General features: G+C 68.1%; 57 protein-coding genes and 3 pseudogenes (1 of these 60 cut by a window edge). 30 read left to right on the top strand and 30 right to left on the bottom strand.

Features of this window, described 5'->3' with window-relative positions:
• Positions 1-857, bottom strand: the 5' portion of a protein-coding gene (locus ACIA6C_RS29895; protein WP_399280547.1) for a site-specific integrase. It extends 238 nt beyond the left edge of the window; only the first 857 of its 1095 coding nucleotides appear in the window; it begins with the start codon at positions 855-857; its stop codon lies off the left edge, out of view.
• Positions 858-1028: 171 nt separating this feature from the next.
• Between ACIA6C_RS29895 and ACIA6C_RS29890 the strand changes: the two genes are divergently transcribed.
• Positions 1029-1694: a Ku protein gene (locus tag ACIA6C_RS29890; protein ID WP_399280696.1), complete on the top strand. Its 666-nt coding sequence runs from the start codon at positions 1029-1031 to the stop codon at positions 1692-1694.
• 270 nt (positions 1695-1964) lie between these two features.
• Here the strand turns inward: ACIA6C_RS29890 and ACIA6C_RS29885 are convergent, their stop codons facing one another.
• A complete protein-coding gene (locus ACIA6C_RS29885; RefSeq protein ID WP_399280545.1) occupies positions 1965-2192 on the bottom strand; it encodes a hypothetical protein in 228 nt (75 codons plus the stop codon).
• Positions 2193-2251: 59 nt separating this feature from the next.
• Here ACIA6C_RS29885 and ACIA6C_RS29880 point away from each other — a divergent pair, with 59 nt between their 5' ends.
• Complete coding sequence (locus ACIA6C_RS29880) at positions 2252-2605, top strand: hypothetical protein (RefSeq protein WP_399280543.1); 354 nt, start codon at positions 2252-2254, stop codon at positions 2603-2605.
• A 112-nt stretch (positions 2606-2717) separates the two neighbouring features.
• Here the strand turns inward: ACIA6C_RS29880 and ACIA6C_RS29875 are convergent, their stop codons facing one another.
• Positions 2718-3530, bottom strand: a complete 813-nt coding sequence (locus tag ACIA6C_RS29875; RefSeq protein ID WP_399280541.1) for a DUF4253 domain-containing protein — start codon at positions 3528-3530, stop codon at positions 2718-2720.
• A 129-nt stretch (positions 3531-3659) separates the two neighbouring features.
• Between ACIA6C_RS29875 and ACIA6C_RS29870 the strand changes: the two are divergent.
• Positions 3660-4054, top strand: a pseudogene (locus tag ACIA6C_RS29870) (DUF5958 family protein).
• A 5-nt stretch (positions 4055-4059) separates the two neighbouring features.
• On the opposite strand, the gene ACIA6C_RS29865 reads toward ACIA6C_RS29870, so the two are convergent.
• Positions 4060-4407 carry a hypothetical protein gene (locus ACIA6C_RS29865; RefSeq protein WP_399280704.1) on the bottom strand — a complete coding sequence of 116 codons (348 nt, stop codon included), beginning with the start codon at positions 4405-4407 and terminating at the stop codon, positions 4060-4062.
• Between the two features lie 111 nt (positions 4408-4518).
• On the opposite strand from ACIA6C_RS29865, the pseudogene ACIA6C_RS29860 reads away from it, so the two are divergent.
• Positions 4519-4770, top strand: a pseudogene (locus tag ACIA6C_RS29860) (LexA family protein); the annotation flags it as partial.
• Positions 4771-4910: 140 nt separating this feature from the next.
• Positions 4911-5414: a hypothetical protein gene (locus tag ACIA6C_RS29855; RefSeq protein ID WP_399280539.1), complete on the top strand. Its 504-nt coding sequence runs from the start codon at positions 4911-4913 to the stop codon at positions 5412-5414.
• A 67-nt stretch (positions 5415-5481) separates the two neighbouring features.
• On the opposite strand, the gene ACIA6C_RS29850 is transcribed toward ACIA6C_RS29855, so the two are convergent.
• On the bottom strand, positions 5482-5895 hold the full coding sequence (locus ACIA6C_RS29850; protein WP_399280537.1) for a hypothetical protein: 414 nt from the start codon (positions 5893-5895) through the stop codon (positions 5482-5484).
• 102 nt (positions 5896-5997) lie between these two features.
• On the opposite strand from ACIA6C_RS29850, the gene ACIA6C_RS29845 reads away from it, so the two are divergent.
• Both ACIA6C_RS29845 and ACIA6C_RS29840 read left to right on the top strand, forming a co-directional pair.
• Positions 5998-6483, top strand: coding sequence for an AAA family ATPase (locus ACIA6C_RS29845; RefSeq protein ID WP_399280694.1), 486 nt, complete (start codon positions 5998-6000; stop codon positions 6481-6483).
• Between the two features lie 147 nt (positions 6484-6630).
• Positions 6631-7494, top strand: coding sequence for a hypothetical protein (locus tag ACIA6C_RS29840; protein WP_399280536.1), 864 nt, complete (start codon positions 6631-6633; stop codon positions 7492-7494).
• A gap of 131 nt (positions 7495-7625) precedes the next feature.
• On the opposite strand, the gene ACIA6C_RS29835 is transcribed toward ACIA6C_RS29840, so the two are convergent.
• Genes ACIA6C_RS29835 through ACIA6C_RS29825 form a run of 3 tightly spaced genes read right to left on the bottom strand, consistent with a single transcriptional unit; the run spans position 7626 to position 11323 of the window.
• Positions 7626-9578: a DUF3732 domain-containing protein gene (locus tag ACIA6C_RS29835; RefSeq protein ID WP_399280534.1), complete on the bottom strand. Its 1953-nt coding sequence runs from the start codon at positions 9576-9578 to the stop codon at positions 7626-7628.
• A 21-nt stretch (positions 9579-9599) separates the two neighbouring features.
• Positions 9600-10076 carry a three component ABC system middle component gene (locus ACIA6C_RS29830; protein WP_399280532.1) on the bottom strand — a complete coding sequence of 159 codons (477 nt, stop codon included), beginning with the start codon at positions 10074-10076 and terminating at the stop codon, positions 9600-9602.
• A complete protein-coding gene (locus tag ACIA6C_RS29825) occupies positions 10073-11323 on the bottom strand; it encodes an ABC-three component system protein (RefSeq protein WP_399280530.1) in 1251 nt (416 codons plus the stop codon). Before ACIA6C_RS29825 ends, ACIA6C_RS29830 begins: the two co-directional genes overlap by 4 nt.
• Positions 11324-11832: 509 nt before the next feature.
• On the opposite strand from ACIA6C_RS29825, the gene ACIA6C_RS29820 reads away from it, so the two are divergent.
• The gene (locus ACIA6C_RS29820; protein ID WP_399280528.1) at positions 11833-13398 is read left to right on the top strand and encodes a competence protein CoiA family protein; all 1566 of its coding nucleotides are present in this window, start codon (positions 11833-11835) and stop codon (positions 13396-13398) included.
• A 1172-nt stretch (positions 13399-14570) separates the two neighbouring features.
• The gene (locus ACIA6C_RS29815) at positions 14571-15035 is read left to right on the top strand and encodes a lamin tail domain-containing protein (protein ID WP_399280526.1); all 465 of its coding nucleotides are present in this window, start codon (positions 14571-14573) and stop codon (positions 15033-15035) included.
• A 602-nt stretch (positions 15036-15637) separates the two neighbouring features.
• On the opposite strand, the gene ACIA6C_RS29810 is transcribed toward ACIA6C_RS29815, so the two are convergent.
• Genes ACIA6C_RS29810 through ACIA6C_RS29800 form a run of 3 tightly spaced genes read right to left on the bottom strand, consistent with a single transcriptional unit; the run spans position 15638 to position 19357 of the window.
• Positions 15638-16615, bottom strand: coding sequence for a hypothetical protein (locus ACIA6C_RS29810; protein WP_399280524.1), 978 nt, complete (start codon positions 16613-16615; stop codon positions 15638-15640).
• A 20-nt stretch (positions 16616-16635) separates the two neighbouring features.
• Positions 16636-18912: a hypothetical protein gene (locus ACIA6C_RS29805; protein ID WP_399280522.1), complete on the bottom strand. Its 2277-nt coding sequence runs from the start codon at positions 18910-18912 to the stop codon at positions 16636-16638.
• Positions 18913-18925: 13 nt separating this feature from the next.
• A complete protein-coding gene (locus tag ACIA6C_RS29800) occupies positions 18926-19357 on the bottom strand; it encodes a hypothetical protein (RefSeq protein ID WP_399280520.1) in 432 nt (143 codons plus the stop codon).
• Between the two features lie 353 nt (positions 19358-19710).
• On the opposite strand from ACIA6C_RS29800, the gene ACIA6C_RS29795 reads away from it, so the two are divergent.
• The 4 genes from ACIA6C_RS29795 to ACIA6C_RS29780 all read left to right on the top strand — a co-directional run bounded on the left by ACIA6C_RS29795 (position 19711) and on the right by ACIA6C_RS29780 (position 22040).
• Positions 19711-19920, top strand: coding sequence for a hypothetical protein (locus tag ACIA6C_RS29795; protein ID WP_399280518.1), 210 nt, complete (start codon positions 19711-19713; stop codon positions 19918-19920).
• A 119-nt stretch (positions 19921-20039) separates the two neighbouring features.
• Positions 20040-20219, top strand: coding sequence for a hypothetical protein (locus ACIA6C_RS29790; protein WP_399280516.1), 180 nt, complete (start codon positions 20040-20042; stop codon positions 20217-20219).
• A 101-nt stretch (positions 20220-20320) separates the two neighbouring features.
• Entirely contained in the window at positions 20321-20881 is a 561-nt protein-coding gene (locus ACIA6C_RS29785; RefSeq protein WP_399280514.1) for a DM13 domain-containing protein, read from the top strand.
• Between the two features lie 106 nt (positions 20882-20987).
• On the top strand, positions 20988-22040 hold the full coding sequence (locus tag ACIA6C_RS29780) for a PucR family transcriptional regulator (RefSeq protein WP_399280512.1): 1053 nt from the start codon (positions 20988-20990) through the stop codon (positions 22038-22040).
• Positions 22041-22317: 277 nt separating this feature from the next.
• On the opposite strand, the gene ACIA6C_RS29775 is transcribed toward ACIA6C_RS29780, so the two are convergent.
• Genes ACIA6C_RS29775 through ACIA6C_RS29765 form a run of 3 tightly spaced genes read right to left on the bottom strand, consistent with a single transcriptional unit; the run spans position 22318 to position 25347 of the window.
• Positions 22318-23616, bottom strand: coding sequence for an ArsB/NhaD family transporter (locus ACIA6C_RS29775; protein ID WP_399280510.1), 1299 nt, complete (start codon positions 23614-23616; stop codon positions 22318-22320).
• On the bottom strand, positions 23613-24080 hold the full coding sequence (locus tag ACIA6C_RS29770) for a CBS domain-containing protein (RefSeq protein ID WP_399280508.1): 468 nt from the start codon (positions 24078-24080) through the stop codon (positions 23613-23615). The genes ACIA6C_RS29775 and ACIA6C_RS29770 overlap by 4 nt, the downstream gene beginning before the upstream one ends.
• Positions 24067-25347 carry a cation:proton antiporter gene (locus ACIA6C_RS29765; protein ID WP_399280506.1) on the bottom strand — a complete coding sequence of 427 codons (1281 nt, stop codon included), beginning with the start codon at positions 25345-25347 and terminating at the stop codon, positions 24067-24069. The genes ACIA6C_RS29770 and ACIA6C_RS29765 overlap by 14 nt, the downstream gene beginning before the upstream one ends.
• A gap of 202 nt (positions 25348-25549) precedes the next feature.
• Between ACIA6C_RS29765 and ACIA6C_RS29760 the strand changes: the two genes are divergently transcribed.
• From ACIA6C_RS29760 to ACIA6C_RS29735, 6 genes are all read left to right on the top strand, one after another.
• Positions 25550-25867 (top strand): hypothetical protein, encoded by a 318-nt coding sequence (locus ACIA6C_RS29760; protein WP_399280504.1) that lies wholly within the window; start codon positions 25550-25552, stop codon positions 25865-25867.
• Positions 25868-27292: 1425 nt separating this feature from the next.
• On the top strand, positions 27293-27802 hold the full coding sequence (locus ACIA6C_RS29755) for a hypothetical protein (RefSeq protein WP_399280502.1): 510 nt from the start codon (positions 27293-27295) through the stop codon (positions 27800-27802).
• A gap of 70 nt (positions 27803-27872) precedes the next feature.
• On the top strand, positions 27873-29387 hold the full coding sequence (locus ACIA6C_RS29750; RefSeq protein ID WP_399280500.1) for a flotillin family protein: 1515 nt from the start codon (positions 27873-27875) through the stop codon (positions 29385-29387).
• 163 nt (positions 29388-29550) lie between these two features.
• Entirely contained in the window at positions 29551-29823 is a 273-nt protein-coding gene (locus ACIA6C_RS29745) for a hypothetical protein (protein WP_399280498.1), read from the top strand.
• 231 nt (positions 29824-30054) lie between these two features.
• Positions 30055-30513 carry a hypothetical protein gene (locus ACIA6C_RS29740; RefSeq protein WP_399280496.1) on the top strand — a complete coding sequence of 153 codons (459 nt, stop codon included), beginning with the start codon at positions 30055-30057 and terminating at the stop codon, positions 30511-30513.
• A 283-nt stretch (positions 30514-30796) separates the two neighbouring features.
• Positions 30797-31078 carry a GlsB/YeaQ/YmgE family stress response membrane protein gene (locus tag ACIA6C_RS29735; RefSeq protein WP_360897566.1) on the top strand — a complete coding sequence of 94 codons (282 nt, stop codon included), beginning with the start codon at positions 30797-30799 and terminating at the stop codon, positions 31076-31078.
• A gap of 613 nt (positions 31079-31691) precedes the next feature.
• Here ACIA6C_RS29735 and ACIA6C_RS29730 read toward each other — a convergent pair.
• Positions 31692-31874, bottom strand: a complete 183-nt coding sequence (locus ACIA6C_RS29730; protein ID WP_399280494.1) for a hypothetical protein — start codon at positions 31872-31874, stop codon at positions 31692-31694.
• A 373-nt stretch (positions 31875-32247) separates the two neighbouring features.
• Here ACIA6C_RS29730 and ACIA6C_RS29725 point away from each other — a divergent pair, with 373 nt between their 5' ends.
• The gene (locus ACIA6C_RS29725; protein ID WP_399280492.1) at positions 32248-32523 is read left to right on the top strand and encodes a hypothetical protein; all 276 of its coding nucleotides are present in this window, start codon (positions 32248-32250) and stop codon (positions 32521-32523) included.
• A 422-nt stretch (positions 32524-32945) separates the two neighbouring features.
• Here the strand turns inward: ACIA6C_RS29725 and ACIA6C_RS29720 are convergent, their stop codons facing one another.
• Positions 32946-33368, bottom strand: coding sequence for a hypothetical protein (locus tag ACIA6C_RS29720; protein WP_399280490.1), 423 nt, complete (start codon positions 33366-33368; stop codon positions 32946-32948).
• Between the two features lie 434 nt (positions 33369-33802).
• Positions 33803-35092 carry a hypothetical protein gene (locus ACIA6C_RS29715; protein ID WP_399280488.1) on the bottom strand — a complete coding sequence of 430 codons (1290 nt, stop codon included), beginning with the start codon at positions 35090-35092 and terminating at the stop codon, positions 33803-33805.
• An 844-nt stretch (positions 35093-35936) separates the two neighbouring features.
• On the opposite strand from ACIA6C_RS29715, the gene ACIA6C_RS29710 reads away from it, so the two are divergent.
• On the top strand, positions 35937-36350 hold the full coding sequence (locus tag ACIA6C_RS29710) for a hypothetical protein (protein WP_399280487.1): 414 nt from the start codon (positions 35937-35939) through the stop codon (positions 36348-36350).
• Between the two features lie 60 nt (positions 36351-36410).
• On the opposite strand, the gene ACIA6C_RS29705 is transcribed toward ACIA6C_RS29710, so the two are convergent.
• Complete coding sequence (locus ACIA6C_RS29705; RefSeq protein ID WP_399280485.1) at positions 36411-36512, bottom strand: helicase associated domain-containing protein; 102 nt, start codon at positions 36510-36512, stop codon at positions 36411-36413.
• 307 nt (positions 36513-36819) lie between these two features.
• On the opposite strand from ACIA6C_RS29705, the gene ACIA6C_RS29700 reads away from it, so the two are divergent.
• Positions 36820-37851, top strand: a complete 1032-nt coding sequence (locus ACIA6C_RS29700; protein ID WP_399280483.1) for an ATP-dependent DNA ligase — start codon at positions 36820-36822, stop codon at positions 37849-37851.
• A gap of 314 nt (positions 37852-38165) precedes the next feature.
• Here the strand turns inward: ACIA6C_RS29700 and ACIA6C_RS29695 are convergent, their stop codons facing one another.
• On the bottom strand, positions 38166-38651 hold the full coding sequence (locus ACIA6C_RS29695; protein ID WP_399280481.1) for a ricin-type beta-trefoil lectin domain protein: 486 nt from the start codon (positions 38649-38651) through the stop codon (positions 38166-38168).
• Positions 38652-39010: 359 nt separating this feature from the next.
• The gene (locus ACIA6C_RS29690; protein ID WP_399280479.1) at positions 39011-39835 is read right to left on the bottom strand and encodes a serine protease; all 825 of its coding nucleotides are present in this window, start codon (positions 39833-39835) and stop codon (positions 39011-39013) included.
• Here ACIA6C_RS29690 and ACIA6C_RS29685 point away from each other — a divergent pair.
• Together ACIA6C_RS29685 and ACIA6C_RS29680 are read left to right on the top strand one after the other, a co-directional pair.
• A complete protein-coding gene (locus ACIA6C_RS29685) occupies positions 39825-40136 on the top strand; it encodes a hypothetical protein (RefSeq protein WP_399280477.1) in 312 nt (103 codons plus the stop codon). The two genes, ACIA6C_RS29690 and ACIA6C_RS29685, sit on opposite strands and share 11 nt — an antisense overlap.
• A gap of 473 nt (positions 40137-40609) precedes the next feature.
• On the top strand, positions 40610-40747 hold the full coding sequence (locus tag ACIA6C_RS29680; protein WP_399280475.1) for a hypothetical protein: 138 nt from the start codon (positions 40610-40612) through the stop codon (positions 40745-40747).
• Positions 40748-40890: 143 nt separating this feature from the next.
• Here the strand turns inward: ACIA6C_RS29680 and ACIA6C_RS29675 are convergent, their stop codons facing one another.
• From ACIA6C_RS29675 to ACIA6C_RS29660, 4 genes and pseudogenes are all read right to left on the bottom strand, one after another.
• Positions 40891-42162, bottom strand: a complete 1272-nt coding sequence (locus ACIA6C_RS29675) for a sialidase family protein (protein WP_399280473.1) — start codon at positions 42160-42162, stop codon at positions 40891-40893.
• A gap of 122 nt (positions 42163-42284) precedes the next feature.
• Positions 42285-42540: pseudogene (locus tag ACIA6C_RS29670) on the bottom strand (transposase); the annotation flags it as partial.
• A 415-nt stretch (positions 42541-42955) separates the two neighbouring features.
• A complete protein-coding gene (locus ACIA6C_RS29665) occupies positions 42956-43105 on the bottom strand; it encodes a hypothetical protein (RefSeq protein ID WP_399280471.1) in 150 nt (49 codons plus the stop codon).
• A 126-nt stretch (positions 43106-43231) separates the two neighbouring features.
• Positions 43232-43900, bottom strand: coding sequence for a hypothetical protein (locus ACIA6C_RS29660; RefSeq protein WP_399280469.1), 669 nt, complete (start codon positions 43898-43900; stop codon positions 43232-43234).
• 487 nt (positions 43901-44387) lie between these two features.
• Between ACIA6C_RS29660 and ACIA6C_RS29655 the strand changes: the two genes are divergently transcribed.
• The 3 genes from ACIA6C_RS29655 (at position 44388) to ACIA6C_RS29645 (ending at position 47329) form a co-directional block, all read left to right on the top strand.
• Positions 44388-44828: a YidB family protein gene (locus tag ACIA6C_RS29655; RefSeq protein WP_399280467.1), complete on the top strand. Its 441-nt coding sequence runs from the start codon at positions 44388-44390 to the stop codon at positions 44826-44828.
• Between the two features lie 585 nt (positions 44829-45413).
• Positions 45414-46658, top strand: a complete 1245-nt coding sequence (locus ACIA6C_RS29650; protein ID WP_399280465.1) for a 2-isopropylmalate synthase — start codon at positions 45414-45416, stop codon at positions 46656-46658.
• Complete coding sequence (locus tag ACIA6C_RS29645; protein WP_399280463.1) at positions 46655-47329, top strand: hypothetical protein; 675 nt, start codon at positions 46655-46657, stop codon at positions 47327-47329. Before ACIA6C_RS29650 ends, ACIA6C_RS29645 begins: the two co-directional genes overlap by 4 nt.
• A gap of 196 nt (positions 47330-47525) precedes the next feature.
• Here the strand turns inward: ACIA6C_RS29645 and fdxA are convergent, their stop codons facing one another.
• The 4 genes from fdxA to ACIA6C_RS29625 form a co-directional block, all read right to left on the bottom strand.
• Entirely contained in the window at positions 47526-47849 is a 324-nt protein-coding gene (fdxA, locus tag ACIA6C_RS29640; protein WP_399280461.1) for a ferredoxin FdxA, read from the bottom strand.
• A 179-nt stretch (positions 47850-48028) separates the two neighbouring features.
• Positions 48029-48793, bottom strand: a complete 765-nt coding sequence (locus ACIA6C_RS29635) for a serine protease (protein ID WP_399280459.1) — start codon at positions 48791-48793, stop codon at positions 48029-48031.
• A gap of 1220 nt (positions 48794-50013) precedes the next feature.
• Positions 50014-50202, bottom strand: coding sequence for a hypothetical protein (locus ACIA6C_RS29630; RefSeq protein ID WP_399280457.1), 189 nt, complete (start codon positions 50200-50202; stop codon positions 50014-50016).
• A 74-nt stretch (positions 50203-50276) separates the two neighbouring features.
• Positions 50277-50606: a hypothetical protein gene (locus tag ACIA6C_RS29625; RefSeq protein WP_399280455.1), complete on the bottom strand. Its 330-nt coding sequence runs from the start codon at positions 50604-50606 to the stop codon at positions 50277-50279.
• Between the two features lie 453 nt (positions 50607-51059).
• On the opposite strand from ACIA6C_RS29625, the gene ACIA6C_RS29620 reads away from it, so the two are divergent.
• Positions 51060-52154, top strand: a complete 1095-nt coding sequence (locus ACIA6C_RS29620; RefSeq protein ID WP_399280454.1) for a hypothetical protein — start codon at positions 51060-51062, stop codon at positions 52152-52154.
• 385 nt (positions 52155-52539) lie between these two features.
• Entirely contained in the window at positions 52540-52917 is a 378-nt protein-coding gene (locus ACIA6C_RS29615; protein ID WP_399280452.1) for a hypothetical protein, read from the top strand.
• Between the two features lie 243 nt (positions 52918-53160).
• Here the strand turns inward: ACIA6C_RS29615 and ACIA6C_RS29610 are convergent, their stop codons facing one another.
• Both ACIA6C_RS29610 and ACIA6C_RS29605 read right to left on the bottom strand, forming a co-directional pair.
• Positions 53161-53703 (bottom strand): hypothetical protein, encoded by a 543-nt coding sequence (locus tag ACIA6C_RS29610; RefSeq protein ID WP_399280450.1) that lies wholly within the window; start codon positions 53701-53703, stop codon positions 53161-53163.
• Positions 53700-54083: a hypothetical protein gene (locus ACIA6C_RS29605; protein WP_399280448.1), complete on the bottom strand. Its 384-nt coding sequence runs from the start codon at positions 54081-54083 to the stop codon at positions 53700-53702. The genes ACIA6C_RS29610 and ACIA6C_RS29605 overlap by 4 nt, the downstream gene beginning before the upstream one ends.
• 569 nt (positions 54084-54652) lie before the next feature.
• On the opposite strand from ACIA6C_RS29605, the gene ACIA6C_RS29600 reads away from it, so the two are divergent.
• The gene (locus ACIA6C_RS29600) at positions 54653-54889 is read left to right on the top strand and encodes a hypothetical protein (RefSeq protein ID WP_399280446.1); all 237 of its coding nucleotides are present in this window, start codon (positions 54653-54655) and stop codon (positions 54887-54889) included.
• Positions 54890-55111 lie beyond the last annotated feature (222 nt).

Below are 55111 nucleotides of genomic sequence, written 5' to 3'. Positions count from 1 at the left end.
CGGCCGGCCGCCTGGTGCAGCACCCGGCGGAACGTCGCCGGCACGATCGAAGGAGCGACCGGCACGTTCAACGCCTCCACCCCGACGGGCTTGCGCTCCGACGGCCACAGCGGCGCCCGCGGGTGCTCCGCGTCGTCACCGAACTCGCCGCGGACCTCCTCGACGTACCACCACAGCAGCGCCCGCCCCTCCTGGAAGAGATACGCCTCCCGCGGCCGGGGCCCGGACCCGTGTGCGCCCTTGCCGTGCACGACGAAGCGGCCCCACTGGCCGAGCTCCCAGTGCACATCCCCCAGGCACACCCCGCACAGCTCCGCCGCCCGCACCCCCGACAGGTACGCGATCTTCGCCATCACGTAGTCCCGGCACGCCACCGCGTACTTACGCGCACCGGGTAGCTGCTCGCGCCAGCGGGCGAAGAACTCCTTCATCGCCCGCTGCGACGGCGGCACCCGCAGACCGAAGTCGCCTCGGTGCCTGGGCCGGTTGAACGGGTCGACCGGCGACTCCACCGCGGCCCCGAACCGGCGCATGATCTCGCCGGCGTACCGCTGCTCCAGGAACGCGAAGTAGGCGTCGATCTTGTTGGCCTTCGCCCGCAGCGTCGAGGTCGCCCGCTTGCCCGGCCCCGCGAAGTACCGGTCGACCTCCCGCGGCGAGAGCCGCCACGGCGCCGTCCCGTAGAACTCGCAGACCTCGAGCACCGGCTTCACGAGCCCGTCGAGAGTCGACGGAGCCAGACCGGCTGCATCCCGCGCCCAGGTGTACTCCGAGAGCGTGTCCAGGAAGAAGCTCTCCTCGTCCACCGCCGATACGCGCGCCTGACGGCGGCGTTGGAGCGTCACGACATCGGCCATCCCTGTCTCCAGGGGCACCTGGTCCACGCCAGAGCCGACCAGGGTCAGTGTGCGACCTTCGAAATCTGACACAAATCCGCAGATTAGAGGGATCTCTTCCATAATCTGCGAGTTGCTGCACGAATCTCACACCAACGGAGCAACGCCGCACGCGCGTCACCCACCTGCTGAATTGCAGCGCCGAGATCCGGGGACGCCGAGCAGGAACCCGCGCGCACTCCAATAGACAGCATCGACCCCATCCGCATCGGCGCCTCCTACTACCTGGCCGCAGAAGGCGTCGCCGCCAAACCCTACGAACTGCTGCGCCAGGCGTTGGAGCGGTCCTCGAAGGTGGCGGTGGCCAAGTTCGCGATGCGCGACCGCGAGCGGCTCGGGCTGCTGCGGGTCCTGGACGACGTGATCGTTTTGCATGGGATGCGATGGCCGGACGAGATCCGGGACCCCGGCCAGGTAGAGGTCCCGGACGTGGAGGTCTCCGACGAGGAGATCGACGCGGCCATCGCTCTCGCGGACACACTCTCCGGCCGGGACATCAGCGAGATGCGCGACGAATACCGCCAGGCGCTGGAGAAGCTGATCGAGGCCAAGGCCGCCGGCACCCGGCCCGAGCCGGTCGAGGCCCCCCAGCCGGCCTCGGCGGAGGTCGTGGACCTGATGGCCATGCTGGAGAAGTCCGTGAGCGAAGCCAAAGCCTCCCGCAGCGACGGGGCCGATGCCACCGTCCACGATTTGCCCGCCGCGAAGAAGACCACCAAGAAGACTGCCGCGAAGAAGGCGGCCGCCAAGCAGGCTCCGGCGAAGAAGAGCGCCGGTCGCAAACCCCGCAGCGCCTGAGCCAGGCAGGCCCCATCGGGTAGAGCAGGCCGCCACTGCCGAGCAAAAACGCTGAGATGTACAGGCACTGAGGCCGTAGTTCCGTTCGGTGAGCCGTCACTGTGGGCCGCTCAGTGGCGTCGTCGAGGGCGCGGTCCTCGCTCGCCGCTGTGATTCGGCGAGGTCGACTGGGGATCTTGCACAGGCGACCGCCGACGCGGCCTTGCGGATTGTGGGTCTCAAAGCCGGAGGCTAGAGCTGTGCTGACCCGCCGCCCACTGTGGAGGGGCCTCACGAACGAGGACGGGTCTCCTCCCCGTGGTCCTTCGTCCACCTCCTCACCACGATGAGCTGTCCGCCAGCGGTCTCCTCCAGCAGCTCGATGCGCACGTCGGCCCGGCTGCCGTAGCGACCGATGAAACCCCGGAACTTCCGCTCGGCGGTCGCCTCGCTGTCCCAGGTGCCTGTGACGGCGGGGGAGGACGGCGGCCCGAAGCTAAGCCTGACGTGAAACGGCACATGCGGATCATGAGCGGTGCGCCTCCCCGCTGCAAGCCGCGCGAGGCCGAGGACGGCCGTTGTCGTCTGCCCCCGTCGTCTACCTCGACGTCTTCACTCTGCGCCTGACCAGAGAGTGGGAGCTCCAGCGCCACCGGCGCTGGCCCGACAGCTCCAACCCGCATTTCTTCGTCACCCGCAACACCGCCGTCGACGACTCCGGCCCGCCCATCAGCGCCGGCGTGGTCCAGCTGCTTTTCCAGCGAGTCGGCCTGCCTGCCGGCCAGCTGCGCGTGGACCGGATCGTCGACGAGGCACGCCACAGCGCCGACCCCGTCCGGCTGATGGAGCTCTTTGGCCTGTCCAACCTCTCCGCCACCCGCTATGTCCTGACGGCACACCCGGACAAGAAGAGTGGCCCCATCGCGCCGTGAGGTCCGCCAGGTCTGATGGGCTGCTCACGAGTACCGCTGACCTGAGCTCAAAGGCGACGTCTCGAAGAGCGCTTCTCATCTCCGCGATGATCGTTTCCCGGCTGGTCCGGGGTCAGTCCCACCAGAATTCCCAGCAGTGGGTGTCGATGAGTCGCTCGGCGTACGACGCGAGGGTCTGAGGGCGGGGGCCCTGCCAGATGTTGTCCGGGCAGAAGGCGAAGTGTTCGGCCGCGACGAGCAGGGCGGCTTCGGCGGTCGTCGGGGGTGCGGCGATGCTCAGATGGAGTGTGTCGGAACCGACGGCGACCACGCGTGCGCCGAAGCGCCGTTCCCAGTCACTCACCACGGCGGCGAACGTGGCGGTGTCGTTGTCCCAGTTGGCAGGCCCGTCCCAACCTACGACGGCGAGGGCGTCGGCACCCGAATGCGCGGCCACGAGGCCCAGACGTGACTGCGGCCGGCTGAGGACGAACCGCGCTGCGTACTCCGCGGCCAGATCGTCGGGATCTGCTGCCGCTTGACCGGCCGGCGCGAGGCCCGGCCAGGTCTGGCCGAAGGGGGCGGTAACGGCCAGCCGCTGGTCGGGCGACAGCATGTCGTCGTCCTCATCGACCGCGGTGTACGTCGCCCACCACTTCGCGAGCAACTCGGCCGGGTCATGGTCATCCAGTGATGACATCCGCTCGGGGAAGAACTCGCCGGTGCCCCAGGGCCGAAACTCACTGTCCTGCGGGTCACGCGAGTCCAGCAAAATGGGCCACACGCCTCGGCGGGGACGTTCGGCGTGGATGCGCGTCCACAATTCCGCAGATACAGACCCGTCGCTCAGCCACAGAGCTTCGACACGTCCATCACCTTCATCGGAGGCGACCAACCGGCCTGGCGGGAGTGGGACAGCAAGGGACGACAACAGCTCCGGGTTCACAGGCGGATGCTAGCAGCGGGCTCTTACATGCTCGCGTGGATCGGCTGAATGGCCGGTGTGGTTCGATGCCGGGGAACGAACATTTGGCATTCTGGCCGAGGGGGATGAGCCGTGAATGAGTGGGCCGTCATGTTCAACGAGTTGGCTCTGGAGCGGCGCCCGATGGCACAGGGCATCGCCTGGTTCGACGGACTCCTCGTCGAGGAGCAGGTCGCAGCCCTGCGGCCCCTGTCTCACTACTGCATCCAGGCGCGAGCCACCTCCGACGACGGACCGGAGGCCATTCGCCGCGTCGGCCTCCGCGCGACCACACCCCGGCAGTTCTGATCACACGCGGCCGGATCAACGAACAGCTGGGGAAGATCGCCAGTCTGGCTCCCCTGGACGAGCGCCGGAAGGCGTTCCGCCTGTTGAACTCAGTGCTGGCGGTTGCCGACGATCGCCGACGCGAGCGTTTCTGTTCCGACGGGTGCGGCCACGAGTGGCACAGACTGCCCTTTGCCGACGTAGCTGAGGTGGAGTGAGAGCTCTATCGGCTGCGGTACTCATCGAGCAACTGGAAGAACTGGACAACCGGAGTTGATCCCTCCGGCGTGGTCCGTTCAATTTCAGATGCCCAGGTGAAGGAGCTGGAGACCCCGCGATGATTCCGGAGCCAGCAGGTGAAGTCGCCTTCGGGCCAGAGGTCGAAGGGTTCATCGATGGAATGGATACCCAGCGCGACGCGGTAGCCGGTGAGTATGGACTGCAGGTGCTGAAGCGAACCGTCGGGCAGCCACATGCCGGGACGAAGGCGGATCTGGTCGAGGAAATCGTAGACGTCGGCGCACTCCTGCCAGTGCTTGACAGCGTTCTGGGGGCTCTCCTCGCTCGGCATGCCGATCATCCTACGGCGGGGCACGCGAACCTACGTCAGGCCGCACGCGATCGGGCGCAGTCTGCCATCGGTTCCCTTCCTGAGCCTTCCAAGATTCGGCGAACCCGTCGGATTCCGGTGGTCGGCGACAGCATGATCGAGGCCGCCATCTGCGACGGCGACATCGTCACCGTGAGAAAGGCCGACAGCGCAGACCACGGCGACATCGTCGCCGCCATGCTGGACGGCGAGGCCACCGTCAAACGGCTGCGCCGCGAGAACGGCCAGGACTGGCTCATGCCGCACAACGGGGCGTACGAGCCGATCCCCGGCGACGACGCCGTTATCCTCGGCAAGGTAGTTGCAGTCCTGCGCGCGCTCTGAGCAAGAGCGCCCTGCGCCGCCCATGGGACGCCCCTCGGCCGCGGCGTACGCACGCGGCCCCCTGCACGAGCCCGGCAGAACGCCGGCACGTACCAGCCCAACGACGGGACCCCGACTTGACTCTGATGCCCGGAGCACGCGTGCCGGGTCGGACCTGGACGGTCCGCCTCACCGGCCACCCCGATCACACTGTGTCCGTCGCCTGCAGCACCGCCGCGTGCCGGATGCCGCCCCGCTCGAAGGACGCCGCGAGCATGCGCCGCTTCGCCGCCGAGCACATCAGGGCACACGGACGCCTCGCCGGCGCCCGCCCCAACGTCGCCTGCAGCTGCGGCAGCGCGCACTGCGCCCTCCACGACTCTCCCGTCCAGTGCGCCGGCAGCAGCCTGCTGGTCCTCGTCCACAACCCGGCCGTCGGCCAGGTCTGGACCCTGGCAGAGGTCTGCCAGACCTGCGCCCGCCACATCCCGCACATCACCATCCTGGCTGGGGCCAAGCCCGCCGTCCCCACCCCGGCGGCCCCTTCCGTGGAGCAGCCGGCGCAGCGCACCGCAGTACCGGGCGGGTTCTCCTCACCGGAGGCCGCTCCCGACCCCTCACCGGGCCGGCGCCGGCCCCACCGTCCGAACCGGTCGCGGGGCTGAGACGGGCGCGGCCCCACCGCCGAGCCCTCGCAGAGTTGCCCGCTCGCCACTGGATGAGCACGGCCTGTCAGCGGCGGGTGACGCCGTAGCCGGTGTCGTTGAGGGCGGACGTCCAGACCTCCCGGTTGAACCACTTCGTGATGTCGGGCTGCATGGCGGTGATGGTGTCCATGCGGGCCCGCCAGTCGGTGCCGGTGGGCCGCTTGTCCTGACAGCCGGTGCAGCCGTCCTCGCCGTGGATGTGGCCGGCCATCCACGCGTTGACCGCGACGTTGAGCCGACCCTCGCGGGGACAAGCTCTCCATCGACTCTCGACCTGAACGAGTGGGAGCTTGCTGACATCGATCGCGCGCTGGGCGCGGCCCGGCAAGAGGTAGAGATCGCCGGAGAGGTGCTTGACCGCTTTTCCGATGAGTTCGCTCACCACCGTGGCACACCAGAGGGGTTCCTTCAGTCGGTGCGGCTCGTCGGCGGTCCGCACACCGGGCTGTCCTCCTTGCCGATCATCCGGAGCTTGGAGAAAGGAGTGCCGTTGCACTCAGGGATCACCGTCCTGGCGGGCCCGAATGGGACGGGGAAGTCGATGCTCCTCGGAGCGCTGGCACTCCTCACAGGATGCTGCTTCAGCGACGGCGGCCTGCCGTCCAACCTCAGTCCGATCAGCCGTGAGCTGGCCTCGGGGATGGAGGCGCAGTGGTCCACATCTCGGGAGCCTGAGAGCCGCCTGTTTGTCTCGTACCTGGGCACCTCGCCAGAAGGTCCGGATGCCCTCCTTGAGGGTATGGATGGGCCAAACCGTTTGTTTCTGCTCGATGAGCCGGAGGCCGGCTTGCAGCCGGAGGCCTCCAGGCTGCAAGTGCAGTGGATGTACGAGAGGGTCGCACAGGGCTGCCAGTTCATGATCACCACCCACAGCATGACCCTCGCGTCGCTACCGCGGGCCCGCACAGTCGCTTCCGCCCGAGCAGACCCTTGTAGGAGGCGGTGCGTTCCGTCCTCAGTCGTCGTGTTGGCGGCTGAGGGCCTACCCCGGGGGTGCGGGCGGAGACTCCAAGTCGTCCCGTGGTAGGGCCTTGACCTGGCGCAGCAGTGCGGGCCGACACCCTCGCCCAGTGGCGGCCCGCGCTGCTGCACTTAAGCCACCCACCGCCAGCAGGGTGACAGCAGGCCGCGTAGGCCGTTAGGCAGATCAACTGCGACAACGAGGTCAACGACCATGCCTACTAGCACCCTGCTCCGCGCCGACGGGACGGAGGAGACGTACACCTACTTCGACGGTGTCATCCGGGCGGTACACGCCGACGGAAGCCGCTGCCCCCGCACCGGCAAGGGCCGCCACACCCAGCGTCCACCCGATCCGCGCTGCCCGGGACGCACCACGTACGTGGCGACCTGCCGCGTCTGCGAGTGGGAGAGCGAGTGCCGTTCGTACGCCAGGCTGCGGGCCGAATCGAAAGAGCACGCCCGGGAGTGCGACGACCGCCAGCCGTACATGATGACTGCGCAGGAGTTCGTGAACCTCCCGCCGGCCGAGCAGGCCGCCCACCGAGCCTGGAACGCGATGCGCAACGCGCTGCCGCCCGAACTACAGCCGCCTGCGCTTACTGTGGCACAGCACCGAGAATGCACCCAGGCCGCGTCCCTCGCCCCGTCGCCCCCCGGGCAGGTGCTCCCGACCTGCGCGATGCCGCCCTCCCCGGCGCGAGGCCTGCTGAACCAACCGCACCAGGTACCGGATACAACCGAAGCAGCAGCCCATTGTGCAGCCGTCGAGACAGCGCGGGCCGCCGGGCGGGTCTACGTCGGCATCAGCCGAACCGACCGCGGCTGGTGCGTCTACGCCCAGCCCGACACCGATCCCGCAGCCCGACCCCATCTCGCCGTCACACGGATCCTGGCGCAGGCCGTCGCGCGGCTGGTACGCGAAGGCGACGCCCTGGGGGGAGGTAGCACCAGCGCCGTGGCGGCCGTGACCGGGGTACCCGACGAGTACCGGGCGCGGATCTACGCTCTGGCCTTCCAGAACGCTCTCGCCGGAGACCTCGATCGACTCCTGCGGCTCTGGACGGTTTGGCGCTGACCGGCATCCGTCCCCACCGCATTCCGCAGGGGTGACGCGATGGGGGTAGTGAGCCGGATTCCGCCGGCAAGGTCTCGGCGGTGGGTGTCCGGCCCCCGCCGGGAGGCCACGCGGGGGCGGGGAGGGGTATGTCAGGTGAGCCAGTCTGGGGGGATGAGCGCGTTGCGTGTGCCGTCCTCGTCGGGCCTCCAGTTGTCGATCACGGAGTCCTGGAACCAGTCGTCGGGGAGATTGGCGTGGTCGCAGACGATGATCTGAAGTTTCCCCTCGTTGAGTTCTGCGACGTCGTGGAGGAGCCGGAAGTATTCGGTGACGGTGGACCAGTCTGCGTCCGGAACGGTGGATGCGTCACGGGGCTTGGAGGGGAAGAACGCTTGGGTGGGCTGGTCGAGCGCGAGGAAGCTCGGAACAGGCCTGTGGTGGCGGCGTAGGTAGGTGTGCAGAGCGAGGTGGGCCACGAGGTGGTAGCCGATGTAGTTCTTCTTGCTCCCCACGCGTTCCTGCGCCAGGCGTCCCTGGGGGCGCCGGATGACTACTTTGAGGCTGTTGAAGCTGATGCCTGCTTCGTTCGGAGCCGTGGACTGTCCGAGTCGGAGTTGCTGCGCCCATAAGGTCATGTCAGCGGCGATGTCCGCGAGACGACGTTCCGTTTCGGCAGGGACGTCGTCGTTTGCCACATGGTCTTCGAGCGTGCTGACGACTTCTTGCACGGATGCCAGCACGTGGCGCAACTGTCCGACGTCGTCGGTCGGCCTGCCGTCATGAGCCAAGGTTTGTGCGATGCGTCCTTGGAGGTGTGCTGCTCGCAGGTGCTGTTCTTGGAGGCGAACCATGTTCTCGTCGCTGGCCATCAGTTCCCTCATGAGCACGCCATTCGTTTTGAGCAGCTCGACGAGGCGGTCACGCTGGGCCTGCAGGGCTTGGCGATGCTCTTGACGGACGGGTTGGACGCCGGTTGCCTGTTCGAGTTCCTCCGAGAGCCGGTCTGTGAGCCTGGCGATGTCCCGGGCTGACGGGTCCGGGTGTTCGAGAGGCTGGGTACACATGGGGCAGACGTCGGTGTTGCGATCCCGTTCAGGTCCCAGAAGGGCGAGTGTCTTGAGCCGGTCGATCTGGAAGTGGAGTTCTCCCGTGAAGTCCAAGCTTCGGCGTTGCCAACGGTCCACGGTGGCGAGAGCGGCATCGAATTCCTGCAGCTTGGCTCGCAGCGTCCGACGCTCCTCATTCAGCTCCTGGCGGCGGTCACCGATGTCGGAGGCGATTGGGGCGAGGGGCGGCACGGTGAGTGCCTCTCGTAGTAGTGCGTGGACCGTGCCGGCGTCGGGCGCCACGGGAACGTCGCGGAGAAGCCCTTCGCTTTGAGCGAGTCTGAGCAGAGCGATGCCATTGGCGTCCAGGACTTGACGCTGTCGCAGAGCGGCGTCCAGTTTCCGCTGGGCGGCGCGTACCTCGCGCCGGGCTTCGCCGAGATGGTGCTGACGAAGAGCCTGCTCGGGGCCGGCGGCGCCAAGGAAGTAGGGCAAGGTGTCCTTGATCGCTTGCTCGATGCCGTCCTCGGTCTGACGGTGAAACAGGGTATGCGAGGCTCCGATCTCGTCTTGGTCCTGGAAGCACAACAGTGCGGCCTGAGCCACGGAGACGTTGAAAGAGTTCCGAGCGGCGCCCGTCGGCGGCTGAAAGCGGAAGTCTTCGATCCCGAGATGTGCACTGACTTCGCCTCGCAACGCGGTGGCATTCGAGTTGACGATGAGTTCCTCGGAGGCCGGAAGACCGAGGGTTCCGTCCCCGGAGCGCACGAATGCCTCAATGGTGGACTCGCCAGCCGGGCGAGGGCGGGCGAGAACCATCCGGCGTCCGTCACCGAACTCGACCAGGAGCACGTACCAACCGACGGTACGGTCGATGGGGTTGTCGGGTAGCCCGGGCTTGTTACGGCCCAAGCAGAAGTCGACGATGGCGAGGACGCCGGATTTCCCAGTCTCAGACTCGCCGGTCAGGATGTTCAGCCGGCCGGGGCGGAACCGCAGGACCCTGGGGGGCTTCCTGTTGTCTTGGTGGTAGAGGGCCAGGGCAAGCAGTTGCATGGCGGTTCTGTGACTCCTTGGTCAGGGACGAACGCCGAGAGCGGTATAGGCGCGGTTCGGGTCGGTTACTGCAAGCCAACGCCCTACCAGAGCGGCGGCGCGCGCGCAGTCGGCAACCTCGTGCCGGAAGTCGGGGGCTGCTCTGGGTTTGCGCGGGCAACGCAGACCCAGGGCGGTGACTTCCACGACTTCGTGGCGCACTGCCATACGCAGACTCATGCGGGTGAGTCCGGTCAGTGAGATCGCGCGCTCGGCGAAGGCCGCCTGCTGAAGGGGGTTCTCGTTGGCCCACGCCATGAGGGAGACGGTCGAATTCCCTGGAAGCGTGATCCTGGCTTTGGCGGGGAGGACGAGCGGCAGTACGAGAAATGCAGACGGCCATGGCATCAACCCCTCCCTCTTGTTCTGCGCAGCGTAGATGCTGGTGGCCAAGAGGTAGCCGCCGAAAGCCGGATTGAGGAGCGCCTGGGTCTCAGCCGAAGGAGTCGATGTCGTCATTGCTCTGCGGCCTCGATGTGGTCCTTGCACAAGCGGGGGTGATCGGGGTGCCAGCCCACGGCTCGATCGCCGCCTACGTTCTCCACCCTGTCACAGAGGTCGTGGATTGAGCCGCGGCCGATCCAGGGAGCCGTGCTGGTGCCGGGTCGAGCCGCCTTATCGGCGACCTTCTCCATGGTGTCGTCTAGGATCGCTTGACCAATCTCCCGTCGCGCGGCCTCGTCGGTCTCGTTATCGACGCGACGGGTACGGCGCAGGAAGACGCTCTCCCACTCGTAGTGGAGGTCACGCTCGTATGCGTCCAGCCCGTCCGCAGTGACCTTGAAGTTCCGCAGCCACTCCGAGCGTTGCGCCCGTGCGTAGTGGTAGTCGCGAAGATGCGTCGTGATCTCTCGGTCGGGAAGCCCGATCCACTGCATCTGCGATACGACCAGTCGGTTCCGGTAGGGAGCCATCTCGGCCTCGGTGAGGTTGCGGTGGGTCTCGGTGATTGGCAGGCTCCTGCCGGTGTACCGTTCGACGGCTTCATCGCGGCGGCACAGAAGTGTTTCGGCACTGACGGAGGTGAGCTTGTAGGTAGGGTCCTTGCGCTCCAGCAGACGCACGGCCACGCGATACCACCAGCCCTTGATCTCGTCCAGCACCGCGCTGGAGTGCTCGCTGGGGGTGATGCCCAGCTCCTTAGCGAGACTACGGTCGACGTCTGACATCACTGGTGCACCGTCGGCGACCACCATGGCGTTGACGAGCTGCTGCCGCTGCGCTGACGTGAGCGCCATGAAGAGCGCGCGGTCTTCACCCGTGGTGCCGGGCCCGTCTGCGTCGCCAGCGACTTCCTCCATCCGCGCGAGGGCCAGGCCAACGTTCCGGTCCGGGCCTGAACGCAGCCAGTGGAGGAAGGTCCCTTCTTTGGCAACTTGCGTCGAGACGAGTCGCAGAATGGGCAGCGGCATGGCCGAGGGGGTGCCGCTGACCGCCAGAGAGTCGATCCAGGAGGTGACTGAGCGCCAGAAGTCTTTCCCGGTTTCGCTAAGCGGCCCTGCCGCCTCTCGATACTTGGACTGCAGCAGCTCAAGGGGGTCCTGCGTTTCGTGGTGCAGGAACTCGATGTCGTCGAGGAGTTCCATGCGCACCTCGACGGTTATGTCGTCCCAGCTGCGGCGCGCGAGTTCCAGGAGGGCCAGCTCGCATTGATAGAGGTAGCCCATCATCTGGCCTGCCGCCGAATGCGATCGCGCCTTCGCCACGTCCCCCACCACCGGTCGAGCTGGCCAAGCCGTGCGGCTACCTGCCGCAGCTGGATCCCGGCAAGAGGGAACCTTGCAACAACGTAGCACCGGGTTTACGTGCTGGAGGGAGCTACGCAGATTCCGTTGCCGCTGAGCGTGCCACCTTCAGGGCGCGCTGCGCCATCCGATCAGTCCCCCACTGATGCCCCGCTGGCCGGCGAACATCTCCTTGCAGTCACCGAAGCGGATTGTGTCGCTCTGGGAGCTTTCCGTCGGTGCTCCTGTCCGGAGGGCCCGACCTGGGCGCCGGCGGTCTCCTGCGCGTTCGGCCGCTGAGCGTCACCGTCCCGGGGTGTTGCCCGCCGGATCGGGCGGTACGCCACGCTGGTGAAACGTGCTGATGTCCCCCCCACCCCTACCGCCCTACCTGAGCCCGGACTGAAATCGGAGCAGGAGGGGTAAAGCTGCGCGCGGGTCGAGTCACACGGAACGCTGCGGGTGACACCGGACTTGAGGGGGCAGGCACCATGTTCTGTGCCGAACATGCCGAGTGGGGACGAATACAGTCGTACCTGTCCGATCTGGGATGCGGCCGGTCGTGGGACGACGTCTACCGGGTGAAGCCGTCACGGCTCACGTGCGAGGACTGCGGCTGGCCGATGAACGCCCGGCTCTCACCCCTTCAGGTGCCGCACTTCGCGCACCAGCCCGGGGCACCGGACGACTGCCAGGCGGGGGGCGAGTCGCCCGATCACCTGTACCTGAAGTGGTGCCTGCTGACGTCGGCGCAGGAGGCGGGCGCGGACGCGGCCGAGGAGGTGGAGGGCCCGGACGGCGCGTGGCGGGCGGACGTCCTGGCGAGCGATCCGGGCGGCCGGTGGCGCATCGCCCTGGAAGCACAGTTGTCCAAGATCACGCCCGACGACATCCGGGGCCGCTCGGACCGGATGCTCGGGGACGGGGTGCCCTCGGTGTGGTTCTGCTACCGGCGGGCACCCTGGCTCGGCGTGGTGCCCTCAGTGCGCGTGGGCGAGGTCGCGAAAACGGCCGTCGTGGTGGAGGGCCTGGCCCGCTTCGACGACGGACAGTGGGTCAAGGCCGACCGGATGACGCTGACCGAGTTCCTCCGGCGGGTCTTCGACCGTCAGATGGTGGCTTACAGCCCGGAGCGTCGGACCGAGGGCCTCGTCCTCGACGTGCTGTGGGTCGATGAGCGGTGCCTGCGCGCGGAGGCCGACTACCAGGAAACGGTGGAGTCGGCGCGAGCACGGGCCGAGGCAGAGCGCCGCCGCGAGGAGGAGGACCTCCGCCTCCTCGACTCCCGACAACGTCAAGAGGACTGCCTGCTGGAGTCGCGCCTCTACGAGGAGGAGGAAGCGGCCGGCCCGTCGTGGCGACTGACCGACGCGGAGGAACGCCGCCTGCGGCTCCAACAGATCACCCGACGCATGGTCCGCCGCGTCCTCGCCGTCGTCGAGCGCAAGCACCGGGCCGCGGGCATGCCGCTGCCCCACCTCGGCGAGGCGGGCGAGGACACCGCGGGATGGGCGAGCGACGCACTCCAGACGAGAGGGTTCCACGCGGATTATGTCGGACGAACCCTCGGCGATGACCGCTACGCGGGCGGTGTCCCACTGATGGGCGAGGCGGCCCACCCGGTCGCGGTCATCGACCCCGATCCCGCCCGGGCCGGCTCCCGGGTCCTGGCCGCGTGCGTGCTGGTGTTCACCACCTGGGAATTACGTACCCGGTTCCTGGCGCAGGCCCCGCCGCCGCCATGGGACGTCGCGGACCAATACGTGACGCTCACCCTGGATTTCAACCCGTCGGCCCCGGCCGAGGTCACCGTGCCGGTGTCGACCCCGCTGCACGTGTCGATCCCGCAGCAGCCGACCGACAGCACCCGCACGGCCGCCCCCTGCATCTGCCCGACTCCGCGCCCGCACGCCGTGTTCCCCGAGGGACCCGAGGCAGTCGAGCCATGCGAGGAGACCACCCCCGCGTCGGCATTCCTGATCGCCCGATGCGAGCTATGCGGCGGCCGGTACGACGGCCCCTGGCGCAGAATCCCAGCCAGCCCCGCGGGGTGGTAGCCGACCCGGGGCCCACCCCGGTACGTCAGTCAGCGCCCGCTCTGGAGCCCCCGCTCCACGAACCCCGCAAGGACGACCCTTGTCACGGGGTCATGGTGGAAGCTGCCGTACACGCCCACCCCTGCTCGCCCACGTTCATCCACCCTCCGGCCCGCAGCTCCGGGGTCGTGACCATCACGCGACCGCCCAACGGGCCGCCGCAGAACTTCACGATCAACACGAGGCGCCTCCACTCCACTCCGGGACGAGACGACCCCGCCCTCACCCCTTGAGCGCCCTTGGGAGTGGACCGGAAGCGCGACGGCACCCGGGCCGAGCGGGGTCGTCACCGGTTGGTGGCGGCCCCGCTTCGCTGTGTCCGTGCCGGGTTGTGACGGCGGCGGTGGCTCGTTCGACCCGCTGACCTCGGGCGATTCCCTGATGCATCTGAACGTGGGATGGGTTATGTCGACTTGGAGCGGGGACTTGTCCTGCGAAGGCGTCTGATGCCCGGAGGTCACGATGGTCGTCCCATACCCGTAGGCGGCCAAGGCTTCGAGGAACTGCGGCGTATCACACGAGGAGACCTGCCCCTCGGCACCGGACATGCCCGGGGCGTCGAGGTCGACGACACAGCTTGCTTGCGGCGGTCCCCGTCCGGTGTGCCGCGCCAAGGCGTTGCGGCGGGTCGGCGAACACCGGCGGCTAGGGCGCCTTTCTCGTGAGTGCAGCCCGCGTGCATGCGGGGGAGCAGCTGTGCCTGAACGTGGGCCGGGTCGGCCTGCCGCTGAGGGGTGCAGCGGTTCCGTGGTCGAAGTGGCATGCGGGCTATGGGTGTGCGTGCGAAGAACTGCGCAGAACGGTTGTTACTTGATCAACTACTCCGGGTGGGTGAGGCGGGGGAGGAGTGCGCCTGGTGGTGCGCCGGAGCGCGTTGTCTATGGGTGCCGTTTGTGGGGCGGGTGAGCGTGGGGGCGGCGCATGTCAGGGCCACGCCGGGCGGACGTGTGTGGGGTGTACAGGCGTGTGTGACGGAAATGTCTGTGTCCGGTAACCGCCCTCACAGCGTGCTGCGACGAGGCGGGCAGGGGGTCGAGAGTGTGGCCCTCGGCTCACTCCGGGCCGGGAATTCCGCACCGGTTGCCGTCACCTGCTTCGGCAGGTGGGGCACTGTTGTTGAGGGAGCGTCACCCATGTCTTCTGCTTCTTCCGTTCGTCGTATCGCCGCGACCGTCCTGGCCGCCGGAGCGGTGGTGGGCGCGGCCGCGCTGCCGGCCACGGCACAGGACCGTGACCACGGCCGGCATCCGCGGGTGGAGATCAGCCGGGTCCAGGCCGACAGCCCCGGACGCGACGACCACTCCAACCGCTCCCTCAACGCCGAGTGGGTGGAGATCACCAACACCACCCGCGACGCCGTCAACCTCCGCGGCTGGACCCTGCGCGACGAGGACGGCAACCGCTACCGCTTCGACAACATCCGCATCAACGGCCGCGCCACCATCCGCATCCACACCGGCACCGGCCACAACACCCGAACCGACCTGTACCAAAACCGCCGCGACTACATCTGGGACAACCACGCCGACACCGCCACGCTGCGCGATGACCGCGGCCGCACGGTCGACACCGAGTCGTGGGGCCGTCGCCACCACTGACCGGTGTCAGGGTGCGGGCGGCCGCCTGGACGGCGGGCGACCGCCCGCACCACACTCCACAGGGCGAGCCGGCCGGCCCGGGTAACGGAGCAGGGCAGTACAGGCTCCGGGGCTGGCCGGGAGCCAGGGGTACGCCCGTGGGGTCGGGCCTTGGCCGTCACAGGGTCGACGGTGGGGGACGAGAGGGTGAGGCCCCGGGAGTCAGGGGGGAAGAGTGACTGCTCGGGCCGGTGTCGCCTACCGCGGGGGAGCGGTGTGTATTCCATCGCGACACCTGGAGGAACGATTCACCAGCCGGGAGGTAACGATCCCTCCCCGCAGTTGCCTGGCTCCGTGCCGCAAGTAGGCCGCGTTCATCACGGCCGCGGCGTGGGCCAGAAGGGCCAGGAACGGATCGGCCAGCTCGCCGAGGGCGCGCCCATAGTGCCGACCGGGAACAGGCAGCAGATGATGCCGCCGCGCGCAGTCGGCAGCGGATATCGAGGCCGGCCAACGCGCCTACAGTCGCTGCGGCTCGCTCCCCCACGCGATGAGGACCGCAACTGATGCCGCTTCGACGATGTCCGCCCCTGCTGGCGGGTCTGCCGCGCCAGGCAGTTGGGTTATGACTTGGCCTCGCGGTAGGCACTCTGCGCGCTCTGGTCCACTTCGGCGATCAGGGCCTGCCGAGTGGACTCGTCAGTATTTCGTGCCTGGGTCCATGCGCGGGCGATGTCGACTCCTTGGGCGCGGAGGCGGTTGGCCAGTTCCGCCTCCGGCGTGTTCCTGAGGCCTTGGAGCCATGTCGCGGTGAGGTAGGCGGCGGGGTCCTCCTGGTAGGTGTCCTGGGCGGCTGGCTCGCGCAGCAAGCGGTCGCGGACGGCGGTCCGCCACGCTCCATCACGGGTGTACGTGTCGGAAAGGCCGTCCAGGATGCCAAGAGCGCGGGCGTTCTTCGTCGGCTGCAACGAGAGGTCCACGCCGGTTGCGTCCGCAGGGACGGCCGCGAGCCGCCCAGCTGCGGTGTGGGTTTCTGCCATCCGCAGCAGGGCGTATGCCCGGGGGTCCACCGCCACCGCGCGCAAGGTTTTTGTGAGCACGCTGTTCCAGACCGACAGGTGGTAGGTACCCTCGGCTTCCCATGGCGGCTTGTTGTCGCCCGCGTTCACTATGTACTCGTTGTCGAAACCGGCGAGCATCTCATGTACGTCGGGGGCGTAGTCGGCCAGGGCGGTGGCAAGGGGCACCCTCAATGCGGGGTCGAGTTGGATCTTCTGCGACTGCCCCCAGCCGAGCGCAAAGACGACGTCCTTCATCGCCTGAGCCTGCGCCTGGGTGTGACGCCCTGGTTGGCTGCCCGCGGTCGCCTTTACGATCGCCTCGCCGAGTGCCGCGCAGCTGATGCCGGGGTGAACGGCAGCCCCTACCGATTTCTGTACGCTCGCGTTTTCGGCCAGGCCGTTGCAGGGTGGGGGCGTCTCGCGCCTGAGGAGGAACCAAGCCCCGAATGTGCCGAGCAGGGCCAGGCACACTACCGCCCCGGCCCAGGCTCTCACCGGAACGGCTCGGCGTCCCCTGCTGCCCGTCATCGACGTCCCCATTTCGCCTTCTTACTGCCCGATCAGTTGGTCGTGTCGGTCAGATACTTGTGAGCTGTTTCAGTTCCGCGGGTGCGTCCTTCGAGGACGTCGCGGCTGTAGTCCTGAACGAAGCTCTCTGGGATGTCCGGCCTGTCCTTGGCCCACTCACGGATCATGATCGGCAATTGGTTGTTGACCTCAAGGTACTCGTCCGCGATCTGGGGGTTGACCTTGGCGTCGATCTCGCCCTTCATCCGGTTGCCCCACTCCCAGGCCCAGGTGTCGACGCCGCGCTGGATGGAGTCGCCGAAGGCGATGGAGACACCGCCGGCCGTGGTGAAGTACATGGGGGTGACCGCGCCGCCGATGACGTGATAGGCGAGCTTCGACTTCCAGTCGGCCTCGCTGTACCCGGCCATCCGGCCGTCGTTGATCACGTCTTCGCGGATGGAACTCATGACGCCCAGTGCCGTGCCCGCCTTGTTGATCGGGTTGGTGACATCCGGTCCCTGTGCCCCCTTGGGGATCTGTTCAAGGGAGAGGTCGATGTAGCGGGACTCCGCCTTGTGGAGCGTTCCGTAGGCTTCTGGGTCCTCCGAGAGGCCTCGCATGAACTGCACGAGGTCCTTCTGGCTGACCGCCATGTGGGTCTTGTCGCCGTCGTGGAAGTACCCGGTCCCGGCAGCGGAGATGTACTTGGAGTCCAGGCCCCCCAGGATCTCGTGGGTGTCGGCGGTGTACGTGGCCAGGGCGCGGGCCAGGGGCTCGCGCATGTTCTCGTGCACGCTCTGGTCGGGCCCGAGCCCGCCGATCACGTCGTGCATGATGCGCGCCTGTCCCTCGGTGTGAGGGGTCGCCGGCCAGGGGTCCTGGTTCGGGCCGAGCGGCGTGTGGCCGGTCGTGCCGGATTCGAGAAGGAGTCCCAGACCGGTGCGGGCGTCCTTGCCCTCGCTCTCGATGTCGCTGTGCGTCTCGATGTTCCCGTGCCAGACGGGAGTGTCATCGAACTTCCAGTCGCGCTCCTTGAGCAGGTACTCGAGGTTGTCGTTCTTGTGGTCCGTACCCGGGTCGAGGTAGGAGGTGGCAGCGGCCGGGTCCTTGGACATGATGCCGAGCAGGCCGTCGAGCGGGTCGTTGGCGAACCATCCCCCGTTCTCGCCGCTGAAATCGCCCTGCAGGTCCCAGATGTTCGGGTCGCCTCCGCGCTTCTTGTCCTCCGCCGTGCGGATGTCGTCAGCGAGGTCGTGCAGGAAGGGCGCCGAATAGCCGTCGCCGTTCTGCATGAGAGTGATCAGGCTCTGATAGCCGCGGACCTGCTGCCCGTGTCCGCGGCTGATGGTGTTGGGGCCCTCGGCGGCTTCCTTGAGGTCGAACTTTTCGACGCCTGCCTTCCTCAGCTGGTCCCGGAAGTCCTTGTAGAACTTCGACTTCGGGTCCTGCATCGCGTTGGACAGGGAGTTGGCGAGACCCTTCTCCAGGTTCAGGTAGGTCTGCTTTCCCTTCTTGTCGTCCTGGTAGGCAAGATCATTGAGCCGGTTGGTGAACTTGAGGGTGTTCTGCGCGCCCATTCCGTTGAGGAAGGTCTGGTTGAACTCGGTGCTCTTGGCGTTGTCGCGGAAGGAGCGGTCCAGCTCGGCGTAGTCGGCTGCCGACACCTTGTCGCCGCTGTTGATGCGGGTGGCGATGTCCTCGGCATTGCGGGCCTCGTAGACCTCGATATCACCCTGTGCGTCGGCGTTGAAGCCGCCCAGGGTTTCGTCGTTGCCCTTGCCGAAGGCGTCCTTGTTGCTGTCCACCACGACCGCCTCAAGAGCGATCTTGACGCCCTGGTCGGCGTCGGAAACGGCTTTGACCTGGTCGTTGATGTGCTGCTGCCACTTGTTGACCGCGTCACGGATGGTGGTCTGGCCGTCGGGGTCGTGGTGGTAGGCGCTGCGCTCGGCGGGTGTCAGCTTGGCGTAGTCGAACGCGACCGTGCCTTGCTCCGAGACGGTCATCCCCGCCTTGATCGCGTCGTCACGCGCGGACTCGACGCGCTTCCTCAGGTCGGTGAACTGGGTATGGGCATCGCGCAGCAGACTCGCGACCGCCTTGGCCTGGATCTGGGCTGCGGAGTACTCGTACCGGGTGGCGGCAAAGTTCGAATGGGCCACGCCTACGCTGACGCCGCTCCAGTCGGGCCCGACGGTGATCTTCTGGACACTGTCGCCGTAACGGGTCTCGACTTTCTTCAGCTCGCCCGCCATCTCGTCCCACTTGCCCGCTGCCGTCGTCAGCAGACCCAGGTCGGTCGACATCACTTCGTGGTACGTCAACATGTACTGCTCCCCCTTACAGACCGTTGAGCTTCGACCGAGTGCCCAGGGGGCGGAAGTCGTCCCCCGTGCCGAGGTCGTTCCGTACGAACAGGCCCGAAGCGCCGCGCAAGGAGCCTTTCTCAGAGCCGAGCCGGCCCATCAGGACCTTCACCTGCTGGTCCCACGTGTCCGCAACCTTCTTCAGGCCCACGGCCGCGTCCCAGCCCTCGAAGCCCTTGACTGCGGTGTTGGTGCTCTCGTCCGCATGGTCCGTGGCCTTTTTGGTGTTCGGCTCCAGCTCGGTCTCGATGGTGTTCGCGGCAGACCTCTTCTGCGCCGGCGTCGACGCGAAAGTCCCCCCGCCGCCACTGCCGTCGGCTGCCGGAACGCCGTTGAGCCGCATCGCTGCATGGTCGGCGGCCCTGGCCTTCTCGCTGCCCCACTCCCGCGTGAAGTCTCCCGACACGACCGCCCCCGTTCAACTCAAACAGCGCTGTTGCCTGCAGACCGCCAAACGGCCCCTGCTCGCGGACAGACCACAGGCCCACGATTGTCCGGGGAGCTACGGGTGGACGCCGGTCAATGCCCGCCACGTCCAGCGCTGCCGCGCGGCGAGTGACCCCCGGTACCGGGCACGCACGGCACAGCTCTCCTCGGCGCAGGCGTTCCTTGATCCTCTCCGCCGCTTCGCCGCAGCGCACTGCCGTCGACCGGCAGTCTTTACCCGCCATTCGCTGCCGGTGGACGACACTCTGCTGCGGCCACCCGCAGCTGGAGGGCCGCAGCATCGCCGAGTCCTGCCGGCCGGGGGCATGGCGAGTGATCGCCTTGGACGCCGCAGCTCCCCAGGACCGGCGACCGGACCTCGCGAGCTCCCTCGCGGACGGCAACGGGCAGCAGCCCGGACTGGTGTGGCGGCTGCACCCCGGCTACGTCCTGCGCCCCGAGGACCGTGTTGTCCTGGCCGCTACCCGGCGGGGTCTGGCGGAACTGCTCGGGCGCGGGCATGCCCGTACACCCGGGGCCTGATTCCGGGAGCGGTAACCGTCGGCGGTAAAGAGCGCGGGCCGTGCAGGGGTGGGACCTGTACCGCACTCCGCTGCCGTGAGAGCCTGGGGCCATCACCCTCCCTGCCAGGAGCCCCTTCCATGCGTCGACCTTCCCGGTCCGGTCCCGCGTCCCCTCTTTTCGCCTTCGGCGTCGTCATGACGGCGGCCGGCGCGGTGAGGTACCTGCTGCCGGCCAGCACCGCCCTGCCGTTGCTGGCCCTTGGCGCGCTGGCTCTGGCCACCGCCGCCGCGGTGTGGACTGCCGCCCGGTGGCGCTGAGGCCGTAAGGGAACCGTCATCCGCCAGGCCTGGCCGACCTCTGCGCCCACCTCGTTGAATTACGGGCGACAAGACCTTTGTGTGACGGTGAGGGAGCGGTAGTGCAGGACGGGAAGCGGCGCACAGGGCTGGTCGTCGGCGGGCTGGTCACGGCCCTGGTGGCCTTGGCCGCCGGGCTGTATTGGTTCCAGCCGTGGAAGCTCTGGCAGGACGCCACGGTCAACGACGCGCTGCCGACCGCCACTGCCCCGGGTCTCATCTCGTCGCCCACGGCTGCCGCCACCGCAACACCTTCCGCTCCTGGCGGACCGCAGGTACTTGCCCAGGGATTGCTGATCAGCCACGAGCACGCCACCACTGGCACGGTGAAGCTGATCCGGCTCCCCGATGGCTCGCGTACGCTCCGGCTGGAGCACCTCGAGACCAGTAATGGCCCGGACCTTCGAGTATGGCTCACCGATGCCCCCGTGAAGCAGGGCACGGCGGGCTGGGGCGTCTTCGACGACGGCAAGTACGTCAGCCTCGGCAAGCTCAAGGGCAATAAGGGCGACCAGAACTACGAGATCCCGGCCGAGGTGAACCTCGCCGACTACACCAGCGTCACCATCTGGTGCGACCGCTTCAACGTGTCCTTCGGAGCGGCGGCTCTCCAGGCAGTGTGACCCTCGCCGGGCCGGCCGTGGCCGTGGTCACCCTTGTGCCCGTGTAACCCTGGTCGTCGCGTCAAAGACGCGTGAATGACCATGTGTATCGGTATCGGGGGAAGATGTGGCGGACCGGGAGACACCGGAGAGTCATCTGGCGGGGTACGCCGGGATTCTGCGCGACGCGTGTGCCACAGGACGCCGTCTCACCCGTGCCGAGTTGGAGGCCCGTCGGGCCGACGGCGAGCGGGCGGCGGAAGCGGGATGGCCGCTGCGGGCGCTGATACGGGACCACTTGGCCGCTGCCCGGACGGTGGAGCCGGCGCCGGCTTCCAGGCCGCTGCTGGCAGTGGTCGAGCAGGCGGTGGACGCCTTCGTCGAGGGGTACGAGCGCGCCCAGCACCAGGCCGTGCGTCAGGAGGAAGCCGCACGTCGGGAGTTCATCGACGACCTCCTCTACGGGCGCAGCGATCTCGGAAGGCTGGCGGAGCGCGCCGAAAGGTTCGGGCTGCGCCTCTCCCAGGCCCACGCGGTGGCTGTGGCGAGCGGATCTGAGCCGTACGGCGACGGCTACCCGGTGGCCCGTGGCATCGAATCGGCGGTGCTGACCCGGTTCGCAGGCCGGCAGATCCTGCTCACCACCAAGGACGGGCGGCTGATCTGTGTGGCCCCCGGGGACCAGCCGGACGTTCTGGCGTTCTTCGCCAAGCAGGCCTATGCCGCAACCGACGGCGGCAAGGTGGCCATAGGCCGCTCCCATCCCGGCGCCGGCGGCGTGGTGCACTCCTACGAGGAGGCGCTCAACGCCCTCGATCTGGCCGAGCGGATGGGCTTGGACGGGCCGGTCCTGCACGCGGCGGATCTGCTGGTCTACCCGGTCCTGACCAGGGACCGGCAGGCGATGGCCGACCTGGTGGAAAACGTGCTGGGCCCGCTTCGCAACGGGCGCGGCGGCGCACAGACCTTCATCGACACCCTCACCGCCTACTTCGACAGCGGCTGCGTGGCGACCGAGGCCGCGCGCCGGCTGTCGCTGAGCGTACGGGCGCTGACCTACCGGCTGGAGCGGATCCACAGCCTGACCGGCGCCGACCCGGCCGACCCGGTCAACCGCTACACCCTGCAGACCGCGGTGATCGGCGCCCGCCTGCTCGACTGGCCCGACACCGAGGCGTAAGCCCGCGCGTCAGCGCGTGCGGTTCCTGCGGGCCGCCCAGTGCTCCCGGATGCGGCAGCGCAACCAGTGGGCTACTTCGCCGAGGCTGATCAAACGGGCGGCGCTTGCCGCACACGCGACCAGCGGGGCAGGTGCGTCGCGGAGCTTTCCTCCGCCCCACAAGAGAACGGTGAGCGCCCCCCACCACAGGGCAAGGGAGGCGGCTTCTGCTCGTCGGCTGCGGTTCATGCAAGGGTTCCGTTCTCCCCTCCCCCAGAGGGGAGGGGCCGGCCGGTTCTTATGCCAGGGCGAAGTAGCGCAGCCACAGGTAGAGGGCGGAGATGACGATGGTGACGGTGGTGACGACGAGTCCGTATTTGGTGAACTGCCAGAAGGTGATGGGGTGGCGGTTGCGTTCGGCGATGCCGAGGACGACGACGTTGGCGGAGGCGCCGATGGCGGTGGCGTTGCCGCCGAGGTCGGCACCGAGGGCGAGGGCCCACCACATGACGTGATCGCGGTCGCCGCCCATATCGGTGACGAGCTCGCTGGTGATGGGGGCCATGGTCGCGACGTAGGGGATGTTATCGACGATCGCCGACAACACGGCGGAGCCGCCCAGCAGCAGCATGGAGCCGCCCAGTTCCGCTCCGCCGATGACCTCTGAGAGGGAGCTTGCGAGTTCGCCGATGACGCCCATCTCGATGAGGGCGCCCACCATGACGAACAGGCCCGCGAAGAACGCCAGGGTGGGCCACTCGACCTCCCCGAGCACCTCGCCGGTCTCGACTTTGGAGATCGCGATCAGCAGGCCGGCGCCGAGGAGGGCGACGACGCTGGGCGCGTAGTGCAGGACGGGGTGCAGGACGAATCCGGCGACGACCAGCGCGAGGACGCTCAGGCCCTGGATCAGCAGGCGGGGCTCCTTAATGGCCTCGCGTTCGCGCAGCTCCATGATTTCCGCGGCGCGCTTCTCGTCGTACACGAAGTGCTTTGCGAACATCACCCGGCACAACCCGACCAGCACGACGGTCAGGACCGCGGCGAGGGGGGCGAGGTGGACGAGGAAATCGTTGAAGGTGAGACCGGCCCGGCTGGCGATGATGATGTTGGGCGGGTCGCCGACGAGGGTGGCAGTGCCGCCGATGTTGGAGGCGAACACCTCGGCGAGCAGGAACGGCACCGGTGACAGCTTCATGCGGTCGCAGACCAGGAGCGTCACCGGGGCGACGAGCAGCACGGTGGTGACGTTGTCCAGCAGAGCCGAGGCCACGGCCGTGATGACGATCAGCATGGCCATCACCCGGAACGGTCTGGCCTTGGCCTTCTTCACCGACCAGATCGCCAGGAACTCGAAGAGACCGGTCCGCTTGAGGACTCCGACGATCATCATCATGCCGAGCAGCAGGAAGATGACGTTCCAGTCGATGCCCGTCTTGTCCGAGTAGAAGGCCGAGAGGTCGTCGGTGGCGCCGAGGGCCAGCATCAGCGCCGCGCCCCCCAGCGCGGCGGCAACACGGTGGACCCACTCAGTGATGATCAGCAAGTAGACGCCCGCGAAAACCGCGACCGCCGCCCAGCTCTGCCAGCCGCTCACGCCTGCCCTCCCACATCGAGGAGATGGCGCATCAAAGAAGCGCCCGAGACCACCCCGAGAAGCCGGCGTCCTTCGTTGTCGCGGTCGATGACGGCCACCAGCGGTACGTGGGTACGGGCCATGAGCGCCGCGATCTGCAGGATTCCTGCGTCGGGGCCGACGAACGCCGGCTTGAAGGAACGCCCCGGGATCCACTGGGCGACGGTCTTGCCAACCAGCTCGTCGGCGAGGGCGTCGGCGTGCCGGTCGTCGATGACCGCGGCCAGCAGCGGGTCCTCCATGACGTATTCGGGTACCAGCTGGCGTACCAGCTGGGAGCCGGGGACGACCGCGTACGGGGTCCCGTCCGCGTCCAGGACCAGCAGGGCGGGCAGGTTCTGCTCGGCCACCAGACGCACCGCGTCCACGGCGGCGTCGTTGGTCATCACGTGCGGGTAAGGCTCGGCTAGATCACGGGCGATCATGGGGCTTCTCCTGGTCGAGTCCACGGTTCGAGGTGGGAGTGTCATCGGTCGACTGCGGGGTGGGAGCGTCGTGATCGTCGTCGCCGGGGATACCGGCGAGGTCTTCCACGTCGAAGAGGCGGGCGATCGGCACGTCGGTGCTGGAGTGGGCGATGATCGAGAAGGCGATGCAGACGGCGATCAGCGTGTACGCCTCCTCGCCCTCGGGGATGCCGGCCTGGAGAACGAGCAGGCCGTAGACGACGGACGCGAAGCCCTTCGGGCCGAACCAGGCGGCGACCAGCTTCTCCCGCCGCCCGATCCGCGCCCCCAGCAGCGACACCAGCAACGAGGCGGGGCGGATCATGACGATCGCCAGCACCACGGCCACGTACCCGCCCACCGACAGATCACCGAACAGGGCCGGGGTCAGCAGCGCGCCGAAGACCAGAAGCGCGGCGAACTTCGCCAGCTCCGCGAGCATCTCGCCGAGCGGCTCGAAGACCGACTTCGCGTCGGGCGAGACGGAGGCCAGGACGGCGCCGGCGGAGAACGCGGCAAGGTAGGGGTTGGCGTGGGTGAGGTGGCACAGCCCGTACAGAATGACCCCGGTCGCCAGCGGCAGCAACGGCTGCAGCTTCGGCTCCGCCCCCAGCAGCCGCAGCCGCACCAGACCCGCCACCACCAGCGGCAGCACCACCCCGAAGACCAGACCAAGACCGAGCTCCAGAGCGATCTCCCCAACGGAGGCATCGGTCTGACCGGAGGTGGGGCCGGCCGCGGCGATGAGAAGCAGGACGACGGGCAGCGCGAGCCCGTCGTTGATGCCGCTCTCCACGTTCAGCAGCTGCCGCAGCCTGGCCGGCACTTCCTTACGGCCCACGATCGCGGAGGCGAACACCGGATCGGTCGGCGCGAGCACCGCGCCGACGAGGAACGACGTCGTCCAGTCCAGCCCGACCAGGTAGTGGGTGATCAGCGCCATCCCGGCCATGGCCAGCGGCATACCCAGCCCCAACGCGCGGGCCGGGTTCTTCCAATTCTCCCGCAGCTTGGGAAACGAAACGTGCATCCCGTCGGTGAACAACACCGCGAACAGGGCCAGATCAGCGGTCACCGAGACGATCTCACTGTCGGCCGTGATGTGGATCAGACCGACGAACCCGTCACTGACCAGCGCCCCGCCCAGCAGGAACAGCAGCGAGGTGGACAACACGGTCCTGGCCGCGAGGCCGGACAGCAGCACCGCGACCAGCAGCGCCACACCGAAAACAGCGACGAGCACCATGACGTCAGACCCCGATCCGCGAAGAGAGCTCTCCCTATCGCCGACCAGGCTTCCCGGCACACCACGGCGGACTTTACACGTCCCATACGCCGCGTTGACGGCTCCCTCACAGCAGTTGAGCGAACCGAACCTTGCCGGACTCCGGCATGCACATGCCACCGAAACGCCGCCTAACGTGGGCGTTCGATCCAGGAAGGTACCGATGAACGGCAACCCCACCTACCACGCCATTGCCCTCGCGGTCGGCACGCTCCTCGTGCCGACCATCCCCGTGGGGATCCTCGCCGGCTGGACGCCACGCCGCTTCCGGGGACGACGGTCGGCTGCCCGCCCCTACGCCTGGGCAGTCCTCTGCCTCTATACCCTCATGCCGATCAACGCCGTCCCCCGAATGCTGGACGCATCCGCGGACACCGTGACGGCCTGCACTTTGCTCGGGTTCGTCTCCCTCGCGGCTTCTGCCGTCTTCTTCATCCGCGCCGAGCGCGCCGTACGCCGTATCCCCACCCGAGCGAGCTGATCAGTGCACAAGCGAGTCAGGGCATGGACGCGCCGCAATCTCACGGAGTCCCGTCTGGCCGTAGGCCTGGTAGTGGTGGGCGCGCCCACCGCCTTGGCAGGCGCCGCCCTATTCGTCCTTCCCGGCCCCGGCGTCCCCCTGGTGGTCATAGGTCTTTCCATCCTCATTACCGGTCTGGCCATGCTGGGTTCCACCGCCCGACGCCATTAGCGGACCAGTGGTGGACAGCATGGCCGCACCGGTCCCCGGTCTTCGGCGTAACGCAGTCGTGTGGTCTGGCCGGTGTGCCAGGTCCAAGCCGTTGACCCAGATCAGCACGGGGCCGTCCGGGGCCAGTTCCGATCCCGAGGCGGCCGCAACTGCCCTCCCGCGGTCTCGACCACCGGTGCGGACGGCGAAACCCCAAGGAGGAATCGCCGTGCCGTCGGCACGCCCCGCCCCGCAAGCATCGAGCTCGCCTCTTTGAGGACGTACGGTCTGCGTGCGACGGCACCGGCCGGACACTCGGCCAGTAGATCGCGCCCCGACACCATGTTTGCTGCGGAGCCCGTACCCTCCCCGCCACGCCGTCCGGCCAGCAGACACGCGGTTCAAAGTGCAGAGGCCGACCGCGACCAAGAGCAGGATGGAAAACCGGCCGAGCAGTGGACCACAGTTCATTGCCACTCGAGCCTAGCGAGAGCGCTGCAGTGTCTGCCGGACGCAGCAGAGAGGTATCGATGGATCCGAACCTGCTCTACCAGGCCATCGCCCTTGGGGCGGCCACCCTCCTCATCCTTCCCTTCCCCCTGGCCATTCTCGCCGGCTGGGCCCCGCCGGGCCTGCCCGCCCGCCCCGTCGCCATCCCGTACGCCTGGGCCATGCTCTGCTTGTACGCCGCCGCGCCCCTCAACACTCTCCCCCGCTTGCTGCACGCGCCCGCCGCTGTCTTGACCGGATGCACGGCGGCAGGGGCCGCTTTCGGTGCGGCAACCATCGGCTGCCTTATCCGAGCCGCTCAACTCGCCCGACGTCCGTCGCCCCCAGAATGCTGTCCCCGCGGTTCGCAGCGCCGCTGAGGAGCACCCGGCACGTGAGGTGCGACGCCCGCATGGCCTGTCACGACAGGAACACTTCGGACTCTGCCACGAGCCGTAGCTTCAGCGCCGCCGCGGTCTGCGGTATGCGGTATGCGGTATGCGAAGGGCAGGCTGGCAGACGAATCCCGGAGTCAGGAGCCACTCGGGACGCTGGTTGGGCCACAACCGACACCGCCTCTGCCAGTCCAGGCGACGTGGTGGTGTGCGCGCGTTGGCGGCCTGCCCAGTTGCCGGTTCTGCGCTAAAGCCCCGTAAAGATTGCCGAAGGTAGGCAATGTGCGGCAGCCGCCCGCTCCGGCACGATGCCGTTGTCCGGCGCGAACGCGTGTCAAGCAGGGAGGTGCTCATGGACTTGTTTCTGGGTCTCGGCATCGGGGGAATCGCCCTGCTGGCCTGTTCGCTGGTGTTCGACGGGGTGCTGGAGGGGGTCTTCGACGGCGCCCTGGACGGACTGTTCGACGGATGGCTGTCGCTGCCGGTGGTCGCGGGCTTCACTTCGATGCTCGGTTTCACGGGGGCGATCGTGCTCGGGGCCACCGGCTTCGGGCCGGGAGCGGCAGCCGCCACGGGAGCCGTGGCCGGTGCGGGAGCCGGCTGGCTGACGTACCGATTCAGCCGCGCCCTCGCCCGCGCCGGCAGCGGGGCCGCCCCGCGCGCCGCCGAACTCCTCGGCTCCGCCGGGATCGTGGTCACCGCCATCCCGGCGGGCGGCTACGGCGAGGTCCTGCTGCGCCACGGTGGCCAACCGGCCAAGTACGCGGCGACCGCCGAGAGGCCACTGGCCCGGGGCGCGGAGGTCTGGGTGACGGCGACGCCGTCGTCCTCCTCGGTCAGCGTCCGCGCCGTCCAGCACTGACCGGCCCTTTCACTCTCTCATCCACCACCGATCTGTCCCCTCGACCGAGAGCGGGCAGGGGGGATCAACCATGAGTTCAGTCGTCATCGCGGTCGTGGGAGTGCTCGTACTCCTCGTCCTGCTCGCCCTGGTCGTCGTCACCCGCTACAAGGTCGCAGGCCCCAGCGAGGCATTCATCATCACCGGCCGCCGGGGAAAGAAGTCCACCGACCCCGACACCGGGCAGATATCCACCGACAACAGTGGCCAAAAAGTCGTCGTCGGCGGCGGCGTCTTCGTCGTCCCCTTCGTCCAGCAGCGCTACTCCCTCGACCTCTCCAGCCGCCACATCCCGATCGCCGTCCGGGGTGCCGTCACGCTACGCGGAATCAAGGCCAACCTCGAAGGCGTCGCGATCGTCAAGGTCGGCGGCAGTGAAGACGCCATCCGCGCCGCCGCCCAGCGCTTCCTCCAGCAACAGGACGGCATCGTCGGCTTCACCCAGGAAGTGCTCTCCGGAGCCCTGCGCGCCATCGTCGGCCGGATGTCGGTCGAGGACATCATCCGCGACCGCGCCGCGTTCGCCGGACAGGTCGCCGAGGAGGCCGAGGCCAGCCTGTCCGGCCAAGGCCTGGTCCTGGACGCCTTCCAAATCCAGGACATCACCACCGAAGGCTCCTACCTCGAAGACCTCGGACGCCCCGAAGCCGCACGCGCCAAGCAGGAAGCCGACATCGCCGAGGCCAACTCCCGCCAAGCCGCCGAACAGGCCCGCCTCAAGGCAGAGGAGGAGATCGCCGTCGCCCAGCGCACCCTGTACCTGCGCCAGGCCGGGATCAAGGCGGAGACCGACGCGGCCGCCGCCCAGGCCAACGCGGCAGGCCCCCTCGCGGAAGCCGACCGCCAGCAGCAGATCCTCACCGAGCAGGAGAAGGTCGCCGAACGCCAAGCGGCACTGACCGACCGCCAGCTCGACACCGAAGTCCGCAAGCCCGCCGACGCCCGCCGCTACCAGGCGGAACAAGAGGCCGAGGCCAAGCGCGTGGCCCGGGTCAAGCAGGCCGAGGCCGAGCGCCTGGCCGCGATCGCCGCCGCCCAGGGTGAAGCGGAGCGGGCCCGGCTGACCGGTGAAGGCGAGAAGCAGCGGCGTTCCGCGCTGGCCGAGGCGGAGGCCATCGAGGGTGCCAAGCGCGGCGAGGCCGAACGCGCCCGGCGCGCGGCCATCGCCGAGGCCGTACGCCTGGAGGGCGACGCGGAGGCAGCCGCCATCGCGGCCAAGGGCGCCGCGGAGGCCGAGGCCATGCAGAAGAAGGCCGATGCCTTCGAAACCTACGGCGACGCGGCGATGATCCAGATGATGGTCGAGGCGCTCCCGCAGGTCGTCGCCAAGGCCGCCGAACCACTGGCCGCCATCGACAAGATGACCGTCATCTCCACCGACGGCGCCGGCAAGCTCACCCGCACCGTCGCCGACAACGTCGCCCAGGGCATGGAACTCCTCGGATCCACCACCGGCGTCGACCTCGCCCAGCTCCTCAAGGGCCTCACCGGCCCGAAGACGGTCGAGGCCGACGCCCTCAACGGGAAGATCGAGATCAACGGATAGCCCGCCAGGCAGGCCTTGGGACCCACAGAGGGGGAGGTGGGCCCCAAGGCCACCCATTCATACCGGTTCCTCCACGATGACAGCGACCCACGGGCGACGGGCGCTCGTCACGGGGCGCCCGCGCGCCCCGCCGCCTGTTCACGACGACCTTGGGATCCATCCTGTGCATGACGACGACGAGCCGGTCTTCAAACGCAGCCAGTGGGGAACGAACCGCTACTACTACAACCCGCGCAACCCGGTCGGACTCGCCTTGATCGTCATCAGCCTGCTCTTCGCCGCAACGATGATGATCTTCATGGCGAACCGGGCCGGCCCGTTCACACCGCCGGCTCCCACGCCCTGGCCGTCGTCCGACACCTCCTGGCCGCCACCTTTGAGCACCGCCCCGTCGCCCTGGCCTCCGCCGCCGGCAGCCGGCACACCGGGCCCCTGAGTCGATACCAAGGAGGCCCGCCCATGAGGGTCCGGCCCTGCCATGAAATCCGCCCCGGGCGGCGCTTACGTCCCAGCAGACAAAGGAGAGCGCATGCCCATGCATCCTTGGGGCCGTGACTTCGACCGCCGCACGGCAACCGCATCAGCAGGCAGGGCAGATGGTCGTCTGCGGTGACGACGGGCTCGCGCGCCGCTGCACTGCTCGATGGGACAGGGAAAGGAGGCGGCCATGACGACGTGGGGGCTGATCTTGGAGACGGCAGTCGGCTCGGGGGAGCGCCAATACACCCAGGCGTACGTGATGACGCACGTGGAGGGTGGGCGTGAGCTGGCTCTGGCGGAGTTGGAGAGGCGGGCGCGCGCCTATACGCCGGAGCACCCCAGGAGACCCAAGCGTCGCCGGCTCTACCGCGACGGTGATGGATTGCTGCTGGTTATCGACGGCGTGTGGCACTCCCACGCCACCCGCTTCTCCGTTGCCGAACTCCTGGACGACACCGACCGTCCTGCACCAGCGGTAGGGGTCAGTGATGAACCCACCGCGGCTGAGGAACCGCCGGCCATGGCGCCGGTCAGGACACATGAACCCCTCCCTCCGCCGTCGTTGCCGCCCGTGCTGCCGGTGGAGCGCGACGTGGACGGCGTGCCGGTGAAGCCGGCATGGCTGGGACGTGACGATCTGCCGTGAGGGAAAGGCCTTGGGCCCGGGTTGTCAGGCCGAGCCGGCACCGGCACGGCCTCTGAGTCGACACGACGAGAGCATGGATAGCGAACCCCTGCGGATCCCGCTCGGCCGGCTCCGGCACGCCTTCGAGCTGGCCCTGCTCCCCCGGTGGGGAGAACTGGCCGTTCCAGAGCGCGGATAGGACACGACTTGGCCGCGGCTCCGAAGAGCGGGGACGTTTGGAAACGCGTGCGCGGTGCAGACGATCGCTGACACTAGCTTTATACATCGAGGTAGGAGACGCGTCATGGGCATTCTGGCTTGGATTCTCATAGGGCTGCTCGCGGGCCTCATCGCCAAGGCGATCATGCCGGGCAAGGACCCGGGCGGCATCATCATCACCATGCTCATCGGGATCGCGGGCGGCCTTCTCGGCGGCTGGCTCGGCAAGGTCATATTCGGCGTCGACTCCATCGACGGCTTCTTCGACCTCTCCACCTGGATCGCCGCCATCATCGGCTCCGTCATCCTGCTGGCCCTCTACCGCCTGGTCACCGGCAACAAGCGCCACCACCACAGCCACGCCTGACCCACGCCTCCCACCGCATACGGCAAACGGCTCCCCCTCCCCGAGGGCGGAGCCGTCTCGTTTTCATCGCGGAAACCGCAGCGCGCAGCCCGGTACGGGTGGCGGCCTGCCCTTGGACGACGTGGGGGAGGCCGATCGGTATACCGGGCTGTCCGCTGCGGCTGGTTCACACGGCGCTCTGGGGTGACGGCGCGAAGTGCGCCGGGTCCCGCGCCTGGTGTTCGTCAGTACTCGGCGGCCTGCGGTTGGAGTTGTCCTGGCGGGCCGGCGTGCGGGGCCTGGCCTCGGTCGGGTCGGTGCGGGTGGTCCGGCACGGCGTGACCTACTCCGGCCATGGGCAGTACTGGGTCTGTGCGTGGCACGATTGCGGGGGCGGCCATCACCCTCATCACCCGTACGGCGATGGGCGGCCGCCAGCTCGAACGGCTGCGTGCGCCGATGCCCGCCACCGCGGTATCTGCTTCGGCGTGTGCAGGGTGCGGACACCGCAGGTGAAGAGCCTGTTCACCGCGGCCGATACGGACGCCCTCCTCGCTGACGGACGGGCTTCGCCGCCGGACATCTGGTGCCGGCGGATGTGGACCGGCTTCCGGTGGCGTGTGTGAAGTGCTGTTCACCAGTCAAGACTTCTCGCATGTCTGTGGACCCTGACCAGCTTGTCGATGCCATCGCTGCCGCCGTGCGCGAGGGAGATGATCATCGTATCGGTCTCCTTCTTGACCGGTTCAAAGTCGCGGCGGAGCTTTCCCACCTGATCCGGCTTCGCCACCGGCTTGGCGGAGCGGGCACTGTGCATGGTTCGTGAGCGCCTGACCTCGATCGGCCGCCGGGCGCCAGAATGCCGTCCGTGATTTCCCCGGAAGGTGTCTTCGGGGATGCGGATGCCGGTGTTCGCTTACTGCGTGGGTCGGAGCATGGGGAGTCGAGCGCGCGGAATCGGGCCGAGCCCGGTGTCCGGCGGGGTGTTGGGCGTAGTGCCGTGGGGCAGTGGGCGTGGAGGAATCGATAAACGCACGTGAGGATCGTGGGGGGCGGGGGACCTCCTCCCACCCACTCGCCCTCGCGGCCGTAGGAGTGTCATTCTGTTGTCGGCAGTCGCCGAACGGGGGAGCCCGTCCATGTCCATCGCCCTGGGCTATGAGGAAATCTGGAAGGTGTACGAACGGCCTGTGTCTCACGTTCTGCTCTGGCGGGACGAGCATTTCCTGCGCTCCGCGGGGTGGCGGCGGTGGCGCAAGCCGGTCGGCCTGCAGATGGGGCTGAGCGGAGTCGCTGACCGGTCGGTACTGCTGGAGCCCGCGTGGCTGCCCTATGCCAAGTCGAAGGCGGCAGGGCGCTGGTACAGCTTCGATGACATCGGCCTGGGGATACGCACTGAGCTGTACCCCTACTCGAAGTACTACCTGTCCTACTGTCCCTGCTCGTACTGCCTGGGCCGCTCCTGACGCCACCCGCGCACTATCAGGCTGCCGAGCGGCCGCAGAGCACGGTGATCCTGCATTCGTACAGGTCAGGGGCCGTGGGCAAGCCCCCTTCGGAAAATGACACCTCTTTCTCCGCGATAGCCGGAGGAAGAGGCCTGTCCCGTGTTCGGGGGCCTGGCCTTCGCCCGCCGCTACGGCTTCGACATCGAGCACCCGGTCCAGTGGGAGTGGAAGCGCTGGAGCCGGACGAACTCCAGCGCCTGGTCCTCGCCGCCGTCGACCCCTACATCGACCGCGGCGTCCTCGCCCGGCAGATTGCCCGCGAGGAACAGCAGCGCCGCGCCCTGGAGGACTTCGCCGGCAGGCGGAGCCAGAGGGCGGAGAGCAGTCCTAGGCGGTGGCCTGCGCGGGTGGGGCGAGGCACAGCAGGACGGCCTGGAAGGTCAGCGGCTCCTGATGGTGCCGCGGACGAGGGCGTAGGGCATGACGCAGAAGGCGCCGAGGGTGACGGCGACGATCGCGGTGAGGAACAGCCAGTAGGAGAAGCCATGGCCGTCGGAGGAGGCGAGAAGCCACCCGTACGTGAGGCTGGTGAGGATGCCGGTGAGGGCGATACCGGCCGCCCATCCCACCACGGTGAGCCCGAAGCCGAGACCGATGTACGCCCAGAACAGGGCGGGGCCAGCCACGGCCGCGATGGCCAGGAACACCGGGTAGTCGATGTCCCGGCCGCCGAGGAACTCCGTGAGCTGAGGGACAGAGATGAAGGCCCATAAGCCCATGTACGCGACGGCGATGATGACGAAGACGGTGGTGAGCACACGGGCGGCGCGGGTGGCCGGAGGCGTGTTCGCGGCGTCGGTCATGAGGCGGTGGGCTCCTCCTACGGCGGGCAGGGCAGTCGGCCCCGCTCCGGTATAGCCGACGGGGACCGCCGGGGTGCGTGCTTCCCGGCAAGGCTCCCCGGGGCCGGTGACGAACAAGCCACTCGAAGCGGTGACGCGGCACCGGCTGTCCTGTCAACGAACCCGGACCGATTGCCATCGAAGCTGGACCGGCAGTCGTTCGTGCCAGCGAAGTTGGACCGCTGCAGGTCAGCCTCCGGGACGCGGACCCAGCAGCCGCAGCGCCCAGCTTCGCCTGCTGACGGCGGACGCGGGTGAGGTCCTACGTCCGGGCCTTACAGGAACCATGCCCACTCCTGGCTGCCAGCGCAGTCGAGATTGGCGTGGTGCGGGCCCGCCCCTGGCGCGGGCTGGAGGCCACTGCCCTGGGATATGCGATCTCGGGGCTGGTCACGTTATTCGCCTTCCTCCAGCTTGGCGGTAGCGATCCTCAGCCAGTCTTCAAGGTCGATCGCCCTCTGAGGTAGATAGCACTCGCTATGGCCCGCAGCCAGTCTGTCCTCCGAGGGCTCGTACGCATTCGGGCCGACATGTCTGAGGATTAGCAGCTCAGCCATGCGGCACACGATACGGGTGGCACTGGAGAGTTGAACAAGCTCACCTTCAAAGCGCTCGTGCTCGTCCAGGCGGCTACTCCACCCATTGGTGTCGCGCGTGATTCCGACCTTATGGAACAAGGTTCCGTCGAAGTCGGTGAACTCGTAGATGTATATGAACGCGGGTGTTTCAGCGAGTTTCCTGTTCTTGCGCAGTGCAGGAATGCTCCAAAATCCTCGGCCGTTGCATGAGGCGCAGGCGACCCCAGTGCTGGACCGTCGGAGAACCGTGAGTCGTGGCGTGGTGCGCCTGTTGCAATGGATGCAGCGCCCTTCGACCGCCGTGCCTGCGTTGACCCAGCCCTTCACATCCTTCACACCGAGTTCGTAGAACTCCTCAAGAGCCTCCTGCTCGGTGAGCTCGACCACCCGGATCGCCTTCAGTGCGCAAGGCTGGCACCCCCAGACCCGAAGCCCCCGCCGCAGGCGATGGCGGATATGGCCAACCTTTGCACGATATGGCTGATTGCAGCGGGTGCATATGCAGTCGACCGGCACGTGCGTAGTAAGGAACGGTCCAACCTTGCGGAGTCCTGCTTGAGAGAGGTTCTCACGCACCTGCTCGTCGGTCAGCCTGAGGCAGCTGGAGCACCCTCGAGTGCCGTGCTTCTGCGCTTCACGCAGATTATTTAGCCGAATCGGGAAGGACTTCTCGCATTCTTGACACTTCACCGCGACTGGCGTATGAGTGTTTACGTAGGTGCCGACTAAGTCGAATCCGTACTTCTTGAATTCTGCCCCGATGCAGGTACCGCACTCGCGACGGCGCAGCTCTGTGTAGGCACCGCATTGGGAGCAGCCGGCCATCCCGTTTCGCCAGATCTGGTAGTAGTGGCGGCGGCACAGTTTGAGGGTCCTGTATTCATTCGCCTCGCGAGGGCATCGTCCACCGACCGCGACACAACGGATCGGCTCCCTGGGAGTCGGCGGTTGAAGCTCTCCGCTCTCCCGCGCCTTTCGCCACCTGATCACCGTCGGCGCATAGAGGCCGTACCGCTTCAGCACGTCCTTCCTCGTGCCGGATGGCGCGGCCTCGTAGGCGTCAAGAACTTCGATCTTGAACTCGTAGGGGTGGTCTCTATACGGCATGACCGCAGCATGCCAGTAGCCTCTGACACCCCGTCCGCGGTTGGCGGTCCTGACCAGTCAACAGGCGGAGCTGGGCCCTACGGCTGCTGGGCCCGCGTCCTGTGGTCTGACCTGCAGTGGTCTAGCTTCGTTGTCACGAACGGCTGCTGGTCCAACTTCGGTGGCAACCAGTCCGGGTTCGTTGTCACAGGACACCGGCGACTGCCACGCAACGCTCGGGCGTGCAACACCGGCTCTGCAACATGTGAGCACGTTGCACCTGTGACCTGAAAGAACACCGGCCGAAGGCCGGTCTGGGGCCCGCGTTGCAGCTCCGTGTTGCACCGCCGTCCGGTGCCGGTGGGCAAGACGAAAGCCCCGGGGGTCACGACGCCCCGGGGCCTCCACTTCGCTGACCTCCCCGCTCAACGACGTGCCGGGCAACCCGTCACGCCCACGCCCACCTTCGTGCTGCCTTCTGTCAGGGGGTGTCTCTACCCTGGCGTGATGACACGGTCTGAGTTCAAGTTCGCCTACCTGCAGCCGCTGTTCGCGGACGTGGAGCGACTGCGTGGAGAGGGTGCCTACCGGCAGCTGCCGGCACCACAGCCGTCGAGCAGCCTCACGACGGACGATGCACCGCTGGGCATGTACTCCGCGTCCACGCTCATCCGGAACTCCTACAGCGCGGGGGTCGCCCACGCCGATGCGCTGCGCAGGCTCGTGCACGCGGGAGAGGTAGACCCGCAGAGCCCGTGGACCCTTATGCGGGGGGCGCTGGAACTTCGCCACTGCCGTCTGGATCCTGGGCGGCAACGACCGCACCGAGCGCCGCCGGCGCACCCTGGCCCTGTGGCGTGAGGACATGCGCAACCGGGCCCAGCACGAGGAGGACACGGACCACCAGCCAGGTCCTGGTGGCAAGACCGGTCGCGAGCGCCGCCAGGACATAGCCGACCTCGCCCTGTCCCTCGGCATTCCCACCGCCTCCTTCAGCAAGCCAGAGGCGGGGAAGGTAATCGGGGAAGCTGCCGAGGACGCCGGTCTGAAAGCCCGAGAGGTCACCGCCGCCTGGCGCGCGGCGTCAGGGTTCGCCCATGGCCGGTACTGGCCCAATCTCCGGGCATCCATGCCCATCGACGCCGTGCGCAGCGGCCCCGACCACTACCTGATGGCCTTGGTCATCGACGAGGGCCAGCACCGCCCGCTGACACGGCATACCAGGACGCTGCTCCACCGACTGCACGACAGGTACCAGGCCAGGGCCACAGCCCACTGACCACGCAGCGAAGCCCACCAGGCGCCGATGACTCGGGGCGCTTTCGCGCACAGAGCTCGGTCAGGACCAGTCGATGCCGAGCTTTGTGAGGGCGGCGACCTGGTCGGCGGTGAGCTTGTCGCGCCGGGACTTGGTGTTCGAAACCCACACCCCCAGCTTCATCTGCGATCTCTCGGTTTCGTGACAGTGGGGTGAGAGACAGCGAAGGCTTGTGCGTTGTTGCTGGTCGGGGCCTGTTTCCAGAGCGGATCTCACTGTGATGGATGTGAGAGGTCTCGGTGATTCCACTGTCACGGGATGGTGTTCGTGCAGGTGGCGCACTGACACGGAACCGAGAGATCGCAGTCAGCGGCCGTAGGTTGTGACTGACCACAGGGGAGAGGCGATCAGTCGGAACGACAGTCCGTCCTGCGCTGGTCAGGCCGACCCTGGAAAGGGAAGGGCGGGCGACTGCGAGGGAGGCCCCGGGATGGTGCTCAGACCGCCGGTGGAGCCGATGTTGGCGCAGGCCGCCGAGGTGGTCCCGCCGGTGCGTCCGCTCACCTCCGGGGTGGCGTATGAGCAGAAGTTCGACGGGTATCGGGCGCTGGTGTTCACCCCGGCCGGCCCGGGTGGGCGGGTGCTGCTCCAGACCCGTCGCGGCTCCTTGGTCCAAGGCGCGTTCCCTGATCTCGTCGCGGCCGCCGAGGCGCAGCTGCCCGTCGGCCTGGTCCTGGACGGCGAATTGCTGGTGTGGGACGCCGAGGCGGGCGCCCTGTCGTTCGAGGCGTTGCAGCGCCGGGCCGCCGCCCGCGCCGGCGGCGCCCTCCGCCTGGCCGCGAGGCTGCCGGTCTTTTTCGTGGCGTTCGATGTCTTGCAGCTCGGCGGCCAAGAGCTTTTGCACCTGCCGTATGTGGAGCGCCGCGCCCGCCTGGAGGCCCTGTTCACCGACCACGCCCTGACGGCCCCGTGGACCCTGTGTCCGATGACCACGGACCCGGCCCAGGCCCGCGAATGGCTCGACTCTTGGACGGACGTGTCCGGCGTCGAAGGCATCGTGGTCAAGCCCCAGACCAGCCGCTACATGCCCGGCCAAAGGGGGACGTGGATCAAGGTCCGGCGCCGGGACACCACCGAGGCGATCATCGGCGCCATCACCGGCACCCTGACCCGCCCCCAGCTCCTCGTCCTGGGCCGCCACGACCAGAACGGCCGGCTGCGCGCGGTCGGCCGCACCGTCCCACTGCGCACGGAGGCGGCCCGCCTGGTCGCCGAGCACCTGGCCGCCGCCGGCCCCGGACATCCGTGGGAGGGCGTCGCGTTCGCCGCGACCTGGGGGACCCGTGACGTCCTGGATGTGCGCCTGGTCCGCCCCGATCTGGTGGCGGAGATCAGCGCCGACCGGGCTGTCGACCGGGGCGGGGTGTGGCGCCACCCGCTCCGCTTCCGGCGGCTGCGCCTGGACGTGGGGGTGGGGGATGTTCCGGGGTTCGGGCAGGGTCCTGGTGTTGCGGCCGGCTGACGTGGTGGCGGGCTGTTGGTGGTGTCCCGTGACCCTGGGCGGGGGCGGTTGATCACGGTATGAAGAAGACTCTGATCAAGTGCGTGAGTGTCGGTGCGATGGTGCTGGCCGTGTCGGCGGCGGCGATCCCGGCGAGCGGCCGCAGGTCGCGGCAAGCGACGGTCCTGTCAGCTCCTCATACGCGACGTACCAAAGGTCTACAACGCGTCAACCAGTACATTCCGTATTACTCGGACATCCACTGCGCCCTCGGGGGCTGACCCGACGACGTCTAGCCTGCTGCAGACACGTGCGACAACGCCGCCGGTAGGTGCTCAGGAGGCGTTGAGGAAGTCGAAGCGCTGCCAGGTGTCGCCCTGACCGAAATCCGCCCTGAGGTCCAAAAAGCTGCTCTCCCGCGCAACCCATGTGAGGAGGAGCCAGTCAGCTACCGCCGGACGGATCGTGTGTCCGTAGGTTTCAGCGCGGATGTTCCATTCCTGTGTGGCCTTGCCAGGCTCGCACTTCACCAGGATGGGGAGGTGGCCGGCGACGTTCCATGCCTCAAGGCACTCACCGTCGCTGACGAGGCGGTGGTCAGCGGTGTAGGTCCACGTAGTCCGCTCCTTCTCCCAGCACGGCTGGTTCGAGACCGGCCGAAGGTGGCCCTGCTTATCCCCCCAGCCGACACAGCGGTTTGTCTCGTGCAGCTTGCGGATCTGGAAATTGCCGCTGGGGGCATCAGCATGGGCGGGGACAGTACTGCACGCGATGCCGAACGCCAGGGCGGCCACGGCCGCCGCTTTCTTGTGGTTGTTCACAACATCATCAACGAGTCCAGGACCAACCGGTTGTGCTCCGCGCCTGACAGCTTCGGGGTTTAAAAGCAGGTACTGACGTGAAGCCGGGAGATCGCAGCCAGGAGATGTAGGAAGGCCTGGATCGGGCCTGCGGCGGGTGTCATTGTCTGCTGACACCGAACGTGAACCGATTGTCATGCATGTGGGGCTGACTCGCGCCGGCCGCGGCCTTACTGGGGCTTGAAGGATCGGATCTGGTAGCTGACCTGGAGGTTTGTGTCCTGGCCGGCCGGGATGGAACGTCAGGTATGCCACAACCGCTCGCCCTCGACCTGCTTGGAGGCCGCCGATTTCCGGGTTTGGGGTGTCTCGGGTCAGGGTCAGCCGGTGCGCATCACGGTGTTGATCCAGGTGGTGAAGGTGTTGATGCGGTTGAAGACGGGGCTGCTGGTGTGGGGGGCGGCCAGGCCGCAGCCGGCGCCCCAGGAGTAGATCCCGACCAGCCGGCCCTGGTGGGCGAGTGGGGCGCCCTGGTCTGCCGGGCAGAGGTCCTTGACGCCGTTCGGGTCACCGGCGCACATCATGCGGCTGGTGACGCTCTTGCCTTTGAAGCTCTGGCACTGGGTGGCCGAGAACGTGGTGAGTTGGGCTTGCTGCAAGAGAGCGGGGATCTCGTTTTTGGTGTTCGTCACGCCGAAGCTGGTGATGACACCGGGACTCCCGGCCGGGGGGTCGCTCTCGGCAAGGGGGATCGGCTTGACCGACGGGCCGGCGGGCAGGCTGCCGGCCAGCGTGAGTACGGCGATGTTGCTGTCGTAGGTGTTCTTGTCGAACGCCGGATGCACGGTGATCACCTTCACCGCTTTTTCGAGTCCGCCGTCGTAGTACTTGTTGGAGCCGACGCGGATCTGAACATCGGAGGGTGCGAGGTTGTTGACGCAGGTGGCGGTGGTGACGATGTGCTTGAGGTCGACCAGCGCCCCCTCGCACATCACAACCGGCGCCTGCACCGACACCATGTAGGGGAACTGGGAGGCGCTCCTCACATCGGTGCCACCGGAGATCGCGTGCGCGGGCGTCACGGCCAGGGCCAGGCATACCCCCGTCAGCGCAACGCCCACCCACCGTGTTCGCCGCGCCCAGTCCCGTGTCACACGCCTTGCCGGTGAACCCTTCACACGTGCCTCCCCTTCGATGACGGACATCGTGGCGTCCGCAGCCGCCTGTCTCGACGATGCGTTCAACGAACGCGGCACGGGCCGGTCACCGCAGCCGCCCCTCCCCGTGTGGCACGAGAGCGGTGAGCCCGGCGATCACTGCAGGGGACGGCTCGCGGTCTCGGCAGCGTCGAACCGGTTGAAGGGCGACCGGTTCCGGACCCGTGGTCTCCCCGTCCCGGGCGTACTGGTGCAGGTACTCCAAAGTCTGGATGCACGTCAAGCCATCTACGGGCTGAGTGTCACCGAAGCCGAACGCGACCGGCTGAACGAGATGCTCGACACCTGAGCTTGAGCCGGCAGGGGGGCCGGGAAGCGGGCAGCCCGCCGGTTGTTCCGAGAGGGGCAACGCCCTTCTGCTCTTCGGCACCCCGCTGCACGGACCGCTTGACCCGGCTTCGCGCCGACGACTACGACGTCCGTGACCTGGAGGTCGCCGACCTCTCGCCGTTCGTGCGCCACCATGTCAACCCGCTTGGCCAGTACTCCTTCCGGCTGCCGAGCTTCCCGGCGGCCTGCGGCCGGCGAGGGTGGGGCGTCGGTGCGCCGGCTGACCGTGCCGGGGCACGGCGCCGCTTGCGGTGGCAGGCCGGGTGCGGGTGGTCGAGCTGTTCCGTTCGGGGGCGGGCGGCCTGCGGGTGACGCTGGCCTGGCCGGCCGGGCTTCGTGGTGTGGCGGGGGAGGGTCGGGCGGGCGGGGTGGTCCAGCATGGGGTGCCATACGCGGCGCCGGGGGAGGGGTGCGGGTGCCGCCGCTTCGACTGTGGCGAACCTGGACCCGGTGACCTGGTGCCCCGAGCACGGAACCGCTGCCGCCCCGGTGATGGAGTGGCACCCCGGCGGCGGACTGCGCTGCACGGCCCTGACCCGTCGGCACGCCTCGGTGGCCGCGCACGGCTGACCCCGCCCGCGTCGGGCGCAAGGGGCTCCTCCGTGCTTGGTGGAACCACGCCCACACGCCTGGGCCGTCGACGCTGCCACCGGAACAGTGCTGGCCGCGGGGGAGGCCGCCATGCTGACGAGCCCTTGCGAGTCGCTGGGCGTCTACCGTTGCGGCGCCGGGTCCTGGCTGTGATCACCGGGCGCTTCGGCGGTCAGGACTTCGCCGTCCTGGGACACGAAGCGCTCACCGAAGCCGCGATGGACGCACATGAGTTGGTCGCGGGTGCCGTTTTGGTCACGGTAGACGGCCATGGCCGGGGAGGCGCCGCTGGTGTGGGCGGGCAGCCGTGTATCGGCGCTCCAGTTGTTCCCGTCGAAGGCAGTCCACCACAGGGACTGGTCCGTGTTTCCGCGGTGGACGCAGTAGAGCTTGCCCTTGAACACCGCGAGGCCAACTCCTTCCCTCGATCCATGTGCCGGGAATTTGCGTGGTGTGGTCCAGGTGCTGCCGTTGAAGGTCGTCCACCACAGGTCGGCGTCGGTGGTACCACGGGTGACGCAGTAGAGCTTGCCGTTGAACACTGCCAGCGCTGGGTTCGCGCCCGTACCGTGGTTGGGGATGGCCTGGGGAGAGGTCCAGTTCGTGCCGTTGCTGGTGGAGGTCCACCAGATGTTCGTGTCCGAGTTGCCTTTGAACACCATGTAGAGCTTGCCGTCGAACACGGCCAGCGCCGGTCCGGTACTGCTACCGGTGGAGGGGATCTGCCGGTCCGCACTCCAGGACGTGCCGTTGAACGACGTGATCCACAGATTGGCGTCGGTGTTGCCGCGGTGGGCACAGTAGAGCTTGTCCTGGAAGACGGCCAGGGCCGGCCCGCTCGCACTGCCGTGGGCGGGGAACTTGTTGTCCGGGGACCAGCCGCGGTCGGGGGTGTGGACGGTCCACCACAGGTCGGCGTCGTTACCGCCGTAGCCGCGGTGGACGCAGTAGAGCTTGTCCTTGAATACGGCTAGGGCCGGGTGCCCGGCGCTGCCATGGGCCGGGAACACCTCGTCGGTGCTCCAGCCCTTGTCCGGCTCGAAAACGGTCCACCACAGGTTGGTGTCGCTGGTAGGAGCGTTCAGCGGCACGGGGATGAGCATGGTGGGCGAGAACCAGGGCGAGACCAGTTTGCAGCCGTGGCCCTTGGAGACAGCCTTGATCCACTCCCGCTGGAGCAGGCAGGCTGCCGACACGATCTCAGAAAGAGGAGTGGGCAGGAACGGCGAGACGATTTCCTCGATGACGTCGCGGAAGCCCTGGACGAGGTCGATGGCCGGCTGATTGAGGTGTACCTCGAAGCCCCACCATTTCGTGTGGAACTCCGCCTTGGGATCGAGCGCTTTCTCGTCCACAGGGGTGGCCTCGGTGCTGTCGAGAGATTCAGCGGACATGGATGTTCCTGCCTGTAAGAGGGACGGTCACATGGGTCAGCAGTCACCTAGATCTGCGACATCACGGAAAGTAGTCCGACTTGTCGAGGTGTGGACCCGATTCCATGAGTTTGGCTGGATACGTCTCCCGGGACCTTCTGGAGCAGTCGTTCCCAGGTGCCGTCGGCGGACCAGAGCCGGTGGCGTTCATAGACGGGCTTACACGGGCCGAACCGTTCGGGCAGATCGCGCCATTGCAGTCCGGCTCGCACCCGGTGCAGAATTCCGTCGATCACCTGCCGGTGATCTCGCCACCGGCCACAACGCCGGCCGGTTGCTGACCGGTAGGAACGGCCGCAGCTGTTCCCGCTCGCCATCACTCAGATAGCCCGGCCCCAGGCCTGGGGCAACGACTGGGGGGTACAGAACAGTCACATCATCGGCTGGACAAGTTCTAGCCGAGGTTCTGGAGGAGCGGCAGGTGTTACTAGAGGTGTTTTTCGGTCGGCTCTTGGGAAAGCAACCGGCTATTTCCTCTGGCGGTGGCTGCGGCGCGCCGGTATCGGTGAGGTCGCATGATCGGCCGGACAGCTCCTAGGCCGCCCGCCTGCGCGAAGGCTCACGTGGCGGGCGGCCACCCGGCTTCGACGAATAGCGGTGCAAGAACGCCACACCGTCGAGCGGACTATCAACCGTCTCAAGCAGCACCGGGCGGTGGCCGCCCGCTACGACAAGCGCGGCTGCGTCTGCCTCGGCACCGCCTGGGTCGCAGCCCGTCACCTTCGGGCTCCGAACATGATCGTCCGGTCGAGTCCTAGTAGGGGTTGTCGGAAGTCGGAGCAAACTTGCCGATGTCCTGCGCCGGCGTGTGCTCGGCGACGGACGCCCCAGCGTTCCTCAGGCTCGGCTCAGCCTGATCTGAGGTGGTGGTGTCGTCCTCGGTGGGTTCGATTTCGTTGGGCATTGTTGTCCTCTCCGCATGTTCAGCCAGTGGCCTCGATGTTTTCATGACGCTACGTCAGGGTGCGACTGGCCGGTCGATCCTGGCGGCTCCCGGGGGCGACAGGCAGATGATCGGCCGGCGCATCGCCTAGGCCGGGCCCGGTAGCTGCCCTTGGTTGACGTTCATGCCCTGGAGTTGGGCGTATGGAGTTTTCTTGCCGGTCGGCGACACCGTGCCCAGGCGGATCGGGGCTTGCAGCTGGAACAGGGCACCGCCGGTGGGTGACCCGTTGGGGTTGGTCTGCTGGGGTGGCGGCGGGTAGTGGGTGAGGTGGGCGACCCACTTCGCCGGGTCGAGGGTCTCGTAGACGAACGGGCCCTCGGTGTCGCCTGATCGTTCGAAGGTGGCCTCCATGGATTGGTTCCAGTTCGCGGTGATCCCGCCGGGGCCGATCTTGAGGATGCTGAGGGGTCCGACATCAAGGTCCGGCAGGCGCAGGGTGACCGTCCCGAACAACGGGTGGTGGGCCGCCATGGTGAGGTGGAGTGTCTGCAGTCGTACGAAGTCCGTACCGCCGGCCAGGACTTTCACGCGCATGGAGCCGATGAAGTTCAGTGTGGGCAGCGGTGGTGGGAGGTTCACGGCCAGCGTGGCGCCGAAGGCGTTCAGGCTGAGGTTGATGGTCTGCCCGATGGGCGGGAGCGACGCAGGTTGCGAGGCGGCGAAGGCGCGGCCGGTTTGGCCCGCGAGCAATGTGCCGCCGGCGGCCGCTACGACCTGGCCGAGCAGACGGCGGCGGGTGGGGTGAGACGTCATACCGAGGATTGTCGATCTTCACGCCGTGTCCCGGAGTGGTTCCGGCAGCCATGTCCTCCCTACGGGTGATACCGCGCCGGGATCACGTCGCGTTCCTCGTACAGCGGGGGGATCTGCCGCGTCGTCGCAGGGCGGCGATCTGCCGGTCGGGTTTCTGACCGCGGGTGGACGCCCGCGCGTGTTGGGGGTCTGGGTGCGGACGGCGGGCTCGGTGGCCGGCAGTTCGAAACCGTGTGACCGAGCAGCCGATCTCCCCTTCAGCGCTTGAGTAGGTTCGGCTGAGCGTCGGCGTCCGAGGCTGGCCACCAACGACAATGACATCCGGCCAACCTTTCCGGCACATGGGGACTTGTGCCTGCTGGGTGGGACTGTCGGTCAGATACTGCCCGATAGTCCCACCATGCTCTGCTCTGCTTGCGGCCTTTCAGCGAGAGACGGAGCCGGCGGGGGATTCACCAACCACTCACATGACGTTTGGAGCTCCTGCATGTCTGATAACTCGGTGCCGTTCCCCACTGGTGCCGGCGGCGGCCAAGTCGCGCTGCTGGTCACCTACCCGTTCGCCAACGTCAGTTCGCGGTCGCTTGCGACGGAGGGCGTGGATGACTCTGACCAGGAGCTGGTGATCCCGCTTGAGGACCTGACCCAGGTGGAATCATGGGTCTCGACAGGAGCCAACGAGCCCCTCCCGCCGCAGCAGGTGGCCGGCCTGATCGGCGAGGAGCGGCTGACCCTCCTCGGGGATGCGCTTGGCCTCTCTGCTGTCGAGGCGTCGGCCACCCTGGCGCAGGAAATCCCGGCTCTCGTCGACGGGGCGTCCCCTGACGGAACACTGGACCTGGACCCCGCCAAGCCCACGGTCGTCCGGCTGGGCCGCGGCCAGATCGCCCTCGTCAAGATCGCCTCACCCGAGCAGACCGAGCAGTAGAGCAGAGCGGCCGCGAGCCCGGTGGCCGACTGCGGGCAGCCGATAGAGGGAAATCGGGCGGTCTGCTTGCCTCTTGCGTCGACCGGGACCGGCCGTCCCGGCGTCCGGCCGGGCAGGGAACCTGCGAGCTTGACCGCGGCGTGGGCCCGCTCGTAGGTGCGCTCGGATGCCGAGAGGCCGGCTGCCGTCGCGAGGAGGCGCCGGTTCGGCGGCGGGGAAGGCCGACGCGACGGCGTCACCGCGGTGAGGCGTCACCGCGGTGAGCGGCCCGCGGGTTCCGGTCGGTCACCGCTTTGAACGGAGCGGGGGCGGTCCCCGCGGCGGGAGCTTCTTCCGCGGCTCCGGCCTGACCGAGGCGTCGGTGTCGCCGCGGCGGGACCGAGAAGCATGTGGGCGGTCTGGCCGGCTGGGTAGCAGGAGGTGTTTCTTGCTCACCGTGCCGGGGCGGGTGGGTCATGGTGCCTTGTGCGGCGCCATGTTGCGGCTATCCGGTTGAGCGGAACTAGAGTGCCCAGTCGGCTGCCTTTCCCGTCGGTGGAGGGCGTGGGCGTCGGCCGCTGGGCCGGGTGGAGATCGGGGTGCGCGGTGGGCGGCGACGTGGTGCGGGAGTCGGCTTTAGCGGGGCGGGTGGTGTTGTGGGAGGAGTCGGCCCGCGACGGCGCGCAAGCCAAGACGTTGATGAGCGCGGATTTCCGGGTACGGCTGGCGCGGGAGCAGGGCCGGATCTTCGGTGCGGACGGCCCGCGGCACGTGGTTTTCGCGGCGGGTTTCCCGGCGGTGTGCAGGGAGGAGTTCGAAGCGGTTCGCAGGGTCGCGGTGGAGGCCGAGGACGCAGTGAGCGTGGCCGCTGTGTGCCGGGGGAAGGCGGCGGACGTGCGCCAGGCCGTCGCTTCGGTCAAGGGCACCGCGCACGCCCGGATCATGGTCGTCGTGCCCGCGTCCGATCCGATGGCCCAGGTGATGTCCCATCGCCCGGCGCGCGAGGCGCTGCAGGAGGGCGTCGCACTCGTCAAGGAAGCCCGGGGGCTGGATGAGGGGGTGGCGGCGGATGTCTGCCTGGCGGACGCATCCCGCGCCGACCACGCTCTTGTGGCCGAGTACGCGACGGAGCTGACCGCGGCGGGCGCGGGAACCGTCATCCTGGCCGACACCGTCGGCGACCAACTACCCGCCGATGTCGCGCAGATGTTCACCCGGGTTCGAGCCGCCGCCGGCGATGACGTGGTGCTCGCCTCACACCTGCACAACGACCTGGGCCTGGGCTTGGCCAACACACTCCAGGCCCTGCGGGCGGGGGTACGGGTCGTTTCCAGTTCCTGGCTGGGCATCGCCGAGCGCAGCGGCATGGTGGCCACCGAGCAGCTGCTGTTCCTGCTGGCCCACCGGCCCGAGCGCAGCACGCACATCCTCGGCACGGACTCCAGCGCCTGGTGGACGGCTCCGGACCTCACCCGTCTGCCGGCCATCGCACGAATGGTTTCCGGCGAGACAGGCGTGCCGCTGAGCGTGACGACGCCGATCGTCGGCAGCGGGGTCGGCACCATCTCCACCGGCACCCCGTTCGTCCACCCACAGCTCTTCCAGCCCTTCGACCCCCAGCAGGTCCTCGGGATCACCCCGAGCGTGGTGCTCACCCACCTGGCCAGCACCCGGGTCATCAAGGCGGTGGCCACCCGACTCGGCCACGACCTGGACGACGCACAGGCACACGCCGCGATGGGCTGGGTGAAGACCCGCGCCTACCGCACCGGGCAAGCCGTGGTCGACGACCCGGCCTTCGCCGGCTACCTCAACGCACTACGGACCACAAGGACGGGCGAGCAGCTGTGAACCCCGACATCGGCACCGTCGACACCGACGGCGCACGCAAAGCCCTCGGCCGAGGCGCCGCGGTCGTGCTGCCCAACCCCGCACCCCTGACCTATACCGTGGCCGCGACCGACCCACGGGCCGTCAACACCGCCAAGGCAAGGCCCGCCGAACAGGCCGTCGCACTCTGGGCCCACGACCCCGACACCCTCGCAACCCTCGATGACTACCTCGACCTGGATACGGCCCTGACCTCCCTGACACGCCGGCTGCTCATCGAGGAACGAGTGACCTTGCTGGTGCCGCTACGCCCTGGCACATCCATTGCGTCCTGGCTGTCACCCGCCAGCCAGGACGGCTGGACCCTGCTGTTCGGCGCCCGGTGGACACCTCTGCTGCCCCTCCTCGCCGACCACCCGATCCTCTACGTCAGCAGCGCCAACCGCACCGGCCGGCCACCCGCCGCCACGGCCACCGAAGCCGCCGCGATGTTCCCCCCGACCGTGGCCGTCCTCGGCTCGACCTCGCTCACCGGCGCCGACCGCGACCCGCGCGAACCGTCCCGTGCTGCGACCACCACACTGCGCCTGCATCCGGACGGACGACTCCACCTGCACCGCCACGGCGCCCAAGACCGCCCGTATCCGAACGCCGATCAGTACCTCGACCGGCTCCGCGACACACACACCTGAGCGGAGTCGGGTGGCCGGGCGGCGGACGACGACGGGCCGGCTGGGGGCGAGCTCTCATCAGGCCGCCCGCCGCCGCCCGCTGCCGGCCGCCGGCGCCGACGAGGCGTGGCTTGGTGGCAGATCCGGCGGAGTGGGTGGGGAGCCGGCCGCCGGTGCGGCGTCGTCGTCGGTGGGCCTGGGCGGGGGAGTGCGGTGGTCAGCGCTTGAGGAGGTGGGCCTTGTCCGGTACGTCCTTCCACTCCTCCGCTTCTTCAAGGGGCGCCACGGACCGGGTGATGCCGGGCCAAAGACGCGACAGCTGCGCGTTGAGCTCGATGAACTGCTGTTGGCTGCCGGGGACGTCTTCCTCCGCGAAGATGGCGTTGGTGGGGCATTTGGTGACACACAGCGCGCAGTCGATGCATTCGTCCGGGTCGATGGCGAGCATGTTCGGACCCTGGCGGAAGCAGTCGACCGGGCAGACGCTGACACATTCGGTGTTCCGGCACATGATGCACGGCTCCGTCACGACGTGAGTCATTCGATGTCTCCTCATCAAGAGATGCGATGTGTCGCTGTTCGGCGATCGACCACGGTCGTCGGGCGGGTGTGTGCACGAGACCGGGGAGGAACGCGGCGGGCGTAGGCCCGGCCGACCGGCTGGGCCCGCGCCGTGGCCTTGGCTCTGTCCGGGGTCGGCCCCCCCGCTGGTGTGGGGGGTCAGGTGGTGTGGGTGTGGATCCAGTTGGTGAAGGCGCCGATGCGGGTGTAGACGTCGGGGCTGCCGGGTCGGGCGCAGCCCCTGTGCCAGGACGGCAGGCCCGCGAGGCGTCCGTTGATGACGGCGAGGCCGCCTTCGTCGCCCTGACAGAACCCGGACCCGCCCACGAACTCGTGCCCGCCGCAGAACATGGTGCCGGTCACCGCGAGCCCGTAGTCCAGGGCGCACACCGTGCGGGCGATCACCGGCTCCTGAACACTGTGCAGGGTGTTGCTGGGGGAACCGTTCTCGCTGGTGGTGCCCCATCCGGCGGTCGTGATGTCGCCGGAGAGCAGGGGCACGGGGTCGCTGCCCTGGGGGACGAGAGTGATGGGAGCGACGCTCTGGTTGAGGACGAAGGGCTGTGAGACGTGGAGGACGGCCAGGTCACTGTCATGGGTGGCCGCGTTGTAGTCGGGGTGGATGACGACGTCGGCGACGACGCGCCGCTGCTCGGTCCCCGAAACCTGGTCGAGCTGCCATTCCCCGGCGACGATCTGCAAGGAGGAGGCGTTCACCCCGCTGACGCAGCCGGCGGTCGTCACGACCGTGTCCGCACCGACGAGCGCGCCACCGCACCGCAGCCGGCCGGAGACGGTGATGGCCAACTGCGCGGGAAACTGCCCCTGCGCGGCGGCGGTGCCGCCGACGACGGCCGCGGCGGGCTGGGCCGGCACCACGAATACGGCGAGCGCGGCCGCGGCGGCCAGGGGCACCAGTGCCACCCGCCGCAACCTCCCGCCAAGCCGGCGGGGACTACGGGCAACATCACGGATAGGGCGCATGATCCTCTTCCTACTCGCCCCGCCCCACAACTGGGGTACCAACACGATGCGGACCAGGGCCTGCTGATGACGGGTCGCATGGAGAGTGCCACACCCCCTCGCCCCCGCACGGCAAGATCGCTCTCTTGGCCACAGATCGGCCGGCAATACACACACCGCAGGCAGGTGGCACAGGGCAGCGCCACCACCCCACAGACCCAGCGCCCGGCTTACGTCGATGGGGACGGGCACAAAACGAGGCCCGTGCTGGCAGTCGGATCGGGACAACGGTGCCTCGGGCGCGAACCAGGGTGAGGGCGGCAGGGCTCGGCCAGTTCCCCCTGGCCACCCTGTGAAGTAGGGAGCCCGTACCGGCGGGTATGGGTTCGTGGCCCGGGCGTATCTGGTAGGGGTGGTCTCGATCGGGTGCGCGAGAGCCGGGAGGGGAGTGGGTCGGGTGGATGTTCTTCGGCCTCAGGCGGTGGTGTGTCCCTTCTGCGAGGCGGCCCCTGCTGCCGGCGCGGTGCGAACGCTCGCGCTCTGGGGAGGGCGCCTGACGGTCACCTGGCACGAGCGGACGTGTCCGCACTATCTCGCCGACCGGGTGCTGGCCGGCAGGGAGTCCTGACCACGACGCCACCGGCCCCGGGGCAAGCGCGAAAACAGCCGTACATCGGCTACTCCCGTCCCGAAGCCACGACCAAGACGGCCGGCTGCGCGCGGTCGGCCGCACCGTCCCGCTGCGCACGGAGGCGGCCCGTCTGGTCGGCGAGCATCTGACGGCCGCCGGCCCTGGCCACCCGTGGGAGGGCGTCACGTTCGCCGCGACCTGGGGGCTCCGTGACGTCCTGGATGTGCGCCTGGTCCTCCCCGATCTGGTGGGTTCAGCGCCGACCGGGCCATGGACCGGGGCGGGGTGTGGCGCCACCCGCTCCGCTTCAAACGGCTGCGCCTGGACGTGGCCGTGGGGGACGTTCCCCGGTTCGGGCAGGGGCCAGCCGCGAGGCGGCCGGCTGAGCGTCGCCTGTATGGGTCCCGGGCATTGCGTGACGAGCGGCGTGTCGCTGTGTGGGTGCGGTCTGGTCGAGCCGGCGGATGCCGGTACCCGGGTGTGGTCGCGGGCGGTGGTGGCCGCCGACCCGGAGCGGGTGCTGTGTCGGGTTCCTTTGTTGCGCCGGCTGTTACAGGGCGCCTCGTTTGGCGGGGAACCTCTCCAGCGTGGCCACGACGGTGTTGGGGTGTGCCGGGTCGACGAGCTCGACCGGCTGCTCCAAGCGGTATTCCTCCCCGCGGGCCGGCCATTGGGCGAGGTTGGCGTGCAGGACCATCGGCTTCTTCGGGTGGAGCACGACGTGCTCACTGTCTGGCAAGTTGATCACCGCGGTGAAAGGGATGACGTCGCGTTCCTCGTACCTGGGGGGATGGGGGGGAATTCCTGCACCTTTCACAGGGTGCTTTGTGGGTTGGTGTCCTTGCTCTGCTCGAAGGTCGCCGTCCCGCTCGCTCCGTCGTGTTCCCCGGAGACGCGGAAGCCCTCGGTGCGCAGCAGGACGCTGTGGTCGGGGTCGCTCGGGTTGCGTTCGACGCGCTGCTTGATGCCGCCGCGGAGATCGATGGAGAACAACTGCTTCTTGTATGTCATCGGGACGTTGTTCGCGAGCATCGAGGAGGCGACCTCCGAGCCGATGGGCGGCAGCCCGACGGAGGCCGCGGGTGTCGGGGCGGCCGCGGCTGTGCCCTGGGAGGGACAGGCGGCTTCCGGACGGAGTTGCATGGTTTTGGACATCTATGCCGATATTTGCCCTCGCTGCATGTGTGGCTGTGCTTGCGTTATGCATGCCAGGGAGGACCTGTTCCTGCGCATGAGGTTCTGATTCACCCACGGCAGGAGCACATGACGGCCGGCCTGCGAGTTCCGGGGCTGGTCGTGTTGTGAACCTGCTGCGATGACAGGCGGGAGAACGCACCGATGGCCGAAGATCTAAACCAAGAGCAGGGCACGGATGCCGGGGGTGGCAGTGGGGCGGCCCCGTCACCGGAGGCCGTGGAACGAGCGGCCCAAGCCAGTAAGGAACTCGCCGCGCAAGACTCGCCCGTCAGGTTCGTGGCGAAGTGGTGGGGTTTCGAGGTCATCCTCAGTCAGCGGGCTGTCAACACCCTCAACGACATCCGAGACCTGCTCAACGATGTGATCGGCGGGTTTCTACCTGAGCCTCTCTCGTCGATTGTGAGTCTGGCCGTCCTGGCCCAGAAGGTATGGATCCAGGCCGTGTCCAAGGGGGGCGGCGTCAAACTGGTCTCCCCCTGGTTCTCGCCCACGATGCTCGTCCCCAAGGCGCTGGACGCTCCTCCGGACCCCGGTGACCCCAGCCTGTGGTGGACCGTCCTGGTGCCCGGCAAGGGCTGGAGCGAGGACCAGCAGTTCACCGATCACGTGACCGGCGCGAACCCGGCCCTGGCCGAGTACAAGGGGAACCTGTACTGCGTGCACCGCGGCACCAACGCCCACGACGACGACCACAACCTGTGGTGGACGGTCTTTGACCCGGACAAGGGCTGGAGTCCGGACGCCAAGTTCCCCAACCACATGAGTGACGCCGGACCGGCGCTCGCAACGTTCGGCGGCAAACTGCACTGCGTGCACCGCGGCACCAACACCGGGCACCTGTTTCACACCTTCTTCGACGGCACCCGCTGGAGCCAGGACACGAAGCTCCCCGCCCACATGAGCTCCACCGGACCGGCGCTCGCCGTATTCGGCGGCAAACTGCACCTCGTCCACCGCGGAGTCGACGACGACGCCTCGCTGTTCCACGCCACCTACGACGGGACCCGCTGGAGCCCGGACATCAAACTCCCTGCCCACGCCACCGGGGCGAACCCCGCGCTGGCCGAGTTCCAAGGCAAGCTGCACCTCGTCCACCGAGGAATGGGCAACGACCTCTCCCTGTTCCACGCCACCTACAACGGCACCGGGTGGAGCCGGGACACCAAGCTTCCCGGCCACGAGAGCGTGCAAGGCCCCGCACTCGCCGTATTCGACAACAAGCTGTACTGCATCCACCGCGGCTACGGCACCGCCGACCAGAACCTGTGGTGGAGCACCTACAGCGGCAGCTCCTGGAGCACCGACCAGAGGTTCCCGAACCACTGGAGCGGCCCCGGGCCGGCCGCCATCGCCTACCGCGACAAGTACGGCACAGAAAACCAACTCCTGGTCGTCCATCGCGGCTACGACCCGCGCACCTCCACCACCGACACTCCCGAGATGGAAACAGGGATCGCACAAGAACAAGCGGCGGCCCAAGCCAACAACCCCTGAACTCCCTCACCCTCCGTGAACCCGGGGGCCACAGCAGGCCCTCAGCACAATGAACAGCCGGTCAGAGCAGCGATACGCCGCCCTGACCGGCTGTCCCGTTCCCAGGTTGCTTCCTCCGCCCCAAAAGCTACTGACGGGTTACTTAGCCTGGTTCGCCGCTCGTTGACGGCACCCTGCGATCTCTCGGTTTTGTGACAGTGCGGTGAGCGTCGCCGTGGTCGCTGTGTCCGATGACCACGGACCTGGCGACGGCGAGGGACTGGCTGGAGTCCTGGACCGCCGTCCCCGGTCTCGAAGGAGTGCTCGCCAAGCCGATGGGGCCCCGTATCAGCCAGGCCGCCGCGCCTGGACCAAGATCAAAAGACGCGACACCACCGAAGCCATCGTGGCCGCCATCACCGGCACCCTGACCCGCCCGCAGCTCCTGGTCCTGGGCCGCCACGACGAGAAGGGCCGGCTGCGTGCGGTCGGTCGGACGGTGGCGCTGCGCCCGGAGCAGGCCCGGCAGGTGGCGGAGCACCTGGTGGCCGCAGGTCTCGGACACCCGTGGGAGGGCGTGTCGTTCGCGGCGTCCTGGGGGTCTCGTGGCGTTTTGGGCGCGACCTTGGTCCGCCCGGATGTGGTGGCGGAGGTCAGTGCGGATCGGGCTGTGGACCGGGGTGGGGTGTGGCGCCATCCGCTCCGTTTCCAGCGGGTCCGTGTGGACGTGACGGTGGATGAGGTTCCGCCGTTCGGTCAGGGGTCGGTGTCGGCGGCTGGGTGAGCGCCCCCGCTGGGTGCTGGCGAAGCCCGGCGGCGCAAGGCGTGTGGTGGTCGCCGGGTGGTTCAGCGTCGGCTACGGCGCCACCCGTCTGATGGTGGTGGGCGGCACGGTTCACGCTGCTCGCCCGACCGCCTCGAAGGTGCTGGCGGCCGGGCTCCGGTGTGCTTGAACGAGGGCACTGTCGCCGGCTTCAGCGCGCTGCTGTGCACCGGCCGGTGGTGGGGGTGGTGGGTGTGGGGGTTGCTAGCGTTCCGGGTGGTTCCAGTGGGTGACGGTGTTTTTGGCGAAGAAGGCGTCGGTGGCGCCGGCGTTTTTCACTTCGACGATGCCCTTGGTGGTGATCCAGTAGTACAGGTGGTATTTGGTGCCTACGGTGGGGTCGGCGAGCCGTAGCTTGAGGGTGGTCTTGCTGCTGTCGTCCTTGTTTGGTGTGTAGGTGAGGTGGAGTGCCTTGGGTTTGCTGTCCTGTGCGAACAGCAGCCCGATCCCCTCCCGGATGCCGCGGGGCAGGCTCCACTCGTCATCTTTCTGGAAGATGAACCGCACCAGGTGTTTGGCTTCGTAGCCGGTGAGTGTGAGCTCTTTTCCGGCACGCAGGGTGTCCCGCTGCGAGGTCTCCATCAGGAGTTGTTCCGGATCCAGGGTTTCCAGTTGCATGGTCTGGTAGGGGGCCACCGCGCCGGCGGGGACGTCGACCATGCCTTCGGCCATCGCGGTGTACTTCGCGGGGTAGTACGGCACCGGCTCGGGGCTGACGACGCGGTAGTGGCTGGCTGAGTAGGTCACTGGAGCTCCGCGAGGGCGTGGTAGGTGGCGTTGTCGTCGGGTGTGGAGGTGGCCAGGGCGAACCTGGGCAGTGCGGGCGTTCCGTCCTGGTTCTGGGTTCCGTCGGTGGTGAGGGTGCTGAGGTCGGGTTCGATGGTCAGCACGACGACTTTGTCGTCCACGGAGACCAGGAGCTCGGCCGTCTCGAGTGTGTCCAGGGGCCGGCCGTCGTCGTCGGTGTAGAGCCAGGCGATGAAGTCCCTGATGTGCCACTTGCCGACCATCGGGTAGACGTCCTCGGGGTCACCGCCGGGAGGGGGTTCGCTCCAGCTCATCGCGGCCAGAAAGGAGCTGTTGAAGAACCCGGCGGAGGCCATGACGCTCCATTCCAGGGAGTCCATGGGTTTCATCTTGTCTTCGGAGATCAGAAAGGGCATCCGGCACCTCCAGGGGGCGCGTCGGTAGAGGGCATGAGGAGGCCGCGGGTGCGGCCAGGGCATAACTACCAAGCCGGGTGCCTGACAAACCGTGTCGCGATGTCCAACCGGGAAGACGGCGGGAAACCGTTGCACCAAAAGCCTCAACCGCCCCTGCCGATGGCCCCCGGGTCAGGTCAGCACCCCACGAGTTGGCCTGATGCGCTCCTTTTCTGATCAGATGAGCGGCGACCTCCTCCGGCATGTCGCCCCGCACCCCTCGCCGGCGGTCCAGCGGTCTGCCCTCACGATCCCCGGCGAGCGTTGGCGGATTCCCCGGGGCGCCCACAGCGGGGGCATTAGGTCAGGCCAGAGTCAATCCGTGATTCACAATGAAGCAGAAAAGGGCAGAGCACGCGGGGTCGGGCGGTCTTCGGATGCGAATACGACTGACTTCACGGCTGGCACCCCTACGGGCCGAAGGTCGGGGGCTCCGGGGGAGTCGTGCGGGGGTGGGTTGTCACCTTTGGTGGTTGGTGGTCGTTGGGGTGGGTATGAAGATCACTCGCGTCGTTCCGGCGCTCATGTTGCCCGCTGCGGTCTTGATGATGGCCGCGCCCGCCCACGCTGACTCCCCAGTCTCCGGACTCTCCGAACGCGCGGATGTCAGTGACTATGCGAAGGTGATCGCCGATACGACCGCGACCGTGCTCGCGAATTACAGCCTGATCGCTGAGGCGGAGGGGGCAGCCGGTCAAGCGGTGGGGGGTGTAGTGGGCCAGCTGGGCTGACACCCGCCCTGTTTTCATTGCCAGCGCCCGCGGAGCGGGCTGGTCCTGGAGGCGGAGCCGGAAGGACCCGGGGTGGGGGAGCGGAGCGAACCCACCCAACGGGCCGTAGGCCCGGACCCCGTGAAACGGGGTCACCCAGGCCTGCGGAGCAGGCCGTTCGGGGTGGAGTGAAACGGAACCCCGAACAGTCCGGAGCGAAGCGCAGGACACCGGTCCGAAGGG

This window comes from Streptomyces sp. NPDC051578 (assembly GCF_044454045.1).
In the GTDB taxonomy this organism is placed as follows: Bacteria; Actinomycetota; Actinomycetes; order Streptomycetales; family Streptomycetaceae; genus Streptomyces.
Note: the sequence above shows the minus strand (reverse complement) of the source record. Positions and strands in the feature narration are given on the sequence as shown.

Excerpts from the sequence above, each read along its gene's own strand:
- ACIA6C_RS29720 (WP_399280490.1), bottom strand. The coding sequence starts at position 33,368 with ATGACCGACGCCGCGAACACGCCTCCGGCCACCCGCGCCGCCCGTGTG.
- ACIA6C_RS29605 (WP_399280448.1), bottom strand. The coding sequence starts at position 54,083 with ATGGACTCCCTGGAATGGAGCGTCATGGCCTCCGCCGGGTTCTTCAAC.
- ACIA6C_RS29625 (WP_399280455.1), bottom strand. The coding sequence starts at position 50,606 with ATGCAACTCCGTCCGGAAGCCGCCTGTCCCTCCCAGGGCACAGCCGCG.
- ACIA6C_RS29685 (WP_399280477.1), top strand. The coding sequence starts at position 39,825 with ATGACGGACATCGTGGCGTCCGCAGCCGCCTGTCTCGACGATGCGTTC.
- ACIA6C_RS29845 (WP_399280694.1), top strand. The coding sequence starts at position 5,998 with ATGCTCCTCGGAGCGCTGGCACTCCTCACAGGATGCTGCTTCAGCGAC.
- ACIA6C_RS29710 (WP_399280487.1), top strand. The coding sequence starts at position 35,937 with ATGCGCAACCGGGCCCAGCACGAGGAGGACACGGACCACCAGCCAGGT.
- ACIA6C_RS29705 (WP_399280485.1), bottom strand. The coding sequence starts at position 36,512 with ATGAAGCTGGGGGTGTGGGTTTCGAACACCAAGTCCCGGCGCGACAAG.
- ACIA6C_RS29700 (WP_399280483.1), top strand. The coding sequence starts at position 36,820 with ATGGTGCTCAGACCGCCGGTGGAGCCGATGTTGGCGCAGGCCGCCGAG.
- ACIA6C_RS29665 (WP_399280471.1), bottom strand. The coding sequence starts at position 43,105 with ATGCCCAACGAAATCGAACCCACCGAGGACGACACCACCACCTCAGAT.
- ACIA6C_RS29755 (WP_399280502.1), top strand. The coding sequence starts at position 27,293 with ATGGACTTGTTTCTGGGTCTCGGCATCGGGGGAATCGCCCTGCTGGCC.
- ACIA6C_RS29840 (WP_399280536.1), top strand. The coding sequence starts at position 6,631 with ATGCCTACTAGCACCCTGCTCCGCGCCGACGGGACGGAGGAGACGTAC.
- ACIA6C_RS29655 (WP_399280467.1), top strand. The coding sequence starts at position 44,388 with ATGTCTGATAACTCGGTGCCGTTCCCCACTGGTGCCGGCGGCGGCCAA.
- ACIA6C_RS29690 (WP_399280479.1), bottom strand. The coding sequence starts at position 39,835 with ATGTCCGTCATCGAAGGGGAGGCACGTGTGAAGGGTTCACCGGCAAGG.
- ACIA6C_RS29760 (WP_399280504.1), top strand. The coding sequence starts at position 25,550 with ATGAACGGCAACCCCACCTACCACGCCATTGCCCTCGCGGTCGGCACG.
- ACIA6C_RS29790 (WP_399280516.1), top strand. The coding sequence starts at position 20,040 with ATGCGTCGACCTTCCCGGTCCGGTCCCGCGTCCCCTCTTTTCGCCTTC.
- ACIA6C_RS29810 (WP_399280524.1), bottom strand. The coding sequence starts at position 16,615 with ATGGGGACGTCGATGACGGGCAGCAGGGGACGCCGAGCCGTTCCGGTG.
- ACIA6C_RS29830 (WP_399280532.1), bottom strand. The coding sequence starts at position 10,076 with ATGACGACATCGACTCCTTCGGCTGAGACCCAGGCGCTCCTCAATCCG.
- ACIA6C_RS29815 (WP_399280526.1), top strand. The coding sequence starts at position 14,571 with ATGTCTTCTGCTTCTTCCGTTCGTCGTATCGCCGCGACCGTCCTGGCC.
- fdxA (WP_399280461.1), bottom strand. The coding sequence starts at position 47,849 with ATGACTCACGTCGTGACGGAGCCGTGCATCATGTGCCGGAACACCGAA.
- ACIA6C_RS29730 (WP_399280494.1), bottom strand. The coding sequence starts at position 31,874 with ATGCACAGTGCCCGCTCCGCCAAGCCGGTGGCGAAGCCGGATCAGGTG.
- ACIA6C_RS29765 (WP_399280506.1), bottom strand. The coding sequence starts at position 25,347 with ATGGTGCTCGTCGCTGTTTTCGGTGTGGCGCTGCTGGTCGCGGTGCTG.
- ACIA6C_RS29740 (WP_399280496.1), top strand. The coding sequence starts at position 30,055 with ATGACGACGTGGGGGCTGATCTTGGAGACGGCAGTCGGCTCGGGGGAG.
- ACIA6C_RS29805 (WP_399280522.1), bottom strand. The coding sequence starts at position 18,912 with ATGTTGACGTACCACGAAGTGATGTCGACCGACCTGGGTCTGCTGACG.
- ACIA6C_RS29820 (WP_399280528.1), top strand. The coding sequence starts at position 11,833 with ATGTTCTGTGCCGAACATGCCGAGTGGGGACGAATACAGTCGTACCTG.
- ACIA6C_RS29715 (WP_399280488.1), bottom strand. The coding sequence starts at position 35,092 with ATGCCGTATAGAGACCACCCCTACGAGTTCAAGATCGAAGTTCTTGAC.
- ACIA6C_RS29600 (WP_399280446.1), top strand. The coding sequence starts at position 54,653 with ATGAAGATCACTCGCGTCGTTCCGGCGCTCATGTTGCCCGCTGCGGTC.
- ACIA6C_RS29750 (WP_399280500.1), top strand. The coding sequence starts at position 27,873 with ATGAGTTCAGTCGTCATCGCGGTCGTGGGAGTGCTCGTACTCCTCGTC.
- ACIA6C_RS29770 (WP_399280508.1), bottom strand. The coding sequence starts at position 24,080 with ATGATCGCCCGTGATCTAGCCGAGCCTTACCCGCACGTGATGACCAAC.
- ACIA6C_RS29865 (WP_399280704.1), bottom strand. The coding sequence starts at position 4,407 with ATGCCGAGCGAGGAGAGCCCCCAGAACGCTGTCAAGCACTGGCAGGAG.
- ACIA6C_RS29660 (WP_399280469.1), bottom strand. The coding sequence starts at position 43,900 with ATGACGTCTCACCCCACCCGCCGCCGTCTGCTCGGCCAGGTCGTAGCG.
- ACIA6C_RS29735 (WP_360897566.1), top strand. The coding sequence starts at position 30,797 with ATGGGCATTCTGGCTTGGATTCTCATAGGGCTGCTCGCGGGCCTCATC.
- ACIA6C_RS29675 (WP_399280473.1), bottom strand. The coding sequence starts at position 42,162 with ATGTCCGCTGAATCTCTCGACAGCACCGAGGCCACCCCTGTGGACGAG.
- ACIA6C_RS29835 (WP_399280534.1), bottom strand. The coding sequence starts at position 9,578 with ATGCAACTGCTTGCCCTGGCCCTCTACCACCAAGACAACAGGAAGCCC.